The organism is Photobacterium sp. GB-36, assembly GCF_003026135.1.
Taxonomy (GTDB): domain Bacteria; phylum Pseudomonadota; class Gammaproteobacteria; order Enterobacterales; family Vibrionaceae; genus Photobacterium.
Window position 1 is genome coordinate 1 of sequence record NZ_PYNY01000009.1, and the last position, 57,671, is coordinate 57,671.

General features: G+C 41.4%; 45 protein-coding genes and 2 tRNA genes (1 of these 47 running past the window's edge). 13 read left to right on the plus strand and 34 right to left on the minus strand.

All coding sequences use genetic code 11. The features are described from left to right. Window positions 1-33 precede the first annotated feature (33 nt). On the minus strand, window positions 34-2,508 hold the full coding sequence (locus tag C9J46_RS10280; protein WP_146144663.1) for a hypothetical protein: 2,475 nt from the start codon (window positions 2,506-2,508) through the stop codon (window positions 34-36). A 654-nt stretch (window positions 2,509-3,162) separates the two neighbouring features. Between C9J46_RS10280 and C9J46_RS10285 the strand changes: the two genes are divergently transcribed. Then, a complete protein-coding gene (locus C9J46_RS10285) occupies window positions 3,163-3,804 on the plus strand; it encodes a helix-turn-helix transcriptional regulator (protein ID WP_045128392.1) in 642 nt (213 codons plus the stop codon). A 146-nt stretch (window positions 3,805-3,950) separates the two neighbouring features. Beyond that, window positions 3,951-4,466 carry an inosine/xanthosine triphosphatase gene (yjjX, locus tag C9J46_RS10290; protein WP_107207308.1) on the plus strand — a complete coding sequence of 172 codons (516 nt, stop codon included), beginning with the start codon at window positions 3,951-3,953 and terminating at the stop codon, window positions 4,464-4,466. 48 nt (window positions 4,467-4,514) lie between these two features. Here yjjX and trpR read toward each other — a convergent pair whose 3' ends face one another. Together trpR and sltY are read right to left on the minus strand one after the other, a co-directional pair. Continuing rightward, window positions 4,515-4,832 carry a trp operon repressor gene (gene trpR / locus C9J46_RS10295; RefSeq protein WP_107207326.1) on the minus strand — a complete coding sequence of 106 codons (318 nt, stop codon included), beginning with the start codon at window positions 4,830-4,832 and terminating at the stop codon, window positions 4,515-4,517. Between the two features lie 156 nt (window positions 4,833-4,988). After that, the gene (gene sltY / locus C9J46_RS10300) at window positions 4,989-6,938 is read right to left on the minus strand and encodes a murein transglycosylase (protein ID WP_107290862.1); all 1,950 of its coding nucleotides are present in this window, start codon (window positions 6,936-6,938) and stop codon (window positions 4,989-4,991) included. Window positions 6,939-7,201: 263 nt separating this feature from the next. On the opposite strand from sltY, the gene ettA reads away from it, so the two are divergent. Then, window positions 7,202-8,869 (plus strand): energy-dependent translational throttle protein EttA, encoded by a 1,668-nt coding sequence (ettA, locus tag C9J46_RS10305; protein ID WP_107246717.1) that lies wholly within the window; start codon window positions 7,202-7,204, stop codon window positions 8,867-8,869. A gap of 183 nt (window positions 8,870-9,052) precedes the next feature. Continuing rightward, window positions 9,053-10,036, plus strand: coding sequence for a M23 family metallopeptidase (locus tag C9J46_RS10310; protein ID WP_107260480.1), 984 nt, complete (start codon window positions 9,053-9,055; stop codon window positions 10,034-10,036). Between the two features lie 66 nt (window positions 10,037-10,102). Here the strand turns inward: C9J46_RS10310 and radA are convergent, their stop codons facing one another. Continuing rightward, window positions 10,103-11,497, minus strand: a complete 1,395-nt coding sequence (radA, locus tag C9J46_RS10315) for a DNA repair protein RadA (RefSeq protein WP_107260482.1) — start codon at window positions 11,495-11,497, stop codon at window positions 10,103-10,105. Between the two features lie 147 nt (window positions 11,498-11,644). On the opposite strand from radA, the gene C9J46_RS10320 reads away from it, so the two are divergent. Next, window positions 11,645-13,996, plus strand: a complete 2,352-nt coding sequence (locus tag C9J46_RS10320) for a PilZ domain-containing protein (RefSeq protein ID WP_107290863.1) — start codon at window positions 11,645-11,647, stop codon at window positions 13,994-13,996. A gap of 90 nt (window positions 13,997-14,086) precedes the next feature. Here C9J46_RS10320 and serB read toward each other — a convergent pair whose 3' ends face one another. Further along, window positions 14,087-15,052: a phosphoserine phosphatase gene (gene serB / locus C9J46_RS10325; protein WP_107207303.1), complete on the minus strand. Its 966-nt coding sequence runs from the start codon at window positions 15,050-15,052 to the stop codon at window positions 14,087-14,089. Window positions 15,053-15,385: 333 nt separating this feature from the next. On the opposite strand from serB, the gene C9J46_RS10330 reads away from it, so the two are divergent. After that, window positions 15,386-16,000 (plus strand): YtjB family periplasmic protein, encoded by a 615-nt coding sequence (locus C9J46_RS10330; protein WP_107290864.1) that lies wholly within the window; start codon window positions 15,386-15,388, stop codon window positions 15,998-16,000. A gap of 90 nt (window positions 16,001-16,090) precedes the next feature. Here C9J46_RS10330 and deoD read toward each other — a convergent pair whose 3' ends face one another. The 6 genes from deoD to C9J46_RS10360 all read right to left on the minus strand — a co-directional run bounded on the left by deoD (window position 16,091) and on the right by C9J46_RS10360 (window position 23,418). Further along, window positions 16,091-16,813 (minus strand): purine-nucleoside phosphorylase, encoded by a 723-nt coding sequence (gene deoD / locus C9J46_RS10335; RefSeq protein WP_107207301.1) that lies wholly within the window; start codon window positions 16,811-16,813, stop codon window positions 16,091-16,093. A gap of 172 nt (window positions 16,814-16,985) precedes the next feature. Beyond that, window positions 16,986-18,206 (minus strand): phosphopentomutase, encoded by a 1,221-nt coding sequence (locus tag C9J46_RS10340; protein ID WP_107246722.1) that lies wholly within the window; start codon window positions 18,204-18,206, stop codon window positions 16,986-16,988. A 10-nt stretch (window positions 18,207-18,216) separates the two neighbouring features. Then, window positions 18,217-19,548, minus strand: a complete 1,332-nt coding sequence (gene deoA / locus C9J46_RS10345) for a thymidine phosphorylase (protein WP_107246723.1) — start codon at window positions 19,546-19,548, stop codon at window positions 18,217-18,219. A 211-nt stretch (window positions 19,549-19,759) separates the two neighbouring features. After that, entirely contained in the window at window positions 19,760-20,536 is a 777-nt protein-coding gene (gene deoC / locus C9J46_RS10350) for a deoxyribose-phosphate aldolase (RefSeq protein WP_107207298.1), read from the minus strand. A 588-nt stretch (window positions 20,537-21,124) separates the two neighbouring features. After that, window positions 21,125-22,414 carry a NupC/NupG family nucleoside CNT transporter gene (locus tag C9J46_RS10355; protein ID WP_107207297.1) on the minus strand — a complete coding sequence of 430 codons (1,290 nt, stop codon included), beginning with the start codon at window positions 22,412-22,414 and terminating at the stop codon, window positions 21,125-21,127. 221 nt (window positions 22,415-22,635) lie between these two features. Then, window positions 22,636-23,418, minus strand: coding sequence for a TatD family hydrolase (locus C9J46_RS10360; RefSeq protein WP_107290865.1), 783 nt, complete (start codon window positions 23,416-23,418; stop codon window positions 22,636-22,638). Between the two features lie 216 nt (window positions 23,419-23,634). Here C9J46_RS10360 and prfC point away from each other — a divergent pair, with 216 nt between their 5' ends. Continuing rightward, window positions 23,635-25,224, plus strand: a complete 1,590-nt coding sequence (prfC, locus tag C9J46_RS10365; protein ID WP_107207295.1) for a peptide chain release factor 3 — start codon at window positions 23,635-23,637, stop codon at window positions 25,222-25,224. A 74-nt stretch (window positions 25,225-25,298) separates the two neighbouring features. Here prfC and rimI read toward each other — a convergent pair whose 3' ends face one another. The 5 genes from rimI to C9J46_RS10390 all read right to left on the minus strand — a co-directional run bounded on the left by rimI (window position 25,299) and on the right by C9J46_RS10390 (window position 28,615). Next, window positions 25,299-25,754, minus strand: coding sequence for a ribosomal protein S18-alanine N-acetyltransferase (rimI, locus tag C9J46_RS10370; RefSeq protein ID WP_107207294.1), 456 nt, complete (start codon window positions 25,752-25,754; stop codon window positions 25,299-25,301). Next, complete coding sequence (locus C9J46_RS10375) at window positions 25,744-26,145, minus strand: DNA polymerase III subunit psi (RefSeq protein ID WP_107260490.1); 402 nt, start codon at window positions 26,143-26,145, stop codon at window positions 25,744-25,746. Before C9J46_RS10375 ends, rimI begins: the two co-directional genes overlap by 11 nt. A 170-nt stretch (window positions 26,146-26,315) precedes the next feature. Next, a complete protein-coding gene (locus tag C9J46_RS10380) occupies window positions 26,316-27,413 on the minus strand; it encodes a glycerol dehydrogenase (RefSeq protein ID WP_107290866.1) in 1,098 nt (365 codons plus the stop codon). A 187-nt stretch (window positions 27,414-27,600) separates the two neighbouring features. Then, a complete protein-coding gene (locus tag C9J46_RS10385; protein ID WP_107207291.1) occupies window positions 27,601-28,104 on the minus strand; it encodes a GNAT family N-acetyltransferase in 504 nt (167 codons plus the stop codon). Continuing rightward, on the minus strand, window positions 28,094-28,615 hold the full coding sequence (locus C9J46_RS10390; protein ID WP_107207290.1) for an SCP2 domain-containing protein: 522 nt from the start codon (window positions 28,613-28,615) through the stop codon (window positions 28,094-28,096). Before C9J46_RS10390 ends, C9J46_RS10385 begins: the two co-directional genes overlap by 11 nt. 227 nt (window positions 28,616-28,842) lie before the next feature. On the opposite strand from C9J46_RS10390, the gene C9J46_RS10395 reads away from it, so the two are divergent. The 3 genes from C9J46_RS10395 (at window position 28,843) to C9J46_RS10405 (ending at window position 32,921) form a co-directional block, all read left to right on the plus strand. Continuing rightward, a complete protein-coding gene (locus C9J46_RS10395) occupies window positions 28,843-30,876 on the plus strand; it encodes an EAL domain-containing protein (protein ID WP_199187067.1) in 2,034 nt (677 codons plus the stop codon). Between the two features lie 148 nt (window positions 30,877-31,024). Further along, complete coding sequence (locus C9J46_RS10400) at window positions 31,025-32,032, plus strand: peptidase U32 family protein (RefSeq protein WP_107207288.1); 1,008 nt, start codon at window positions 31,025-31,027, stop codon at window positions 32,030-32,032. A gap of 10 nt (window positions 32,033-32,042) precedes the next feature. Next, window positions 32,043-32,921, plus strand: a complete 879-nt coding sequence (locus C9J46_RS10405) for a U32 family peptidase (protein ID WP_107207287.1) — start codon at window positions 32,043-32,045, stop codon at window positions 32,919-32,921. Window positions 32,922-32,960: 39 nt separating this feature from the next. Here the strand turns inward: C9J46_RS10405 and nlpI are convergent, their stop codons facing one another. From nlpI to rlmE, 15 genes are all read right to left on the minus strand, one after another. After that, window positions 32,961-33,881 (minus strand): lipoprotein NlpI, encoded by a 921-nt coding sequence (nlpI, locus tag C9J46_RS10410; RefSeq protein ID WP_107290867.1) that lies wholly within the window; start codon window positions 33,879-33,881, stop codon window positions 32,961-32,963. 131 nt (window positions 33,882-34,012) lie between these two features. After that, window positions 34,013-36,139 carry a polyribonucleotide nucleotidyltransferase gene (gene pnp / locus C9J46_RS10415; RefSeq protein WP_369917577.1) on the minus strand — a complete coding sequence of 709 codons (2,127 nt, stop codon included), beginning with the start codon at window positions 36,137-36,139 and terminating at the stop codon, window positions 34,013-34,015. A gap of 387 nt (window positions 36,140-36,526) precedes the next feature. After that, a complete protein-coding gene (gene rpsO, locus C9J46_RS10420; RefSeq protein ID WP_005369538.1) occupies window positions 36,527-36,796 on the minus strand; it encodes a 30S ribosomal protein S15 in 270 nt (89 codons plus the stop codon). A 197-nt stretch (window positions 36,797-36,993) separates the two neighbouring features. Further along, window positions 36,994-37,944, minus strand: coding sequence for a tRNA pseudouridine(55) synthase TruB (gene truB, locus C9J46_RS10425; RefSeq protein WP_107290868.1), 951 nt, complete (start codon window positions 37,942-37,944; stop codon window positions 36,994-36,996). A gap of 2 nt (window positions 37,945-37,946) precedes the next feature. After that, on the minus strand, window positions 37,947-38,345 hold the full coding sequence (gene rbfA / locus C9J46_RS10430; protein WP_105059538.1) for a 30S ribosome-binding factor RbfA: 399 nt from the start codon (window positions 38,343-38,345) through the stop codon (window positions 37,947-37,949). A gap of 93 nt (window positions 38,346-38,438) precedes the next feature. Then, window positions 38,439-41,171 (minus strand): translation initiation factor IF-2, encoded by a 2,733-nt coding sequence (infB, locus tag C9J46_RS10435; protein ID WP_107260499.1) that lies wholly within the window; start codon window positions 41,169-41,171, stop codon window positions 38,439-38,441. 26 nt (window positions 41,172-41,197) lie between these two features. Next, on the minus strand, window positions 41,198-42,685 hold the full coding sequence (gene nusA / locus C9J46_RS10440; protein WP_107207283.1) for a transcription termination factor NusA: 1,488 nt from the start codon (window positions 42,683-42,685) through the stop codon (window positions 41,198-41,200). Window positions 42,686-42,707: 22 nt separating this feature from the next. After that, on the minus strand, window positions 42,708-43,163 hold the full coding sequence (gene rimP, locus C9J46_RS10445) for a ribosome maturation factor RimP (RefSeq protein ID WP_005369547.1): 456 nt from the start codon (window positions 43,161-43,163) through the stop codon (window positions 42,708-42,710). A 188-nt stretch (window positions 43,164-43,351) separates the two neighbouring features. Continuing rightward, window positions 43,352-43,428, minus strand: a tRNA-Met gene (locus tag C9J46_RS10450). Window positions 43,429-43,484: 56 nt separating this feature from the next. Beyond that, window positions 43,485-43,569 (minus strand) — tRNA-Leu (locus C9J46_RS10455). A gap of 11 nt (window positions 43,570-43,580) precedes the next feature. Then, window positions 43,581-43,922 (minus strand): preprotein translocase subunit SecG, encoded by a 342-nt coding sequence (gene secG, locus C9J46_RS10460; protein ID WP_107260501.1) that lies wholly within the window; start codon window positions 43,920-43,922, stop codon window positions 43,581-43,583. 263 nt (window positions 43,923-44,185) lie between these two features. After that, window positions 44,186-45,523, minus strand: coding sequence for a phosphoglucosamine mutase (gene glmM, locus C9J46_RS10465; RefSeq protein WP_107207280.1), 1,338 nt, complete (start codon window positions 45,521-45,523; stop codon window positions 44,186-44,188). A 66-nt stretch (window positions 45,524-45,589) separates the two neighbouring features. Further along, the gene (gene folP / locus C9J46_RS10470) at window positions 45,590-46,423 is read right to left on the minus strand and encodes a dihydropteroate synthase (protein ID WP_107207279.1); all 834 of its coding nucleotides are present in this window, start codon (window positions 46,421-46,423) and stop codon (window positions 45,590-45,592) included. A gap of 67 nt (window positions 46,424-46,490) precedes the next feature. Further along, complete coding sequence (ftsH, locus tag C9J46_RS10475; protein ID WP_107207278.1) at window positions 46,491-48,446, minus strand: ATP-dependent zinc metalloprotease FtsH; 1,956 nt, start codon at window positions 48,444-48,446, stop codon at window positions 46,491-46,493. A gap of 49 nt (window positions 48,447-48,495) precedes the next feature. Continuing rightward, a complete protein-coding gene (gene rlmE / locus C9J46_RS10480) occupies window positions 48,496-49,125 on the minus strand; it encodes a 23S rRNA (uridine(2552)-2'-O)-methyltransferase RlmE (RefSeq protein WP_005369560.1) in 630 nt (209 codons plus the stop codon). 212 nt (window positions 49,126-49,337) lie between these two features. Here rlmE and yhbY point away from each other — a divergent pair, with 212 nt between their 5' ends. Continuing rightward, window positions 49,338-49,634, plus strand: a complete 297-nt coding sequence (gene yhbY / locus C9J46_RS10485) for a ribosome assembly RNA-binding protein YhbY (RefSeq protein ID WP_045128373.1) — start codon at window positions 49,338-49,340, stop codon at window positions 49,632-49,634. Window positions 49,635-49,757: 123 nt separating this feature from the next. On the opposite strand, the gene greA is transcribed toward yhbY, so the two are convergent. Continuing rightward, window positions 49,758-50,231, minus strand: a complete 474-nt coding sequence (greA, locus tag C9J46_RS10490; RefSeq protein ID WP_107207277.1) for a transcription elongation factor GreA — start codon at window positions 50,229-50,231, stop codon at window positions 49,758-49,760. Window positions 50,232-50,805: 574 nt separating this feature from the next. On the opposite strand from greA, the gene C9J46_RS10495 reads away from it, so the two are divergent. Together C9J46_RS10495 and dacB are read left to right on the plus strand one after the other, a co-directional pair. Continuing rightward, window positions 50,806-51,861: a porin gene (locus C9J46_RS10495; protein ID WP_107207276.1), complete on the plus strand. Its 1,056-nt coding sequence runs from the start codon at window positions 50,806-50,808 to the stop codon at window positions 51,859-51,861. A 160-nt stretch (window positions 51,862-52,021) separates the two neighbouring features. Next, on the plus strand, window positions 52,022-53,425 hold the full coding sequence (dacB, locus tag C9J46_RS10500) for a serine-type D-Ala-D-Ala carboxypeptidase (protein ID WP_107207275.1): 1,404 nt from the start codon (window positions 52,022-52,024) through the stop codon (window positions 53,423-53,425). Between the two features lie 90 nt (window positions 53,426-53,515). On the opposite strand, the gene C9J46_RS10505 is transcribed toward dacB, so the two are convergent. After that, a complete protein-coding gene (locus tag C9J46_RS10505; RefSeq protein ID WP_107290869.1) occupies window positions 53,516-54,364 on the minus strand; it encodes a magnesium transporter in 849 nt (282 codons plus the stop codon). A 489-nt stretch (window positions 54,365-54,853) separates the two neighbouring features. Further along, window positions 54,854-57,671: the 3' portion of a carbamoyl-phosphate synthase large subunit gene (gene carB, locus C9J46_RS10510; protein ID WP_107207273.1), read on the minus strand. The gene runs 401 nt beyond the window's last position; 2,818 of the gene's 3,219 nt are visible here — the last part of the coding sequence; the start codon falls outside the window, past its right edge — the gene reads right to left on this strand; its stop codon occupies window positions 54,854-54,856.

Consider the following 57,671-nt stretch of genomic DNA (forward strand, 5'->3'; position numbering starts at 1 on the left):
ACTCGAAAGAGTCGGCCTTTTTATTATAGAAAATTAATTTTTTAACTTAAGGGAATAGTGTTTATTAAACAATGCTTTTTCTATTTTACTTACATGCCAGAAGTTTTTGTTTTTAACTTTCCCAAAAAGTACATCATTTAATTCAGTTGTATGCCAATACTTTGGATCATTAAACTCTTTATCAAGATTAAGTTCCTGATATTCATCATTAGCTTTTAATGGTTCATCCGTAACACAAGCCAGACCTTGGTAGTTTAACAATTTCGTCATTCCATAATGTTTAGCTACCATTTCATCCATAGTGAGGTTAAGTTGCCAAATAACATAATCTCTGGGACCATCTGATGCCAAATATAGTTTTTTTGATAAAGATGATAACTTATCAGCATCATATAAGTATTGCCATAATTCACTATACTCATCTTTCGTTGCTAAATGGTTATTTAAAGGGCAAAGGCTTCTAATTCCCCATCCATTTGCTTCTCTATCTAAAAGCCTATCACTGAGAATAGTAAACGTTTTATTTTTTATCTTATATTGCTTCGATGTTGTTAGTTCAAACTTACTTATTTTCTTAGTGGCAATGAATTTTAAATCACTCGATATAGCTCTTAAAAATAGAGGACACTTAGGGGCATCATCATAATGGATAACAACAGAGTCATTTTCATAAGAGTCATAATATTCAAGAGAGTAGTTCCATTGACAAGACGTTAAAACATCAAATTTTACATTTTTTAATTCAGCGCCTGTATTAGATAAAAATTCGATGTTAATTTTATTATCATCTATAAATTCAGTTTCTAATAATAATTCAGGAATAGGATTTAAAGGTAATTGCGTTCTCTCAATATCAGTTAGATCATTTGAAACGAGGCTTGCTGAAAAATAATCAGCAAAACCATATGTCATACCACTCGAGTGCCCATAACCAAAGCCATGAGCAATTTCATGATACCAAGTCGTGTAAGCTGAATTAGTAAAATGTCTGTACTTACTATACTCAGGTTTAGTGTACTTGTAGTAAATCGAAGCCCACCCACCTGTCGTTGTTTCAAATAACGATAAGTTTGGCGTACTTCCCCCTCCAACGCCTTCTGCTTTATATTCATTTCTCATCACTTTTAATGTTAATCGGTGACCTTCTGCACCAAATCGCATTAAATTTCTTTGTGAAATAGGAAGTAAATCGTCACTATAATTATCACAGTTTTCATTATTTAAACTGCACCGTCGTTCAAAAAAAGCATCTTTTTCTTTTGTATAATTAAATGTATTCGCCAATAAGTGCATATTAGCTAAATAGACCTCAATAATTTTTCTTTCTACTTCATCAGGTAAAGAATAACACGTTGTACCGTCACCTTCTTTTTCAGAACATAAATCTTGATAAGGCCCCATAATCATTTGAGGATTAAACATTTTAGTTTGACTTTCAAGTTTAATATCTGCTGGAGATACAGAATAAAAATCGAGTACACCAGAACTATATGGTGGTAATTGTTGTGATAATTGTATTAGCACTATATTACCGTCAAACTTAACAGAAACCATTTTTAAAGGTAATGATGTTTTATTATCTATGTGCCAGTAGCCATCAATATAATTGAAATATATATCTGTGAAGTTAAATTTATTGCTCGGTTCATTGTTTTCTATATTAGTGATAACAGCATCAACTATCGGTGTTTTTTTTGGTGATACCAGCAAGTTTGTCTCAGTATATTTTACATTTTCATATTTTATCGATGTCAACGGTTCCTTTTCAAATAAAGCTTCTATTTCACAATCATTATTTACGCTATCAATGGCATATAATTCACCTTTTAACTCGCCATTACATCCTTTTATAGAGATAAGCTTATTAAATTTACTTGGGGAAATAGTTACATTAGTTTTTTTATCTTTTTCTATATGAAAATCTGATGGTAACAACTCACCATCACCCTCAATTTTAGACGTTACGTGATATTTTTTCTTCTTAAATTCAGCATTAATGTTACAGCTACTTATATCATTAATAATATAATGTTCATTATCAAGGTAACCGTTACAGCCGGAAATTTTATGTAATATATATTGAGTATTATCTTTTATAATAAATCGGTTTTCTTTATCAAATACTAATAAATCTGAATGAGGAACGTTTACACCATCAACTGAAACAAGTAGGTTAATATCTTGTTTTTTTTCATTTTGATCCGGTATCGGAAGCGTCTCATCTCCTTCAATATTCTCATCAACAACTATTGAATCTTCAGGCTGAGGAAAAACATTATCTTCCATGTCTTCATCAACAACCGTTGAACCTTCAGGCTGAGGAGAAACATTATCATTTATAACGGGAGGGTTTTCTGGGGGTAATGCATCATTACTGTCAACAACGTCTTGCTCATTAGGGCGTGCAAAAGACTCTACATCAGATAAAGGTCCAATATTACTTTTTTCATTATCTTCCTTACAACCAAACATAGCCAAAAGCATAATTGAAACCACTATATATCTCATCAACTATTCCCTTAATCAATACAATTCAACCAATAGCATACACGCTACGCACCTAGGCGCATAATGAAGTGATAGTGTACTCGATGATTCCTTAGCTCAACCTCTCATCTACAACTTAAATATTGATTTTATTTAAATTATCATGGCAGTCTTTGTTGATATTCAAAATTCCTTCTATGATGATAATCGCACTTACACTTATTCCAAGAGAGAATAGTCAAGTTCTTTAATATTAAATATCTATTAATAAACACAATACCGATTAAATACCTACAAACACTAACCAATGCGGTTATTAATATCCATTTCAAATAAAATATGCACCAGAATACATATCAATCCTTAATGAGACATCATGAAAACCAATCGAATTTATTAATATAATTATTTTAATCAATACCTTATAATCACTAACCACTATTACAGTGACATTTCATACAGTATTAGCGATATTCTCTTCTAGTCACTTTTTTTTAATCGCGCATTTTGTCCCTTTTTTTACCCATATTTCCCTCAGGGTATATTTCTTTACCTAGATAAATCTCACTTTTGTTGCTTAAGGGATTCCTTTATTACAATAATAAGTAAACTCAATTATGACTTTTAAGAATGCCCTTTTGCATTCACCTTATTTTAAAGCAGGAAGCTAATGTTATGGAATATTTAGAGAGAATTAAGCGTTTAGCTAAGGTTCAAGGTATTAGCCAAAAACAACTTGGCGAAGCTCTAGATCTTCAACAAGGCACGATGAGCCGTAAACTATCCGGCAAGTACGGCATTGAAGTTCGTGAACTAGAAAAAATTGCAGATACATTAAATACCTCTATTGGTTATATTTTAACAGGTCAGGTCGATACAGGTACTCAAGCAACAACAACAATCAGTACTGAGTTAGATAGTGCAGCGACATGCACTTACATCCCTGTTATTCACCGTAAAGACTTTTCAGCATATAACGACGGTAGCTCTGTCGAGGTGATCAGCAAGCGCGCGATCCCCCAGCACCTAGAGCGTGAAGAGTGTTTAGGCCTGTTAATCGATAACGAAAATATTTCACAATGTGCGCCTGTTGGTAGCTATGCGCTAGCGACAAAAAAAGCCGATTACCGTCCTAAGCAACCTGTTTTTGCTTCTGTTCGTGGTAGTGAGCCTGATTTTTACCATATGACGCAACTCGCTGATGGTGTTGTATTCTCTACATCACAACCTGATTTTCCTAACTTATTCGTTAATAACGATGAGTTTCAAATTCACGGTTACATCATCCAATCTGATTGGGCTTACGATCGCCTGTAATTACCAGAAAACATCGAATATACGAAAGCCTGCGAGAAATCGCGGGCTTTTTTATTTTCCTTTTCCCGATATCATTTCAATAGTTTACCGACTCAATATCTTTCCAGTACACTGAGACGCATTCGATTTGATTTAGGTATTCACTCATGCAAACAGTTATGGTCGCTTCAACCAACCCAGCAAAAGTTGCTGCTGTACGCGATGCTTTCTCTCTCGCCTTTCCTCTGCTTTGTTTTAATGTTGAAGGTATTGCGGCCCAAAGTGGTGTTCGAGATCAGCCCCTTACCAGTGAAGAAACCTTGTTGGGCGCTCGAAATAGGGTAAAACACTGTCGTGAACAATGTCCTGATGCTAACTACATTGTGGGATTAGAAGCGGGGATTGACGACAAATTTACCTTTGCATGGATGGTGATAGAGCATGACGGGCAATATAGTGAATCACGCTCAGCATCATTACCGTTACCGCCATTAGCCCTTGAGAAAATACAACAAGGCATGGAATTAGGTGACATTATGGATGAAATGTTTAACCAACAAAATGTGAAACAAAAAGGCGGAGCGATTGCGATGCTCACCAATGATTTATTAACGCGAAGCTCGGTTTATCAGCAAGCGTTAATCTTGGCTTTGATCCCTTTCCTTAATCCGCAATTGTTCTAATAAAAAATAGGATATTGTTGAAATAACAATATCCTATTTTCAACATGATTATTGCTCTGGTTTATTCTGCGCAAGAAAATTCGCTAACCATGCTTTTGTTTCATCATCCTGATGTTTTAACTCATTAGAACCTCGGGTGATTGTAGCAACACCGACCCCTAATAATTCACTGATCTTACGCTGACTACGTTCACCATTGAGTAATTCATGGACGATATTCACACGTGAAATTAATGCTTCTCGCTCATCATGAGTTAATAATACTTGGAATAACAACGCATCTCGCTCCTCTGCAGAAGCATGGCGGATCAAATCAAGTACATTCTGCCACTCGGTGAAGTCAGGGCTATCAGAAGTTGTTGTCATAGTTACCTCATCAGGTATGTCATCTTGCTGCAGTGTACCTTGATAATCTATCGACACCAAGATATCAGCCAGTAATTCTCGATATTACAAATAAGAAAAAGCCGAGTGTCACAACACTCGGCTTTTATGGTTAATCACGATAGTAAGTCACTGTTATTAATAACGGGCTTTTAACTCTTTCTGCGTTAATAACGGTGCCTTTTTACCCATTAGTTCATTGTAGTACACATCGAACATAAGCACATTTTGCACATAACCTCGGGTTTCATTAAATGGAATTTGCTCAATAAAGCTATACACATCTAACTTACCGTCGGTCTGTTTTCTCCACTGTTTTACGCGACCAGGCCCTGCGTTATACGAAGCAAAAGAATAAATACGATTATCGTCATTGTTATCTAGCATCATTTTTAGGTAGCCACTGCCTAAGCGAATATTAACGCCAGGATCAAATAAGCTTTCTTTACCAGCATAATCTCGGCCTAATTTCTTCGCTGTATGCGCTGCTGTTGCTGGCATTAATTGCATTAAACCACGCGCACCAACGTGTGATTGCGCATGAATATTTAAGGCACTTTCTTGTCGAGCTAATGCCATCATGGTAGATGTCGGTATACCCCGTTTTTTACTAAAGAAGTCAAACCACCATTTATGCGCGAGTGGGAAACGAAGTGCCATATGATCCCATAATTTGCCTGAAATCGTCGCCTGAACCGCTAAGTGATGCCACTTATGTTTTTCCGCATATACCGCTAACTCACGTTTAGTTTGTACCCCTTGTACTCTCGATAATAAGTAGCCCCATTCACGGTTTGCTGTTATTAGCCTATCAGTATCTATTAACTCACCAATACGTTTTAAGGTCTTAGTATAAGGTTGAATTAACTTAGTCGATGTTGGCCCTTTTTGATTAGGGTATACAATCGGCTTATGTAAGATTGTTGCAGCAGCAGCACTATAAAAATCACGCTCACCTAACAGTGATTGATAAATTTTATCGGCTTGCTTCTTTTGCCCTTTTTTCGCAAGTAGCTGCGCTTGCCAGAATGTCCAACGAGAGCTGTCTTTCGCCTCTTTTGGCAAGCGATTGATCCACGTTTGTACGCCGCTCCAATCCGCTTCACGGATCGAATTACGAATACGACGTTCTAAAATACTCACGTTTTGGCTCGTTTTCAGTTTGCTATCACGCCATTTCGCTAACACAGGATCACTGGTTGACATGAGTCGTGATGCCACAGCATCAGCCAATGCTTGCTTGGTTGCTTTATCAAAATGCTGGCCCGCAACCACTTGATTATATGAAGCAACAGCTTGCTTAACATCAGCACGCGCTAAGCGATAATAGGCCGCTTCAGTTAACGCTTGGTTGAACTTGGTCACTTTGCTCTGTTTAGCAAAGTCAGGCACACCTTGAGGCTTATCTAATAGCGCAAGGATTTTGTCGCCCGTGGCTTGTGAACTGCCTGTTAGTTGCTTATCAAGATAGGTAGCTAAACTCTTATTCCCTTTCTTAAACGCTAGCAACATACGATCAAGAATCAAGGTATTAGTACGTTTACCCGCAGCCGTCCATGCTTCTAATAATGGGTCACAAACCGCAGGTAATGTTCCCCCCGTCTCCCACAGTTTCTCTACTCCCGCCCATGCTTGGCTTGCATGACCGGTTTGGCTCTTAGCATAAAAGTAAGAACATTTTAGAGAAGTACTACTTGGCTCTGTTGGCTGCATCGATAGGAAGTCACGCCATTTCTCAGCCCCTGCAAGATCAGACAGGTAGTTACGCTGAATGGTTTGGCTAAAAGGCAATGCCTTATATTGGTTAACAAAGGTTTTTACTTGGCTAGGTGTTTTATTATCTAAGTCTTTATTAAAGAGACGGTATTCCAAGTAAGGGTATAGCGGATACCCACCTAATTTACTTTTGTGGGCATTAAATACCGCCATGTTATTGTTATCAAACGCTGTTTGCGCCTGATCATACCAAGTACGCTGTTGCTCTAACGAGGCTGCCTGCACGGTAAACGTGCTAATCATGCCCAGTGATAACAGTGCAATCGAAAAAATATTGGGGGAAGTTGGAATGCGTGGCACTAGAAGCTCCATATCAAATAGATGAAAGTAGAATCCCAGTTGCTTGGGCTAAACGGTACCAGCAACTACATCTGAGACAATCATATTAGCAAATAATTCATAAGCCTATTCAGATAATGGAATAGCCTTTTGTTACATTTATGCGAAATCAACCTGCTTTTTTGAGTCAGTTTTTTTATTGCTCTCGCCACCAAATATAAACAATTCTGTTAAACTTCAGTCCAGAACAGGTAAAATATTCCCTTTCATTTTTTAAGTAGAGATCACACACGGATATGGCTGATTACGTCTATACCATGTCGCGAGTGGGAAAAATCGTCCCACCTAAGCGTCAAATTCTAAAAGATATTTCACTGAGCTTTTTCCCTGGCGCTAAGATCGGTGTCCTCGGTCTAAACGGTGCAGGTAAATCAACATTACTACGTATCATGGCGGGTATCGATACTGATATCGAAGGTGAAGCACGTCCACAAGCAGGCCTAAAAATTGGTTACCTACCACAGGAACCAATCCTAGACGAAAGTAAAACGGTACGTGAGATCGTTGAAGAATCAGTGTCTGATGTAAAAGAAGCACTGATCCGTCTTGACCAAGTATACGCAGCTTACGCAGAACCTGATGCAGATTTTGATGTACTTGCTAAAGAGCAAGGCGAGCTTGAAGCACTAATCGAGACCAAAGATGGTCACAACCTAGGTATGCAACTTGAGCGTGCAGCAGATGCACTTCGTCTTCCAGAATGGGATGCTGTGATTAAGAACCTATCCGGTGGTGAGCGTCGCCGTGTTGCTATTTGCCGTCTACTGCTTGATAAGCCTGACATGCTCCTACTTGACGAACCAACCAACCACTTAGATGCTGAATCTGTGGCATGGCTTGAGCACTTCCTCGTCGATTACAGCGGTACTGTTGTGGCTATCACGCACGACCGTTACTTCCTAGATAATGCGGCAGGTTGGATCTTAGAGCTTGACCGTGGTGAAGGTATTCCATGGCAAGGTAACTACTCTTCATGGCTAGAGCAAAAAGATGCACGTCTAAAACAAGAAGCATCTCAAGAGCGCGCGTTACAGAAGACTATCGAGAAAGAACTTGAGTGGGTACGTCAGAACCCTAAAGGTCGCCAAGCGAAATCGAAAGCACGTATGGCACGCTTTGAAGAGCTACAAAGCAACGATCACCAAAAGCGTAATGAAACTAACGAGCTATTCATTCCACCAGGTGAGCGTCTAGGTGACAAAGTTATCGAAGTGAACAACCTAACCAAATCGTTCGGTGATCGCGTACTTATCGATGACTTATCATTCAGCATGCCTAAGGGTGCTATCGTTGGTATCATCGGTGCTAACGGTGCGGGTAAATCGACCCTATTTAAGATGCTAAGTGGTACAGAGCAACCTGATTCAGGTACTATTGAGCTAGGTGATACTGTGAAACTGGCATCGGTTGAGCAGTTCCGCGATAGCATGAACGACAACAACACGGTTTACCAAGAGATTTCTGAAGGCGCTGATATCATCAAGATCAACAGCTTTGAAATCCCTGCGCGTGCATACGTGTCTCGCTTTAACTTCAAAGGTAGTGACCAACAAAAACGCATTGGTGATCTATCTGGTGGTGAGCGTAACCGTGTTCACCTTGCGAAACTACTTAAAGCAGGGGGTAACGTATTACTCCTCGATGAGCCAACCAACGACCTTGACGTTGAAACGCTACGTGCACTAGAAGAAGCGCTACTAGAGTTCCCAGGCTGTGCAATGGTGATCTCGCACGACCGTTGGTTCCTAGACCGTATCGCAACACACATCCTAGACTACCGTGACGAAGGTCAGGTGAACTTCTTTGAAGGTAACTTCACTGAATACGCTGATTGGCTTAAGAAAACGCTAGGCTCAGATGCGACAGAACCACACCGTATCAAGTACAAGCGTATTGCTAAATAAGCAATTCACTCGTGATAAATGAAAAAGAGCGGCTTCGGTCGCTCTTTTTGTTTATTAATAAAACAAGGGAGATAAGACCATTAAACTGCAAGGCTATTACACAAATGAGAGACAGGTAACTAGCAATAATTAATCTAAGCACATAGACTCTAGCTTCAGAAATTGCTCAATGTGTCTTCTTTCATGATATTTAATATAAAATCGCTTGCTACCCAACTACATAAAAGTAATAAAAAAGCATTACTGATTAATAGTTTTCGTTATGGGGCCCTTTTTCTGCTTTGTGGCGCGCTTACCTACAGTACACATGCCATATTTGAGCTTTATACCTCAGCCCAAAGCTCCCACCAGCAAGTCTCTAAACTACAAAAACAAGCCTTAGAGCTCAGTGCATCATTATCTGAAGAAACCGCATTAAATAGAACGTTGAACGCGACAATAGAGCAAAAAAAACAAGCCTTAACAATACTTAATCAACGTATTGATGATATGGAGAGTGTGCTGGGATTAGGTGAAAAAAGTAAAGATCTTGATCTTCAAAAACGCGTTAATACCGCTGCGATCAATTCGGCGGTAAAAGCTACCCTGTTTCAGCTTATTCCTAATGGTGAACCCACTCCAAATGTACAATTAACATCAGGGTTTGGTACCCGTGTGCACCCTATAACTAAACAACGAAAAAGGCATGATGGTTTAGACTTTGCGGCAAAAAGCGGGACGCCTATTTATGCCCCAGCCGATGCGGTAATAGAAAAAGCGAAGAGCAGCAAACATGGTTATGGTAATCAACTGATCTTAAATCACGCCATGGGATTTGTATCGACTTACTCCCATATGAGCAAATTTAATGTCAAAGCAGGGCAATTTGTGAATAAAGGGGAATTGATTGGCTGGACAGGAAATTCAGGTCTTTCCACAGGCCCTCATCTCCATTATGAGATCCACTTTTTAGGAAAACCGTTAAATCCACGTCCCTTCGTCAATTGGGATATTAAAAACTTCGACACGATCTTTAAAAAAGAACCCAATGTGCAATGGGCATCCTTACTCAACACGGTGGGTAGTATGGTTGAGATGCAGATACAGCTTGCTTCTAAAAATCATGAAGCAACATTTCAAACCGTTAGTCAGCCGAAATCAAATTCCAAACAAACCAACACACCTTAACGGTGAACGATAACGAAAAACGAGAGGCACGGTTCTTTATTCAAAAGAAACACCTCTCGCATTTCATTAATTGATCAGATCTAACAGCTCATGAATGGTTTTGACAGGCGTGATCTTCGCCCCTAAGCCTTCCATCGATTTATGGTAATTACGGTAAGGGATAAAAATTTCGGTAAAACCATGCTGCGCTGCTTCTTTTACCCGAGGTACACCGCTATCAATTGGGCGCACATCACCGTTAAGACTGAGCTCTCCCATAATGCACGTAGTACGCGGCACCACAAATTCATTCAGACTACTTAACAACGCCGCCACCAGCGCCAAATCAATACAGGTTTCCGACTCGTCAATTTTCAAGCCGCCAACAATATTGAAAAAAGTATCGTGATAAATCTTGGTCTTCGCATGTTTACGTAAGATCCCCGTTAGCATCTTTATCCGGTTCATATTCAACCCCACACAAACACGCTGTGGAAACTCACCTTCAGTTTCAGTGGTTAAACACTGAATCTCTAACAATAGGTTACGGTTACCTTTTCGAATACAGGTAATGGCAGAGCCTGAAGATTCTGTTGTTGAGCCAGATAAAAAGATCTCACTTGGATTATCAACACTGAGCATACCGCGCTCTGTCATACGGAAAATACCAACCGTATCAACATCACCAAAACGGTTTTTATTGGCACGCAATGTACGTACCTGCCCATCATTGGTATCAATGTGCAGCAGAGAATCGACAATGTGAACAAGGGTCTGAGGACCGGCAATTTCATTGTTTTTATTCACATGTGCGATCAAAAACATCGTCACATTATTTTGTTTACAGTACTGCGTTAATGCTTGCGCTGCCGCCTTTACTTGCGATGGCGAACCCGGACTACCATTGGCAAGCTCTGTTGATACCGCCTGAATGGAGTCAATCACCGCAAACTTGATTTGCTTAACTTCAAGCTCTGCGATGATCGCTTCAACACTGGTTTCCGCCATCAGATATAAATTATCTTCATTGCAATTTAACTTAAGTCGGTTTACACGGTTCTTAAACTGCGACAGAGATTCTTCTGCTGTACAGTAAAGTGATGGCATCAGCTGTGACATCCGAGAAACCAGATCTGACAATAGCGTTGTTTTACCCGCCCCTGGATCACCAGAAATAATATTCACTGATCCCGTCGTTAAACCACCGCATAACACACGATCAAGCTCGCCAATGCCCGTTAGCATTTTTTCAGCTTCAACGGTTTCAACTTCATTGAGTTTTTTAGAACCGCCCCCCACAACACCCGCATAGCCGCCAATACTTGAACGTGCCGAGCTATTGGTTAAGCCAGACTTGGTGTTAGGAATCGTAAATTCAGTGATCGTATTCCACGATTTACATCCAGAGCACTGACCTTGCCAACGAGCAAAGTCCATCCCACAATCACTACAAACATATGCTCGTTTTGCTGCTTTTGCCATTCTTTACCCTAAATGTCTAATCCATCGAATAAACCAATATTATTCAATGTAAACCTCAACTTAAATGTGAATTTTTGTTACTTTACATTAAACTTTTATCACCATCAGCAGATAATACTATCAGTGAATCTTTTAACAGAAAATAAAATGCAGTTGGACGATTACAAAGCACTCATAGAGCAACTACTACCTGCTTATGGAAGTGAAGATTTCCACCAAGTTTTTGATAGTTTAACCAGTAATGAATCAGGGCCGATCAAACTCCGTATCAAAATGGAAATTAATCGGTTAATGACCCCATGCAAAAAAATCATTGATTTACGTGGCCGCGTAAAAGGTCAGTGCCGCTCTTATACTTTTAATGGTCAAACCCATTGGCTTGATGATGTTGCTATTAATATTCTTCACCGCCGTAGTAAGGTCTTTAATAATCAATATTGCGTTGGTCTCTATGAGGCCTTGGTGAATACGCAGAATAATTTTAGAGAATTACATCAACAAGGTGAGCGTGCAACATCGACGGAGAAAAAAGCAACCACAGAGTTATTTACTGCTAATTTGATCCGTTTTGGTCATTATCTCCATCGAGAAGAAAACCGACTGCAAATTAGCACCCCCGTAACTATCAGCATTCCTTTTAATCAACAGATCTGGGGAATGACAACGGATCTTTCGTCATCAGGAGCGAAATTTAAAGTCCCTTCGGCCTTTAGCTATCGGTTAGGACAGACTATTGATGCTTACTTCCCACAATTGGCAGAAATACACAATGAGCCTCTTTTAGAGCAACCTCATCGCTATCGGGTATTAGGCATTGATGATAACCCTGAAGACGCTAGCTTTAAATGGCTACGTCTCATTGCGCTAAGTGAAAATGAAGCGTTAAAAAAACTGATCATCGCTAGTCAAAATAAAGGCATACTCCGCCATCGAAATAATCATGAAGATAAAATTATTCAGGCGCGTACCCAAGGCTATGAACATTGCTTTCTTAAACATACCGTCGGGCTGCCTCTCTTTTTCTCTGATACTGAGCTTAAATACGCTTTACTGACCGATCACAACCGTTATTTATGGCAATACTGGCACGATGAACGTAATCAGCCCGTGATCAATCAATTATTATCAGAGCAGCGTATTGCTTCACTTGGACATAAAGGGCTAAAGCAATCTAGCACCTTAATTTATTGCTTCCATCACGATCATCAAGGCCACCGTTATTTTTATTCTGCCGCTTTACCTGAAATGGACCAAGAACAACGCCGTATTTTTTGGCAATTAGGCTCACACCGTGATAGTTGGCGAGTGATGCGGTTGACGGTTTCCCCTTTACGTCAACAAGAGCTTGAGAAGCTCAATGATGTTGCCCCTGAAATGATTGAGAAATTTCAAGATCTCACCCATGTAGGGGTTCTGCAAGATATCACCCATAAAAATACCCAATCAGATTATCGTTTAACGCAGAAATCAACATTATCGAGCCAAGCGATCAGTCCTTTTAGGCATCCGAAAAATCCGGTTTGTTTAGCTGAAGCGATCCATTTTGATCCAAAACCTCAACGCAGTGAATCACGTTTTAGCTATAAAACAACGATCTCGTTATATCAACAAGGGCAATTAATTAGCCATGGTCATTCGATCGACTTTTCGAGCCGTGGACTCAATATTAATCTTGATACGCCATTTCGCTGCAAAAAAGATGATCCCGTTACGATTAAATTTGAGCAACTACAGCGCTTAGCTAAGCTCGATATCTTAGGCCGAATGCCCTATCAAGTGATTCGTACGAGCCCTGACGGAAAAAATATCCAACTTACGATACGCGATAGTCAAGAATCACGTGTAGGTGAAAAGTTTTTACGTAAACTTATTCAAAATAATGAAGAAAGGTTCGCTCTTTGTGAGGAGCAACTTCCCTCGCCTGCTATGTTACTTGCTATGCACCAAATGCTATTAACCCGTTTAAATAGCATTCCTTATTTTGCCGAAAAGATAGATCACAAAATAAAAGTCAAAGCTGTTGGATCAAACTTTCCATTGTCGCCACTCGCTGATATTTTTTATCAACTGGGAGAGCAAAAACATTTTGAACTTGGCTTACTGTTTAAGCGTCGAGTAAAAGAAATGTTAGCGTATCCAATGCGTCCTATCGAGAATATACGTGAACCTTATGTCCATGAACTCTATATCGCTTTTGAGCAAATTGATGGCAAGGTAAAAAAGATAGCAGTTAAAGCTAGCTATGAGTTTGAAAGCGTCGAAGAGCGTATTCGCTTTATCTCATTTGCACGAAAAAGCGGTAGCTTTATCGCTATTCGTGTCACCGCCTTACCTATTTTTAATCCTTTAACAGCATTAATTGGTGAAAAACTGAGTGAATTGGCGCGTTTAACTCTCCATCGAGCACGAGCCTTAGAAGCCGAATTTATTTCTTTGATCGGTTGCGGCGAAATCTTTGATATAACAGATGAAGTGTTAGTTCGATTAGAGATCAGCTAATAACGCTTTTCTTTAGCCATTAAAAAAGCCGTTGATCGTTTCTATAATAAATAGAGACAATCAACGGCTTTTTATCTATTTCTAAATGACTTACCAGCTTAGTCGTTGCGGTACGAGCGATGCTGATAAGATACATAAAATACCACCGAGATCAGCGTGGCGGATCACGGCAGGTGCTTGTTGTTCAACTTTCGGTTTCGCGTGATAAGCAATCCCTAAACCTGCCGCTTTCATCATCACCAGATCATTTGCTCCATCACCTACAGCGACCGTATTGTGTGGTTCGATATCATATTGCTCAGCAAGACTTTGCAAGATATTCGCTTTTGCTTGCGCATCCACCACATCACCAAGAACATTCCCCGTTAATTTACCATCAACGATTTCTAATTGATTTGAGAACGCCCCAACTAAGTCTAACTCTTGCTGTAAATAATCAGAGAAATAAGTAAAGCCACCCGACGCAATCGCGACTTTCCAGCCATAGGCATGCAATGTTGCCACTACTTCACGCATCTCAGGCATAAAGGGTAAGTTTTCTTTTACTTGAGCCAATATCGCTTCATCGGCACCTTCGAGTGTACCAACACGTTGACGTAAACTCTGCTCAAAATCGAGTTCACCTTGCATCGCTCGCTCTGTCACTTCAGCGACTTGCTCTCCCACACCAGCTAACTTAGCGATTTCATCAATACATTCAATTTGAATCGCGGTAGAGTCCATATCAAAAACAACTAAACCTGGCTCCGCTAACTCAGGAAGATCGGAAAGCTGGAAGTAATCTAACTGTAATTCAGCCAGTGTTTGCTCTGCTTGCTCAGTAAGATCATTCGCGATCGTGAAAACATCATAAGATCCCACTTTCCAGCCGGCCAGCAATTGAAGATCACCGTGTACTGCACTATTTAATAATTCAACATCATAATGGCTAATATTTTTCCCATAAAATAACCATTGCGCTTGGCGTTTATCACCATTGGTTACCGTTAATAATTGTGGGAAACGTTTATACAGCGTGGGGTGTTTTTTTATTTTCAGCACGTACTCAATATCCATATTATTTATCCTAAAAGTAACTTATTGCTATATTACGATGATTTAAATGGCAATATCGTAATAATGGTGCAATTTGTCGCTACTTCTTTACAAACTACCGATACTGATAGTGAAGAGCAACCCAAAAATGTTACTAAACTGTAATGAAACATAGTTAATTTTCACTTATTTATCTTAAATAAATACAATAAAAAGAGTAATTATTTATGACTAAATATCAGAACGGACATTTAACCATCTGTTTTTATTACTAATAAATCAAATAAACAGGGATATTCTTAACGACTCTATTATCGTGTAAAATACCATCAGAACACAGCAAAGGTTAACTCGATGATAAAGTGGAAAAAGAAACGCTGGCAACATCTAGGACGGCTTTCTGTTCTCCTATTATGTGGCTTAGTATTAATTGGAATGCTGGAATACAGCGCGCTCTTAACCCAGCGTAACTACCAAATGCTAAGTGAGCAAACTCAAACATTATCACGTATGTTAGTACGACAAGCAGCAGAAAATGCAGCCAGTGATATTACGGATAATAACCAAGATAAATTACAAAAATTGGTGAATAACTTATCCGATGAGCCATTAATTTTGGACGCCACTATCTACAATATTGAAGGTGTGACCTTGGCGAAAACTGATAACTCAATGCCATTGACACAACTGACAGGGCTATCAACACCGCTTGCGATGGCCAGCATTGGTCGCCAGCAAATTGTTGAGCCTATTTTTGCTAATAAGCATGTGATTGGTTTTGTTCGTATTACGCTTGAGCACAATAAATTGTTAGCCAATGCCAAAGACCAAATTCATTATATGACCCGTATTATTCGAGGCTTAACACTGGCTTCATTGATGATTGGGGTGTTGCTTGCTTTTACCTTCGGTCGCAGAAAGGATATTTGGCACTTTCCGTTTTTTCTTACCGCAAATGCGAAAGACTAAATACGGTTTGTTAATCGCAGGCAAATTAACAAGATAAAAAAAACGGAAACAGCTCGCTGTTTCCGTTTTTTTGTGCGCAATCAGTAAAGATTATGCTTCTGCATCACCTAGGATCACAGAATCTAACGCGATTTCAATCATCTCGTTGAATGTTAATTGACGCTCTTCCGATGTTGTTGCTTCGCCACGTAGGATGTGATCAGAAACAGTACAGATAGTTAATGCTTTAGCACCAAACTCAGCTGCAACACCATAGATACCAGCCGCTTCCATCTCAACACCAACGATGCCGTACTTATCCATTGTTTTGAAGAATTCAAAATCAGGATTGTAGAACAGATCAGCAGAGAAGATATTACCCACTTTAACTGGGATACCTTTCGCTTTTGCTGCATCTACCGCATTTTGTACCATGCCGAAATCAGCAATCGCTGCAAAGTCATGACCGCCAAAACGAATACGGTTTACTTTAGAATCTGTTGATGCGCCCATACCGATAACAACATCACGTAACTTAACGTCATCACGTACAGCACCACAACTACCCACACGAATGATTTTCTTCACACCAAAATCTTTAATTAATTCTGTTGCGTAGATAGAACATGATGGAATACCCATACCATGGCCCATAACTGAGATCGTGCGACCTTTGTATGTGCCCGTGAAGCCTAACATACTACGTACGTTACATACTTCTTTTGCATCATCTAGGAAAGTTTCAGCGATGTATTTAGCACGTAGCGGATCGCCCGGCATTAAAACGACATCTGCAAAATCACCCATTTCAGCATTAATATGTGGAGTAGCCATAGTTGTATCCTTTTCCTAATTTTAGTTAGCTGTCAGTGTTGAAAATTAATCACTAACGTTTAGCTAAACATGCTGTGATTGCCCGACATTATAAAGTGGAAAATGCTGAACAATCATGTCTTTTAAAGAATAAATAAGGGTAAATAAGATTTACCCTTATTTTAAATTTTAGTTATAGAAACGACTTACCGTATTCCATATCTGTTGTACCGAAGTACTCAGCTAGGCTCTGACCAATATCAGCAAAGCTTTCACGTAAACCTAATGAGCCCGGCTTAATCTTAGGTCCTGAAACAAGTACAGGAATATGCTCACGTGTATGATCAGTACCAGGCCATGTTGGATCACAACCATGATCGGCGGTAATGATCAGTACATCGTCACCTTGAAGTAACGCTAAAATCTCAGGAAGACGGCGATCGAAATACTCAAGCGCAGCCGCATAACCCGCAACATTACGACGGTGACCGTAGGCTGAATCAAAATCAACAAAGTTGGTAAATATAATAGTGTTGTCACCCGCTTGTTTCATTTGTTCAAGTGTTGCATCAAATAAAGCAGGAATACCTGTCGCTTTTACTTTGCTTGAAATACCACAGCCGGCATAGATATCAGAAATTTTACCAATCGATACCACTTCACCTTGTTTTTCATCAACAAGCTTTTGCAAGATCGTTGCTGCTGGCGGCTCAAGCGACAAGTCACGGCGATTCCCTGTACGCTCAAATTGACCTTTACCCGCACCGATAAATGGACGCGCGATAACACGACCAATGTTGTAATCTTCTAGCTCTTCACGCGCAATTTGGCAAAGCTCTAATAAACGCTCTAAACCGAATGTTTCTTCATGACACGCAATTTGGAATACTGAGTCAGCAGACGTATAGAAGATAGGCATCCCTGTCTTCATGTGCTCTTCACCCAAATCATCAAGCACTTGTGTACCTGATGCATGGCAGTTACCTAAGAAACTATCTAAACCTGCACGAGCAAGAATACGATCGGTCAGTTCTTTAGGAAAACTGTTTTCTTTATCGCTAAAGTAACCCCATTCAAACAATACGGGTACACCGGCAATTTCCCAGTGACCAGACGGTGTGTCCTTACCAGAAGAAAGTTCTTGCGCATGGCCATAAGCACCAGTGATCTCGGAATTTGGATCCATGCCTTCAGGGAAGCTACCGCATGATTCTTCACACGCTTTCGCTAAACCAAGCTTAGTTAAATTAGGTAAGTGTAATGGACCGTTGCGATCGCCATTATTGGCTTCGCCACGCGCACACGCCTGTGCTATATGGCCTAAGGTATTTGCACCTACATCACCAAATTTATCAGCGTCTGCAGAGGCACCAATACCAAAAGAATCTAGCACTAAAATAATTGAACGTTTCATCGTTACTCCATTACACATCTTGTTTGGTGATACGTCGGTAAACTTCAGGTGTCGCTTCAGGTTTGTTCTCATTCACCGTAATATTACTGCGAATCGCTTTCGCTGCTTCTTCCCATTGCGCTTCAGTACGAGCATGTACCATTGCAAGAGGGGTATCAGCGTAAACTTCATCACCTAAACGGATCATGTCGCTAAAACCAACCGCATAGTCAATATTATCGCTAGCAACACGACGACCACCGCCCATACCAACAACCGCCATACCTAAGCCACGCGTATCCATAGCATGAGCAAAACCTGTTGTTTCAGCAAATACTGGTTTTACAATCTCAGTTTTCTCTAAATAGTTGTCATAATTCTCGATAAAATCAGTAGGGCCACCTAAGCCTGCTACCATTTTACCAAACCGCTCAGCGGCTTGACCGTTGTCTAATACGGCCTGTAGTTTTACACGCGCTTGTTGGGTATCAGCTGCTAATTTACTGATCACTAACATTTCAGCACACAGTGCCATGGTGACTTCAAACAAACGAGAGTTACGGTATTCACCAGTTAGAAACTGGACCGCTTCACGCACTTCAACTGCGTTACCCGCGCTTGATGCTAATACTTGGTTCATGTCGGTTAGCAATGCAGATGTACACGTACCCGCACCATTTGCCACTGCTACAATTGATTTCGCAAGCTCTTCAGAGGCTTGGTAAGTTGGCATGAAAGCACCAGAGCCTACTTTCACATCCATGACGAGGTAATCTAAGCCCGCCGCCAATTTCTTCGATAAAATAGAAGCGGTAATAAGTGAGATATTATCAACCGTCGCGGTTACATCACGAGTTGCGTACACACGTTTATCCGCAGGTGCTAAATCACCGGTCTGACCAATAATTGCCACACCGGCTTCTTTGGTTACTTTACCGAAAACGTCATTGGTTGGTGTGATGTTATAACCAGGGATAGCTTCTAACTTATCTAATGTCCCCCCTGTATGACCTAAGCCACGACCAGAGATCATCGGTACATAACCACCACATGCTGCCACCATTGCACCTAGCATCAGTGAAGTAACATCACCGACACCGCCAGTTGAGTGCTTATCAACAATAGGACCATCAAAGTGCATGTATCCCCAATCAATCACCATGCCTGAATCACGCATCGCACAAGTTAAGGCAACGCGCTCATCCATCGTCATATCATTAAAATAAATCGCCATTGCAAATGCGGCGATTTGGCCTTCAGAGACGGTGTCTTTCGCTACACCTTGAATGAAAAAGTTAATTTCATCGGCGCTTAATTCAATATTGTCACGCTTTTTACGAATGATTTCTTGAGGTAAGTACATGCTGTTCCTCTTATTTTTAATTCAGCGAAGTAGGGTCACCAATGCTTAAATTGTGTTTTATTTTGCTTTATTTCTAAATTTTAGGTGCAAAAAAGACAACAACCGCGAAAATGCAGTGCTGGAAAAAGCCAATTCAAGAATTAGTACGGCATTTATAATGCCGACAAAGAGTTAAAACAAGGTGGCACATCACCACCTTGTTTACAAAGGATTAGTAGCCGCCTTGCGCCGCTTCTTCACCTTCACCTAGTGTGTGTAACAAATTAGCAAGTAAGCTCGATGCACCAAAACGGTAGTGACGGCTATCAGCCCACTCTGCACCAAGAATATCATCAGCCATTGCTAGGTATTGCTGTGCATCTTCAGCAGTACGAACACCACCAGCAGGCTTAAAGCCAACAGTTTTAGCAACGCCCATATCTTTGATCACGTTAAGCATGATTTGTGCGTATTCTGGTGTTGCATTAACAGGCACTTTACCGGTTGAGGTTTTAATAAAATCAGCACCAGCTTTAATTGAGATTTCAGATGCTTGCTTAATTAGCGCTTCAGTTTTTAGCTCACCCGTTTCGATAATGACTTTAAGCAGTACGTTATCACCACATGCCGCTTTACATTGCTTCACAAGTTCAAAGCCAACCTCTGCATTACCCGCCATAAGTGCGCGGTATGGGAATACTACGTCTACTTCGTCAGCACCGTAAGCCACTGCCGCTTTGGTTTCTGCAACAGCAATCTCGATATCATCATTACCATGTGGGAAGTTCGTTACCGTTGCAATACGTACATCTGGCGTACCTTGCTCACGTAGTTGCTTTTTCGCTACTGGGATAAAGCGAGGGTAAATACACACTGCTGCAGTATTACCAACCACTGTTTTTGCATTCTTACAAAGCTCGATCACTTTTGCGTCAGTGTCGTCGTCATTCAGTGTTGTTAAATCCATTAATTTAAGTGCACGTAGTGCAGCAGTTTTTAAATCGCTCATGACTATCTCCAGTCGTAATATTACATTTAAAGCGCTTAGCTATAAGGCTCTAAATATCAGTATAAACGAAGGTAAAGCGCTAATGATTATTCATTAGGCTACCGAATGCAGTAAGAACTACTGCAACAAATGAGCGGACTTGATTCCTTGAAGTTTTAGTAAGTGAATACTTACCAAATGACTTATCCCTATTCCCGCGCAAGAGCCGAACAACTCGCCCGCTCTTACAAATCGCTGTATTTGTTAGGCTCAATAATAGCAAGACCGCCGTCTTAAGCCTATCAAACTTATGTTTCCACCAGTGGATAATGTGTTTACTAAAATAGAGAATCAGAAACAGTTAATGAGCACTTCTGACGTCACTATTTACTGCTGAGTCTGATACTACCTATCTCAACACACTTATAATCTTTAGCATAAGAATAGCAGAGTGGAATATAAGAAAAGGGAACGCAATCGATTTTATGAAGTTAATTTAGAACAATAGCCATAATGTTTACTTTTTCTGTTGATAACCAAAAGTATCAGGCATAAAAAAACGCCCCAATTTTCATTGAGGCGTTCTTCTTTATTCAGTTATCTCTGCAATTACATTGCTAAAGAGATAAACAGACCAGCAATCGTTGCAGACATTAGGTTAGATAATGTACCTGCTGCTACTGCCTTCATACCAAAGCGAGCAATCTCTGCACGGCGACTTGGAGCAAGGCCACCTAGACCACCAAGTAGGATTGCAACCGATGATAGGTTTGCGAAACCACATAGTGCGAATGAGATGATAGCTTTCGTCTTCTCAGTCATTGCAACACCTGTTTGTGCTACAACCATACCGCCATCTGCCACGTCTTTTAAGTACGGTGCAAAGTTTAAGTAAGCCACGAATTCGTTAACAACAATCTTCTGACCAATGAATGAACCCGCCACTTGTGCTTCACCCCATGGCACACCAATTAGGTACGCAAGTGGTGCGAAAATGTAACCTAGGATAAGTTCTAGTGTCAGCTGAGGCATACCAAACCAACCACCAATGCCGCCTAGCATACCGTTGATTAGTGCGATTAGACCGATGAATGCTAGTAGCATCGCACCTACGTTTAGCGCAAGCTGCATACCTGATGATGCACCGGCCGCTGCTGCGTCAATAACGTTAGCTGGTTTTTCAACACCTTCTTCGTCGACACCGGCAATCTGCTCTACAGGCTGCTCTGTTTCTGGCTTGATGATTTTAGCAAACAATAAACCACCAGGGGCTGCCATGAATGATGCTGCAATTAGGTACTCTAGAGGAACACCCATTGATGCGTAACCTGCAAGTACACCACCAGCAACTGACGCCAAACCACCACACATTACTGCAAATAGCTCAGACTGAGTCATTTTAGGAATGAATGGACGAACAACTAGTGGCGCTTCTGTTTGACCAACAAAAATGTTTGCTGTCGCTGACATAGATTCAGCGTGAGAAGTACCCAATACTTTACGTAGACCACCACCAAGGATGTTGATAACAATTTGCATCACACCTAGGTAGTAAAGAACACTGATCAACGCGGAAAAGAAAACAATAACAGGAAGAACGCGTAGTGCGAATACGAAGCCGCCACCACCGAACACTTCAAACATTTTGTCCGATGTTAGACCGCCAAATAGGAAATTGATACCGTCATTACCATAAGCAATAACATTAGCAACTGCCTGAGACATGCCATATAGCACATCACGACCAACTGGTACATAAAGAACGAATGCACCTAATAAAAATTGGATAGCGAACGCGCCTCCAACAGTACGTAGATTAATTGCTTTACGGTTGTCTGATAGTAGTACCGCAATAAGTAGCAGTACAACCATCCCAACCAGGCTCATAAACATGCTCATGGTTTATGTATATCCTATTAAGTTAAGTTTGGCGTCTCGACAATTCGGCTCTATTAAGAGTCGGGCGCATTATACCCATCGATGCGCGGACAAAGTAATGCTAAGTTCACAATTTTGATGCCACAATCATGAAAGAGTTAATCGATACGTGAACACCATCACAAAAAGTTCACCCATGAAACGCAAACGTTTTACGCAATCGTTTACCTTTTGCACCAAGATCACGATGGGATTTTGAAAAGTTCATGTGCCGTTAAGGTTGTCGCTTCAGTGACAGACTCGATACTTATCCCTTTAAGAGACGCAACAGTATTCATTACATAAGCGATTTTTTCCGGTCTGTTCGGCTGACCTTGGAAACCACAGACGGGCATATCTGGCGCATCGGTTTCTAACACAATCTCAGAGAGAGGTAATTTCGCGATAGTCTCTCGCGTTTTTTTCGCACGCTCATAGGTGATAGTGCCGCCAACACCAATTTTTAAGCCTAGATCTATTAATTGAACCGCTTGCTGATAACTGCCACTAAACCCATGATAGACCCCACCTTGAGATGGCGTATCTGCTCTTATGGCTCGCACTAATTCAGGAAAGGCTTTGCGGCAATGCAAAATAATCGGCAGTCGATAGATATTCGCTAACTGTAATTGTGCTTGTAACCATGTTTGTTGTAATTCTCTATCAAGGGTTTCAATGGCAAAATCTAGTCCACATTCACCTACGGCAACACATTTTGAATATGGTTGTTGAAGTGCTTCCTTCAACTCAAAATGTAAACGCTGACAAACGTTACTCGTATGCTCAGCACTAAAGAAAGGATGAATACCTAAACCGTAATAAAGTGCGGGATAGCGCTGACATAACAGCTGTACTTTAGCCCAATTCGATTGCCCTACCGTTGGGATCACTATCTGGTTCACCCCTCCCTCTTGCGCCAATGCCAATGCTCGCTTTGGGTCATCATTAAAGGGGGGGAAATCAAAATGGCAGTGGGTATCTATCATAAATATTCCTGTAGTAACTAATACGTAAATAGTGATGATTCAATATAATCTTAATATTATTTCTAACTACCCTTAATGATTCTTATACACCTAGATTGAGTCTCGCGCTAAAATCAGCGACAATAAGCAGTAACTCACTCCATTCATTCTGTTCTGTTGCTTTGCTTGATGTAATACGGCAGCAACGGAGTACTTTTATTAAAAAAGAACACGCTAATGTCGCAAACTCAGTTTCAGGGCGAAGTATCAAAACGTCGTACTTTCGCTATCATCTCTCACCCCGATGCGGGTAAGACCACCATTACTGAAAAAGTACTGTTATTCGGAAACGCTATCCAAAAAGCCGGTACAGTAAAAGGCCGTGGTTCAAACCAACACGCCAAATCAGACTGGATGGAGATGGAAAAAGAACGTGGTATCTCGGTAACTACATCTGTAATGCAGTTCCCATATAACGAGTGCCTAGTAAACCTTCTTGATACTCCAGGACACGAAGATTTCTCTGAAGATACTTACCGTACCCTAACCGCTGTTGACTCATGTTTAATGGTTATCGATGCGGCAAAAGGTGTCGAGGATCGTACTCGTAAGTTAATGGAAGTGACGCGTCTACGTGATACACCGATTGTTACTTTCATGAACAAATTGGACCGTGATATTCGTGATCCAATGGAGCTTCTTGATGAAGTAGAAAATGAATTAGGTATGGCTTGTGCCCCTATTTCATGGCCTATCGGTTGTGGTAAAGAATTCAAAGGTGTTTACCATATCCACCGTGATGAAACGATCTTATACAGCACAGGTCAAGGCCACACAATTCAAGAGCAACGCATCATTAAAGGATTGGAAAATTCTGATCTTGATGAAGCTGTTGGTACAGAGCTTGCGGAACAACTTCGTGAAGAGCTAGAGCTTGTAATGGGCGCATCAAATGAATTTGATGAAGAGCTATTTTTAGCCGGTGAACTAACACCAGTATTTTTCGGTACCGCACTGGGTAACTTTGGTGTTGATCACATGCTTGATGGCTTAACGGCATGGGCACCTGCACCACTTTCTCGCCAAGCGAATGAGCGTGAAGTTGAAGCAACAGAAGAGAAGTTTTCTGGCTTCGTATTTAAGATCCAAGCAAACATGGATCCTAAACACCGTGACCGTATTGCCTTTATGCGTATTGTATCGGGTACTTACACCCAAGGTATGAAGATGAACCATGTTCGTACTGGCAAAAATGTAAGTATTTCTGATGCGGTAACATTTATGGCAGGTGATCGTTCTCGCGCAGAAACGGCTTATGCTGGTGATATTATCGGCCTACATAACCACGGTACGATTCAAATTGGTGATACCTTCACTCAAGGTGAAAGCCTGAAGTTCGCAGGTATTCCTAACTTCGCACCAGAATTATTCCGTCGTATTCGTCTTAAAGATCCACTAAAGCAAAAGCAGCTATTAAAAGGTCTGGTACAGCTTTCAGAAGAAGGTGCGGTACAGGTATTCCGCCCACTGCAAAACAACGATTTGATCGTTGGTGCGGTTGGTGTACTTCAGTTTGATGTGGTTGTTGCCCGTCTTAAAGCGGAATATAACGTTGAAGCAATCTATGAAGGCGTTAATGTAGCAACTGCGCGTTGGGTTGAGTGTAATGACGTGAAAAAACTCGAAGAGTTTAAGCGTAAGAACCAATCTAACCTTGCTCTAGATGGTGGCGATAATCTCTCTTATATCGCCCCAACGATGGTTAACTTAAACCTTGCAAAAGAGCGTTTCCCTGAAGTTGATTTCCGTGCAACTCGTGAGCACTAATCACCTCAGCTAGATAGAACAAAGCCGAGCATCACGCTCGGCTTTTTTATATCACTTACTCACTGATTATTGGCCTAGCCAAAAGGCATAAACATATACGCCATGATCAAGGCATCTTCACGCCCATTTTCCGTTGGGTAGTAATCAATACGGCGGTTAGTTTCATTAAAGCCTGTTGCTTCATAAAGTTTATACGCACCGGTATTACTCTCTCGGACTTCTAACCAAATCTCTTCCGCTTGCTTGGCTTCTAACGCATCAATAAAACCATTGAGTAACACTTTGCCATATCCCTTTCGTTGATGAGCAGGATCAATAGCAATATTTAACAGTGTTCCTTCACCCGCGACTAATTGACCAAAGCAGTAACCTACTACCTGATCATCAACGACTAACACATAGTTTGCTGCAATACGATTTGGCTCTTTACGGATCATCGACTCTGCCCATGGAAAAGCATGAGCCGCTTGTTCAATACGCCAAACATCATCAACATGCTGGGTGTCTAATGGAATAATTTTATACGTCATAACTACAGATCTGTTGCCATAATGCTTTCTTCGATGAAGGATCATTATGCATTAAGTGTAAAGATACGGAATTTAATACCTGACAGCCTGTCGGGTGAGCCCCTTGGCAACCAGCAAACCAACACCATGTTAAATAATGCTCACCGACTTGTTCAACGGCTTCAAGAGGTAAACATAATGCTTGTTCTGGCGTTAGTTTCATACTGCTCAGGATCCGTCCGAAGAGCCAAGCATCATGCTCATTAAGCTCATCATTGGTTATCAGTAGTAACTTGCAATGTTCAGGTAGATCGATAACAGGGATCTCTTGATTGGGAAATATTTCAGGCCTTCTAACCTGCCAATAAGTGAGTCCCATTTCTTGTAGAACCTGAATATCACGTTGTTTCATTCCACACCTGCTATCTTTTCTATCAATCACAGCATGTCTTGAGCACGCTATGAGGAGCAATGAGCGCAGATCCTACCAAATTACGTATCGGTTGTACTCATAAAGCTTACTCAAAACAGAGATAAAAAAATACCGGCTCTAGGCCGGTATTTCTCTCACATAAAATCAACTTAGTCGTGATAACGTTGTGCTAATTCATTGGCTGCAATCACCGCTTGGTACACTTGCTCCGCACTCACAGCAACAGGCATATTACTCATTGAGCCGCTTGGTGAACAGGCAAGATCAACAATCTGACGCCAATCATCTTCAACCCATTCATTAATACCAAAATCAGCCAATGTCAGTGGTAACCCTGCCATTTTTATCACGTAAATTACATTCTCTATTTCTTCAATATCGGCTTCCTCTAGTACTAATTGTACTAATAGACCAAATGCTACTTTTTCACCATGTTGAATATAATTAAACTTCTCAAGTGATGACATGCCATTACAAATCGCATGTGCACACGCAATGCCGCCTGATTCTGCCGCCACACCGCTTAAATACACAATGGCTTCTACCATTTCTTCTAAGGCCGGTGTAACTTCCTGACGGCGAACAGCTTCCATCGCCATTTCAACGTTATCGACAATCAACTCATAACACATAAGAGCCATACCGAGTCCGGTACGTGACACACGTTTTTGTACTAGATTAAGTCCAGCAGCGTAACAACAAGCACGCGTTTCAAAAAAGGTTGCTATCGCATCACCAATACCCGCGGCAAAATATTTTTCCGGCGCTTGAGCAATAATACGAGTATCTGCTAATACCACATCAGGGTTTTGCGGCAATAACAAATAACGATCAAATTCACCGCTCTCTTTATAAATAACAGACACCGCGGTACAAGGTGCATCACTTGAGGCTATTGTTGGGAAGATCACCACTGATGCATTGCTATAATGCGCAACGGCTTTCGCCACATCCATGGTTTTACCACCACCAATACCAACAACAACATTGGCATTTTGTGTTATGGCTATCTTACGTAAACGTTCAATTTCATTATCAGTACATTCATATTGAAATTTCTCGCAATATGCCTTGATCCCCGCGAGTTCTAAACAAGGCAACGCTTCTTGTTGAACACGATCTAAAATGAAATCATCACAAATCAATAAGGCATTATTGCCAAAGTCTTTTATAAAAACATCAAGTTGAGAAAGTAAATCTTGACCAATAATGAATTTTTTTGGCGATGTGATGCTGCGAGGGATCATCGGTGACAGTCCTAATTATATTTATATAAATAACAAACTATCACGATGTAGTAATTAGCTATATGTAGAAATTAGATATCTTACTTCTCAATACTAATGATTTTTCAATATAAAAAGCACAGCGTAGTATCGCTGTGCTTTCATTGTCAGACATTAAAGCATTAATCAATAAATACGTACGATGTATTTATTGTGCGTTGAATTCGTTACAGTATTCAACTTTACCTTGATATTGTGCGACGGATTCAGGAAAAACTTCATAAACCATAAACGTATTTTCTGTATCAGGCAAAGTAGCAGTAAGTTGATGATCAACGGCTTTTGTAAAACCCGCTTTTTCATAATATTCAGAATTTCCCACCGCCACTATAACGGGATAATCAAAATCAGCGAGTACACTTTTTGCTTCTTCAAGCAACGTCAAACCAATTCCCTGATTTTGGTAATCATCACGAACCGCTAAAGGCGCTAGGCCTTGCCAATTGGTGTCAACACCATCAACCGTTACAGGGCTAAAAAAGGCATAACCCACCACTTCACCTTCATCATTACACGCCACCAGCGATAGGGTTCGATTTCCATTTTCGCGTAACGCCATAACAAGTTTAGCTTCAGCATCAGTGGGAAATACGGCTTTTAATAGCGTATCAATCGTTAAGATATCAGCGGGAGCTTCGGATCTAATGAGCATTTAAGGCCTCTTGGGCAGCACTGCGATCATGCATACCTTGATGAATGAAATCGGCAGATTGCTGCAAAATAAATTTCACAGGAGCAGGTAAAGAATCAAGATCGATACTATCCATCAAGTTTTTAACTTCTAGCCCTAACTCAGTATCCCCTTCAATTCGAAGACGACGTTGGAAGAACAGTGTATCAGGATCTTCTTTCCGTGCAGCAATAAGTACTAAATCATTACACTCACCACTGAAACTCACATCTTCTTGTTCACAAGATTCCGCTACAACTAACTTTTCATTTTCGTAACTTATAAACCACTGTAAGCCTAAATCACGCACTTCAACTTTAAGCCAACGATCTTCTAAAAACTCAAAATCACCATCCTCTAGTGCCTCTTTGAAAACCATAGCTAAGCCATCCAACATCACTTTTTTCTGAAGCGAAAAAGGTGTCAGTTTGGCCGGTACACGCAGTAATGAAGGACCATGTTGAACGAGTTGTTTTCGAAGTTGAGCAATCACTATGATTTATTCCTGTTTAAAATCGCACTTAGTCTTCGATTGTATGGCAAGAACGCTATTTCGTTTTATGCCTTGAGTCAAAAAAAATGCTTCTGTTTCAGCAAAGTTGATAATAATTTTCGCTATGTTGTACATATTCGAGTTAGAGTACATAGATAAATGAAAATACGATTGCCTACTATTCAGCAATGCACATATCCGCACAAATCATGGAGAATGGTGACGACATGCCAACAGAGCAACTAGATTATTGGTTTCCTTTGCTGACGGATAATAGCCCCTTCTTTTTTGCCATCCTTGATCGCCAACATAACTATCACTCGGTAAATAATCGCTTTAGTGAAGTTAGTGGTCTTGAGCGAGAAGAATTACTCGGCAATAACGACACCAATGTCTTCGGTCAACATTATTATCACTCCCTTAAACCTTACTATGAACGTGCATTTAATGGCGAAAGTATTGAGGCAGAAGTCGTGCTTAACGATAGCCGACATGAATCAAGTTTACACTTTAGTCTTGCTCCATTATTAGATAGCAACGGCACCGTACAACATATTATTCTACATTCCATTGATACCTCTGAACGCCAGATCCTGATCCATTCATTAGAAGAGACAGAACACCAATTAACACAATTGAATAACTTGATCACTGAAGGCATTTGTTTAGTTGAAAATAACATTATTATTAATGCGAATGAACAAGCCGCGATCCAACTTGGTTGTCATTCAAAAAAAGAACTACTGGGTCGCCCACTGGATCAACTACTGCACGATAATCAGAAACAACCTTGCACCAGTCATCGCTTAAAAAATAATGATAATAAAGAAACTATCACCTACTTCCCGATTATTCATAACGAACAGACTAAGCCTTTAAAGCTGACCATCTCTCCTGTTAAACAAATGGGGACTGAAGCGTTACTGGTGAAACTCGAAACCATTCAAGAAAAAGACAATAAGCGCCAACAAGGACAAATTGAACAACTAGTACAAATGGATCCATTAACTGGTTTGCTCAATCGTCACGGCTTTACTCGTCAATTAGACCAACTGATGAAAGCAGAAACGCCTGTCGTGATGCTCTATATTGATATTGATAACTTTAAAAATATCAATGATTCACTCGGTCACCACATTGGCGATAAAGTGCTGCAAGAAATTGCACAACGCTTACGTCGATTACTACCTGAAACCGCAATTTTGGGCTATTTAAGCGGTGATGAGTTTGCGATCCTATTACCAAACCCTGAGCATGAACGCACTGGCGAGATTATCTCAGAGCAAATCATAGCGCTGGTTAATCAACCGTTTGAGCTGCGTCACTTTAGAAAGCACTTAGCCTGCTCAATTGGAATGGTCACCTCCCCGGGGCATGGTAATGATGCACGCATGATGCTACAAAATGCCGATACCGCCATGTATGAAGCAAAACATCGAGGTCGAAATCGCTTAGTTGAATTTAATGATGCGATGAGCAAAGAAGCACGAATGCGTTTATGGCTGGAAATAGAGCTACAAAAAGCGCTGCAAAATAATGGCCTCGAAGTTTGGTATCAACCAAAAGTTAATGCCCGTGACTTTGCGATTGACGGCGCAGAAGCGTTAGTACGTTGGAAACACCCTGTCGAAGGCTATATTAGCCCTGCCCAATTTATTCCTGTCGCAGAAAGCTCTGGCTTAATTGAACAACTCGGCTGCGCAGTCATGCGTGAGGTCTTCACCACCGTCAGCCTGTGGAAAAAACGTAAATTGCTAACAGGACGAGTCGCGATTAACTTATCGCCGCAACAGTTTGGTAATTCAGGCTTAATAAACTTTGTTGATAAATTACGTTTATCAACAGATGTCAACCCTGCCGATATTACCTTTGAGCTGACAGAAAGTGCGGTAATGAGTGATGGTGAACATACCATCCAAATGCTCAATGCCATTAAGCAACTTGGCTTTGCACTGTCGATTGATGACTTTGGTACTGGGTATTCGTCACTCTCATATCTTGCGCGTTTTCCGTTAGATGAACTTAAAGTGGATCGCGCGTTTATTCAAGATATCGACACCATTCCTAAACAGGTAACCTTAATTGAAAACATCATCAACTTAGGTAAATCACTAAAAATGAGTGTGGTCGCCGAAGGGATTGAAACCCGTCAACAAGCCACACTGCTATCTAATTTAAATTGTGATTATATCCAAGGTTTCCACTTCTATCGTCCCATGCCAAAGCATGAATTAGAAGCCATTTTACTGCAAAACAAATGAGTCAAAAACACCACAAAAAAAAGGAGCAATAACGCTCCTTTTTATTAATAAAAACAACGAAAACCTGCCTAAAATCAAAGCGCCATAAGATAAAGAATTTTAGTATCAAAGGTCATAATTTTATTCAAAGACTGGATGATAAAAAATAATGGAGCTTCTCTGCCCCGCTGGTAACCTTCCAGCCTTAAAAACCGCAATTGATAATGGTGCAGATGCCGTTTATATCGGTTTCAAGGATGATACTAACGCCCGCCATTTTGCAGGTTTAAACTTTACAGGCCGTAAACTCGAAAAAGCCGTACAGTACGTAAAAGATCACGACCGTAAATTACATATTGCACTCAACACCTTTGCCCATCCCGATGGTTTCAACCGCTGGACAAAAGCGGTAGATAATGCAGCCGCTATGGGGGTTGATGCGCTGATTGTCGCGGATATTGCAGTGCTTGAATATGCCGCTACGACGTATCCAGATTTAGAACTTCACCTATCAGTACAAGCTTCAGCAACTAACACTGCCGCGATTGATTTTTATAAACAAAATTTCAATATAAAGCGTGTTGTACTGCCTCGGGTTTTATCGATTCATCAAGTAAAACAACTGGCACGTAATACAGATATGGAGCTAGAAGTCTTTGCTTTTGGTAGCCTATGTATTATGTCTGAAGGGCGTTGCTACTTATCGTCTTACATGACCGGTGAATCCCCTAATACTGTAGGCGCTTGTTCACCAGCCAAATTTGTCCGTTGGCAAGAAACGCCACAAGGCTTAGAGTCTCGCTTAAACGAAGTACTGATTGACCGCTATGGCCATGGTGAAAACGCTGGCTACCCTACACTGTGTAAAGGTCGCTTTGATATCAACATTGACGGTGAGAACAAACGCTATCACGCCCTTGAAGAGCCAACGAGCCTCAATACCCTGGAGATTCTTCCTGAGCTATTTAAGGCCAATATCGCCTCAGTAAAAATTGAAGGTCGTCAGCGTAGCCCTGCTTATGTTGAACAGGTCACCCGCACATGGCGTGCAGCGATTGATCACTATTTAGCTAATCCAGAAGGCTACCAAGTAAATCCTGCTTGGAATGCATGTCTTGGTAATGTATCAGAAGGTAAACAAACCACACTCGGTGCTTATCACCGTAAATGGCAATAGGAGCCAAACCATGAAATATTCTCTTGGCCCATTACTTTACTTCTGGCCTAAAAATGATGTTGAAGCGTTTTACCAACAAGCAAAAAACAGCAATGTTGATATCATTTATTTAGGCGAAAGTGTATGTTCAAAACGCCGTGAGCTAAAGCCTGCACAATGGTTAGAGATCGCGAAAGATATTGCCGATAGTGGAAAACAAGTCGTGCTATCGACAATGGCGCTACTCGAAGCGCCAAGCGAAGTGAACATCATGAAAAAGTACATCGATAATGGTGATTTTATCATTGAAGCTAACGACGTCTCTGCGATTCAATTAGCCTCTGAAGCAAAAATTCCTTTTGTCGTTGGTCCTGCGGTTAACTGTTATAATGCCCAAACATTAAACCTGTTTTTAAAACAAGGCATGACCCGTTGGTGTATGCCGGTTGAGTTATCACGTGAATGGTTAAATAACACCTTAATTGAATGTGAAAAACTAGGCATTCGCAATCAATTTGAAACGGAAGTGTTTAGCTATGGCTATCTACCGTTAGCGTATTCTGCCCGTTGCTTTACCGCTCGCGCAGAAAATCGAGCCAAAGATGACTGTGAAACCTGCTGTATCAAGTATCCACAAGGGATCACGGTCAATAGCCAAGAAAACCAAAAAGTCTTTACCCTAAATGGTATTCAGACTCAATCAGGCTACTGCTATAACCTAATAAACGATCTTAAAGGTATGGCTGATATCGTTGATGTCGTGCGTTTAAGCCCACTGGGTCTTGATACATTATCTTTAGTGGATGATTTCCGAGCTAATGAACAAAGTGCAACTCGTCATCAACTAGAGGATAGCCATCAATGTAATGGTTATTGGCATAGCTTAGCTGGATTGAACATCAGCGAGTAATTACTTAAATAAAAAAAGCCGCTAATGCGGCTTTTCTTTTTATCCCCCAGGGACTACTGGGACGGTTTCTTCATTTTGTGTATCAAGGGATTGATCTTGATACGCAGAGTATAATCGACTGAGCTCCAGGAGCGACAACCGGTGTTCAATAAACTCATACACATTCCCCGCTAACGCCAATTTATAGAGCATTACCGCAGTAGAATAATCCTGATTGTTCTGATGTAGCTTACCGAGATAAAAATACGCTTCTGTTAAATGTTCAGCAAGTTGATCGTTATTTTCGCTCTGCTGTGCAATATCACTGAGTAATTCTCGCTCTGTAATTTGCCCTGAAAACAGACGTACCAACTGCCATCCCCACGCTTTTTTATCACTGGCATCATAGCGCTGTTTTAATTGAGCTTGCGCCTTCTCTGGGCTTAATTCAACATCATTAAGGTATAGCCAGATCACGCGATACGGATCATTATGATCCTGTTCGTAATGAGGCAAAAGATCTTGATTCGCTAATTCATAGCGCTCACCGTAGTACAGGGCAATACCGCGATTACGTTGAGCATAAAGATGGTTAGGCGCTAACTCTAAGGTAGAATCAAACGCTTCATAAGCCGCATCAAAATGTGCCATTTGGGTAAAATAGACCCCTAACACATTATATAAATCGGGTTGGTTCGGCTCTAAATTGAGGGATTTATTAAAATCTAATCGCGCTAAATCACGTAACCCTAAGCTGTCATTAACTAGCCCACGCTCGTAATATATTTTCGCTAATGTTGCCTGTGGAATATCGTCTCGCTGCAAAATTTGATCAATGCGAGCTAATTGAATTTGCTGCTGTAAAGTTGGCTGAAATGGAATAGCCATCGGTGGATGAGTCCACTTGGTTGGCATCGCCGAACAGCCTGTTAGCATCATCGCTACAGTCATAACGGCAAATGTAAAGCGAGTTGCTATCAAAGCGCTTCTCCCTAAGGCTTAATAATCACGATCCTATTGTATTACTCTACACCATAGAACACTGCATGATGTTTTTTAGATAACAAAAAGGGGCTAGATAGCCCCTTTATATCATGCTTTTAGCAAAAAACTTAGCCTTGAGGCTGTTCGTTTTGAGCTGGCGCTTCAGCAGCAGGTGTTTCAACTGCTTCTTTCATGCTTAGACGGATACGGCCTTGACGGTCGATTTCTAGCACTTTAACTTGAACTTCTTGACCCATTTGTAGGTAGTCAGACACTTTCTCTACACGATCTTGTGAGATTTGAGAAATGTGTACTAGACCTTCTTTAGTACCAATCACAGATACAAACGCACCGAAATCAACGATACGCATTACTTTACCTGTGTAGATACGACCTACTTCAACGTCAGCTGTGATTTCTTCGATACGACGGATTGCTTCTTTCGCAGCAGTACCTTCAGTCGCAGCGATCTTCACTGTGCCATCATCTTCGATCTCGATTGTAGTACCCGTTTCTTCAGTAAGTGCACGAATAACAGCACCACCTTTACCGATAACATCTTTGATCTTCTCAGGGTTGATCTTCATCGTATGGATACGAGGAGCGAACTGAGAGATATCTTCACGTGGAGTATTGATTGCGTTATCCATTACGCTAAGGATGTGCTTACGCGCGCCTTTAGCTTGGTTAAGAGCAATCTGCATGATCTCTTTAGTGATACCTTCGATCTTGATATCCATTTGAAGTGCAGTAATACCGTCATCAGTACCTGCTACTTTAAAGTCCATATCACCTAGGTGATCTTCGTCACCAAGGATGTCAGAAAGAACAACGAAATCGTCGCCTTCTTTAACAAGACCCATTGCGATACCCGCAACAGACGCTTTAATTGGCACACCAGCGTCCATAAGAGCAAGAGACGTACCACATACAGAAGCCATTGAAGATGAACCGTTAGATTCAGTGATTTCTGATACTACACGTACTGTGTATGGGAATTCGTCTACAGATGGCATTACAGCAGCAATACCACGCTTAGCCAGTTTACCGTGACCAATTTCACGACGCTTAGGCGAACCTACAAAACCCGTCTCACCTACACAGTATGGAGGGAAGTTGTAGTGTAGTAGGAAGTGATCTTTCGTCTCACCAGTTAGACCATCAATGATCTGTGCGTCACGTTGTGTACCCAATGTTGCAGTAACAAGTGCCTGAGTTTCACCACGAGTAAATAGTGAAGAACCGTGAGTACGTGGAAGGACACCAGTACGTACGTCTAACGCACGAACCATGTCTTTTTCACGACCATCAATACGTGGGTTGCCCGCAATGATGCGACCACGTACAACTGTCTTCTCTAGATCGTGGAAGATAGTGTGGATTTCTTTTGTATTTGCTTCTGCATCTTCAGCAAGAATTGCATCGTTAACTTCACCAGCAATCTCATGAATGCGGTCGTAACGCGCCATTTTCTCAGTGATTTGGTAAGCATCAACAAGCTTAGCTTCAGCAAGCTCTGCGATCTTATTTTTAAGTGCAGTGTTCTCTTGAGGAGCAACCCAATCCCAAGCTGGTGTAGCCACTTCAGCAGCAAACTCGTTGATTGCATTGATAGCAACTTGTTGTTGGTCATGACCAAATACAACCGCTTGTAGCATTTGCTCTTCAGATAGACGATCAGCTTCTGACTCAACCATTAGTACAGCATCTTTTGTACCAGCAACAACAAGATCTAGACGGCTTTCTTCTAGCTCAACATTGCTTGGGTTAAGTACGAATTGATCGTTGATGTAACCAACACGTGCCGCACCGATAGGACCATTAAATGGAATACCAGAAATAGCAAGTGCTGCAGATGTACCGATCATAGTTACGATGTCAGGGCTTACTGCTGGGTTAACAGAAACCACAGTAGCGATAACTTGAACTTCGTTTTTGAAATCGTCAGGGAATAGTGGGCGGATTGGACGGTCAATTAGACGTGCAGTCAGAGTTTCGCCTTCAGAAGGGCGACCTTCGCGCTTGAAGAAACCACCAGGAATTTTACCTGCAGCGTAAGTACGCTCTTGGTAGTTCACTGTTAGTGGGAAGAAGTCTTGGCCTTCTACTGCTGTTTTCTTACCAACAACAGAAACGAACACAGAAGTGTCGTCCATGCTAACCATTACTGCAGCCGTCGCTTGACGTGCCATAACACCAGTCTCTAGAGTAACCGTGTGGTTACCGTACTGGAAAGTCTTTACGATAGGATTCACGTGAATTTCCTTAAATATATTCCGCTTTCTATTTGCTTGCTAATTATAACTAAGACAAACAACAGCGTCATGTGATGATATTCACTTTCATGTAATTTCACGTATCGCGACTAAGGAAATATCTCATCATGATGAGGTATTTTATTAGCCGCGACCTAAAGGTCGACGAAAACGACTCGTGATACATAAAAATGGGATTAACTACAGCTTCTCTTTTTATCTATCATATTCCTGCCTTAGCATGCATACAACAAACATAAGATTAACTTCGGTACAGATAGTAGACGAAATTGAGGAAAATAACAGAAGGAAAAATATAAACTGCGGTATGTATTATCTTTTAAAACAAAAAGAAAGGAGCCATAAGGCTCCTTTCTAAAAGCAATCTTAGCGACGTAGGCCTAGACGCTTGATTAGGTCTTGGTAACGATCTAGGTTCTTACCTTTTAGGTAATCTAGAAGCTTACGACGACGAGAAACCATACGTAGCAGACCGCGACGGCTGTGGTGGTCGTGTTTGTGGTTAGCAAAGTGACCTTGAAGGTGGTTGATTTGCGCTGTTAAAAGTGCAACCTGAACTTCAGGAGAACCAGTATCATTTTCACATTGTGCGTATTCTGCAACGATTGCTGCTTTAGTTTCTGCATTCAGAGACATAACTCATTCCTAATACAAAGATGTTTTAATTTGTGCCGCCAATCTCTGATTCAGCCGGCACCCAAGCCGCGGATTATACTGATCGATATAGATAACTACAAGCGAATAATTAGTAACCACGACAATAATAAACAATAAATAGAAGTCTTCATTGCATTCTTTAAAAGCAAAGCAGTAAGTGGTTCTACCGTTGTCAATTAATCTTGCTGATGTTCATTCGCCATGACGCGTTTTGGCGCTAGCATACCTTTAAGATCGATAGTACCCACACCAATAAACTCACGCTCAGAACCAACAGAAATACGTACTAAGGTCCCTTTTGCAGGAACATTGTCAGCTTCTACCGGATTACCATTAAGCACATGCACCGCAACCTCAGCACTGATATTCACTTCAGGCAAATCTTGTACTGCGGTGTCGGTTGGTAGCAATAACGCATCCAGCACAGAGCCAGGTTCTATCTCATTGGCTTTTGCATCATCAAGCATCGCTTGTAACTGCTCAATAGTAACCATTCGCTCATACGGGAAGTTAGAAACCCCTGTACGACGCAACATGATAACGTGAGCACCACAACCTAACATTTCGCCCAGATCATCAACGATAGTACGAATATAAGTACCTTTTGATACATGAAGTTCCATTTCAACTTCATTATTATCAAAACGCAGTAAATCAACAGAATAAACAGTAATTTTTCGTGATTCACGAGGAACCTCGACGCCTTCACGTGCATATTCGTATAATTTACGCCCTTTGTACTTCAGCGCAGAATACATTGATGGGATCTGATCTGTTGTACCACTGAACTTATCAATACACGCTTCGAGTTGCTCACGATTAACGTTCACATCACGTGTTTCAACTACTTCGCCATCAGAATCAGAAGTATCAGTACGTTCGCCCAGTTTTGCGATCACACGATAGCGTTTATCTGAATCTAACAAGAACTGAGAGAACTTTGTTGCTTCACCAAAACAGATGGGCAGCATACCCGTCGCCAAAGGATCAAGCGCACCAGTATGGCCCGCCTTTTGAGCAAAAAAGATACGTTTTACTTTCTGTAAGGTATCGTTTGAACTAATTCCCGTAGGCTTATCAACTAAAATGACACCATTAATTGGGCGACCTTTACGACGACGTGCCATGCTTATTCCTCGCCTTTCTCTTCGTCTTCATCACCACGACGATCTTCATCGTCACGTACCGCTTTCGATACTAGGTTTGAAATACGCATACCTTCTGTTAGAGACTGATCAAAAATAAAGTTCAGCTCAGGTGTTACACGTAAACGGATCTCTTTACCTAAGAGTGAACGAATGTAAGGCGCCATTTCACGTAATGCTTCTAGGCTACCTTCAGCGGTTTGCTCACCGATTGGGAAAAACGTCACATAGATTTTGGCGTAATTCATATCACGTGATACATCAACGCTTGAAATCGTTGTCATTGCGATCGCTGGATCTTTGATTTCACGCTGTAGAATTACAGCTAATTCTTTTTGTAGCTGCTGTGCTACACGTTGGGTACGGCTAAATTCTTTTGCCATTTTGTTGCTCTCTCTAAGAATAGGGCTCTTGAAAGAATGGGGAGCCGAAGCTCCCCATAATCATGTTGTTGAATCAGTTAGCGACGTTGATAATTAATCAAGAGTACGCTGAATTTCAACAATTTCGTAAACTTCGATCTGATCACCAACGCGAACATCATTGTAGTTCTTAACGCCGATACCACATTCGTAGCCGTTCTTAACTTCGTTAACGTCATCTTTAAAGCGACGTAGTGACTCAAGCTCACCTTCGTAGATTACTACGTTATCACGTAGAACACGGATAGGGTTGTTACGCTTGATAGTACCTTCAGTTACCAAACAACCAGCGATTGCGCCAATCTTAGGTGACTTAAATACGTCACGAACTTCAGCAAGACCAATGATCTCTTGCTTGAATTCAGGAGCAAGCATACCGCCCATTGCCGCTTTAACTTCGTCAATTAGCTGGTAAATTATTGAGTAGTAACGTAAGTCTAGGTTTTCATTTTCGATAGTACGACGCGCAGACGCATCAGCACGAACGTTGAAACCAAGCACGATAGCGTTAGAAGCTGCTGCAAGTACTGCGTCAGTTTCAGTAATACCACCAACACCAGAACCTACGATATTCACTTTAACTTCATCAGTAGAAAGTTTACGTAGAGAATCTGCGATAGCTTCTACAGAACCTTGAACGTCAGCCTTAAGCACAACGTTAAGCTCTGCAACTTCACCAGCTGTCATGTTAGAGAACATGTTCTCTAGTTTCGCTTTCTGCTGGCGAGCTAGTTTAACATCACGGAATTTACCTTGACGGTAAAGTGCAACTTCACGTGCTTTACGCTCGTCACGTACAACAGTCGCTTCGTCACCAGATGCTGGTACGCCTGAAAGACCTAAGATCTCTACAGGGATAGATGGACCCGCTTCTTCGATTTCTTGACCTAGTTCGTTACGCATCGCACGAACACGACCGTACTCTAAGCCACAAAGAACGATATCGCCCTTATGAAGCGTACCTTCTTGAACAAGAACAGTCGCTACAGGACCACGGCCTTTATCAAGACGTGATTCTACAACCACACCTTTAGCCATGCCTTCAGAGGCTGCTGTTAGTTCAAGTACTTCAGACTGAAGTAGAATAGCTTCTAGTAAGCCTTCGATGTTTGTACCCTGTTTCGCAGAGATGTGAACAAACATGTTCTCACCGCCCCACTCCTCAGGAATAACGTCGTATTGAGCAAGCTCGTTTTTAACGTTATCTGGGTTAGCATCTTCTTTATCGATCTTGTTTACCGCAACGATCAAAGGAACACCTGCCGCTTTCGCGTGCTGGATTGCTTCGATTGTTTGAGGCATCACACCATCGTCAGCTGCAACCACTAGTACAACGATATCTGTCGCTTGAGCACCACGAGCACGCATAGCTGTAAACGCTGCGTGTCCAGGAGTATCAAGGAAAGTGATCATACCGTTGTCAGTTTCAACGTGGTATGCACCGATGTGCTGAGTAATACCACCGGCTTCGCCAGAAGCAACGTGCGCTTTACGGATGTAATCAAGTGTTGATGTTTTACCGTGGTCAACGTGACCCATGATAGTTACAACAGGCGCGCGAGAAACTTTTGCTAGGTCATCTGCGTTACGATCAGAAAGCACTGACTCTTCAAGCTCGTTTTCTTTACGTAGAATAACTTTGTGACCCATTTCTTCAGCAACAAGTGCTGCTGTTTCTTGGTCGATAACTTGGTTGATAGTCGCCATAGCGCCCATCTTCATCATCACCTTGATAACTTCAACGCCTTTTACAGACATCTTGTTAGCAAGTTCAGAAACAACTATTGTTTCGCCAATAACAACGTCTTGCTTAGCAACTTGCGCTGTTTTGTCGAAGCCATGTTGCATTGAGCTTGGCTTGTTCATTTGAGGTTTACCGCGACCACGTTGGTTACGGCCACCACGGCCACCGCGCTCATCTTGCTTAGCAGCTGGCTTTTTCTTCTTACGACGGCGAGAAGTTTCTTCTTTGCGGTCTTGTTCATCTTCCGCAGCACGTGCGTAAGTTGATGTCGTTGTATGGTAATCAGATTTTTCCATACTTACGTTTTGATCAGGTTTTACCCCGTTCTTTTCATTCTGTTCTGCCATCTTGCGAGCCTCTTCTAGCTGGCGCTGACTTTCTTCTTCGGCTTTTCGCTTGGCTTCCTCTTCCAGACGACGCTGTAGTGCCTCAGCATCTAGTTTAGCCTGTTTGTCAGCAACAGCGCGTAAAGCTTTCTCTTCAGCTTTACGCTTTTCCTGTTTGGTACGATTCGCCTTTTCCTCTGCGTCTCGCTTTGCTTTTTCTTCCGCTTCTCGTTTTGCAGATTCTTCTGCTTTACTCTGCTCTTCTTTGGCACGCTTAGCTGCTACTTCAGCTTCACGTTTTGCAGCTTCTTCCGCTGCTGTTTTGGCAATAGCTTCCGCTTCACGTTTTGCGGCTTCTTCGGCTTCACGCTTCACAGCTTCTTCCGCTGCGCGTTGTTCCTCTTCCAAAGCTGAACGTTTTACGTAAGTGCGCTTTTTACGCACTTCAACTTGAACATTTTTGTTCTTGCCGCCGCTACCAGACACGCTCAGCGTACTGCGTGTCTTACGTTGCAAAGTAAGACGATTTGGAGCGCCGTCAGTATTGCTGTTACCTCCATGCTCTTTTTGGAGATGGTTAAGTAACGCCTGCTTTTCGGTTTGGCTTACATTTTCATCAGCTTTCTTAGCAATACCTGCCTCTGAGAGCTGTTGAAGTAAACGGTCAATTGGCGTACCAATTTCTTCCGCCAATGTTTTAACGGTAACCTCTGACATAATGCTCCTCCCTTGCTTTATATTGATTACGCTTCGTCGCTGAACCAGCAAATATTACGTGCAGCCATAATTAGCTCACCCGCTTTTGCATCGTCCACGCCTTCGATATCGGTCAAGTCATCAGTTCCCTGATCAGCAAGATCCTCAAGCGTACAAATACCTTTTGCTGCTAGTTTAAATGCTAACTCGCGCTCAAGGCCTTCAAGACCTAATAGGTCTTCAGCTGGCTCAGCACCGTCAAGCGATTCTTCTTTAGCAAGCGCAAGTGTCGTTAATGCAGCTTTTGCACGACTACGTAGTTGATCGATAGTCTCTTCATCAAGACCATCAACATCCATTAGCTCACTTACTGGAACGTAAGCAATTTCTTCTAATGTAGTGAAACCTTCTTCAACCAATACCGTTGCGAATTCTTCATCAATATCTAGGTGCTTAGTAAACACTTCAATTGACTCTTTCGCTTCTTCTTGGTGCTTCTTCTGAAGATCTTCAACCGTCATTACGTTTAGTTCCCAACCAGTAAGTTGAGAAGCCAGACGCACGTTCTGACCACTACGACCAATCGCTTGTGCTAAATTATCTTTCTGCACTGCGATATCCATCGTATGGTTATCTTCATCAACAATGATTGAATCAACTTCAGCCGGAGCCATCGCATTGATCACGTATTGCGCTGGATTCTCATCCCAAAGCACGATATCAATACGCTCGCCGCCAAGCTCACCAGAAACCGCTTGAACACGTGCACCACGCATACCAACACACGCACCCACTGGGTCAATACGTTTATCGTTAGTTTTTACTGCAATTTTTGCACGTGAACCAGGATCGCGAGCAGCGCCCATTAGTTCAATAAGCTCTTCGCCCATTTCTGGCACTTCAATACGGAATAGCTCAGAAAGCATTTCAGGCTTAGAACGTGTCATGAATAACTGGAAGCCACGCGCTTCTGGCGCAACTTTGTATAGCAGACCACGTACACGGTCACCCGGACGGAAGTTTTCACGTGGAAGCTGATCATCACGCTGGATAACAGCTTCAGCATTATTACCAAGATCGATAATAACCGCATCACGGTTTACTTTTTTAACGATACCAGTGATTAACTCACCTTCATTATCGATAAATTGCTCAACAATTTGAGCGCGCTCAGCTTCACGTACTTTTTGTACGATAACTTGTTTTGCAGTTTGTGTCGTAATACGGTCAAACGTTACCGATTCAATATCATCTTCAACGTAATCGCCAGCAACAATTGTTGGATCTTCAAACTGTGCCGCTTCAAGAGTAATCTCAAGCGTTGGCTGAGTCACTTCTTCTACCGCTTTCCAGCGACGGAAAGTTTCAAACTCACCAGTTTTACGATCAATTGCAACACGTACATCAATTTCTGCTTCATGTTTCTTTTTCGTTGCCGTTGCAAGTGCGATTTCTAATGCTTCAAAAATACGCTCACGAGGAACAGCTTTTTCGTTGGATACCGCTTCTACGACAGCCAAGATTTCTTTGTTCATTTCTAATGCCCCAATTTAGCGGTTAGAATTTTGGAACCAGGTTGGCCTTAGAGATATTGCTCAGTGCAAAGGACTCTTCATTGCCATCTACTTTAAGTGTGATCAATTCGCCTTCAACTGCGACAATGTCACCTTTCCACTTACGACGGTTACCCATCGCCATTTTTAACACTATGTTAGCTTCGTGGCCAACAAACTGTTGATAATGTGCTGCTTTGAATAGTGGTCTTTCCAATCCAGGGGAAGATACTTCCAAGTTATAAGCAACAGTAATTGGATCTTCAACATCCATTACGGCACTTATTTGGCGACTAACTTCTGCGCAATCATCAACATTGATACCATTTTCATGGTCAATAAATACGCGAAGTGTGGAGTGCTCACCAGCACGAATGAACTCTAAACCTACCAGTTCATAGCCTAAAGCTAATACTGATGGTTCAAGCATTTCGGTTAATTGTGTCTCTAAAGCTGTCAAAACAACCCCCCTGGAAACAAAAAAAGGGCATAAAGCCCAGTAGATACCTGAATGGTCATGTTTCAGATAATAAAAAACCCCGAATTACGGGGTTTTTTATTACTGGACCCTGATTACCGAGACTCTATAAATCTGCCTCAGTAAGAAAACAAACATTCGTATTTAAGAATAGTTTATTTTCAGGAAAGTGGTTGCGGGGGCTGGATTTGAACCAACGACCTTCGGGTTATGAGCCCGACGAGCTACCAAGCTGCTCCACCCCGCGTCCGAATTCTAACGATTATATCGTTCGGGCGTTACTTTTTCAAGTAACCAGTATAATGGTGCCGAGAAGGGGACTTGAACCCCTACACCTTGCGGCACTAGCACCTCATGCTAGCGTGTCTACCAATTTCACCATCTCGGCTAAATCTTTAATTACTGAGGGATCTCATCAGTTGATGGCGCCTTCTCAGTTTTTGTTTTTTCAACAACAGGTTGTGTTGTCGCTGGTGCAGTTAGGTTATCCCAACTACTTCCCTCTGTTGCTTGTTTTGCACTCATGTTGCCAAGAACAAGGCTGATAACAAAGAAAATTGCAGCCAAAACTGTTGTCATTCGGGTTAAAAAGTTACCGGAACCGCTAGAGCCAAACAATGTGCCTGATGCTCCAGCCCCAAATGAGGCTCCCATATCTGCGCCTTTACCTTGCTGAACCAAAACTAGGCCAATTACACCAAGCGCGGCGACAAGATAAATCACAAGTAGAATTTCGTACATGGCTTCCACCTATGGTTAAATTGCTATGCCAGCTTTGCTCTAGGCAGGGCCAGCGCACTCCATCTTCCAAGGAGCGACTGAATACTAGCGAAACCCTATCGTAGTGACAAGTAATATTTGATGAAAAATGCTTTACACCACACCACTTGCACAACATTTAGCCAAAACGAAGTCGACATAAAAATATAGGCAGAGTATCACGCTACCCTGCCTTCTTGTTTGTGCGATAAAATTCGTAATTGAAATTTATCGCAAAATGCAAATTAACAGTTTTCTTTTACTGCTTTTGCAATATCAAGAGCATATTGCTGAACATCAGCCGCATCTTGTCCTTCAACCATAACACGAATTAATGGCTCAGTGCCTGACTTACGTAACAATACGCGACCATTATCACCTAACTTTTCTTCAACTAATTTAGTTGCAGTAATAACTTCATCAGACTTTAATGGATCAGAAGTCCCTTTGAAACGTACATTCTCAAGTACTTGAGGGAACATAACCATACCATCACAAAGTTCTTTTAAGCTCATCTTACTTGCTACGATTGATGCCATTACTTGAAGACCTGCAACAATACCATCGCCGGTTGTCACTTTATCAAGCAAAATGACATGACCAGAGTTCTCTGCACCAATCAACCAATCTTGCTTCTGCAGCTCTTCCATTACATAACGATCGCCTACTTTGGCGCGAACAAATGGAATGCCTAAATTCTTAAGAGCAACTTCCATGCCCATATTTGTCATTAATGTACCAACAACGCCCCCTTTTAGTTCGCCACGACGTAATGCATCACGAGCAATAATGTAGGCTATTTGGTCACCATCAACTTTATTACCTAACTCATCAACCATGATCACACGATCGCCATCACCATCCAATGCGATACCAAAGTCCGCTTTTTCTTCAAGTACCTTAGCCTGAAGCGCAGCAACATCCGTTGCTCCTACTTTATCGTTAATGTTCACACCATTAGGCTCACAACCGATAGCAATCACTTCGGCCCCTAACTCTGAAAATACTTTGGGTGCAATGTGATAAGTTGCACCATGAGCACAATCAACAACAACCTTAAAACCTTCAAGGCTTAAATGTGTTGGAAAAGTCCCTTTACAAAATTCAATGTAGCGTCCAGCTGCATCATCGATACGATAAGCTTTACCAAGCAATGCTGATTCAACACAGGTTAATGGTTTTTCCATTTCAGCTTCAATTGCAAGTTCAATATCATCAGGTAATTTAGTACCTTGAGCTGAAAAGAATTTAATACCATTATCATAATAAGGATTGTGAGAAGCGGAAATAACAATACCAGCTTCTGCTCGGAACGTACGAGTGAGATAAGCAACTGCTGGTGTTGGCATTGGTCCAGTGAATGCGGCCTTTAAACCAGCTGCAGCTAAGCCTGCTTCTAAAGCTGACTCCAACATATAGCCAGAGATACGGGTATCTTTACCAATTAAGACTTTTTTTGTCCCCGTTTGTGATAATACGCGGCCAGCAGCCCACCCTAACTTCATTACAAAGTCTGGTGTAATTGGTGCTTCACCGACTAAACCACGAATACCATCAGTACCAAAGAACTTACGTTCAGACATGTTTTGCTCCTAGCTATATTGAATACTTCAGTGACGAACAAATTAATGACACATCACAATTCACTTTTATTTCGATTGTTGCAGTACCATATTATAAATTTTCATGACTTCAGCTGTTTCTCTAGCATCATGAACTCGAATAATATGCGCACCTTTCATTGCTGCAATGGTAGCACAAGCTAAACTTCCCGCGAGACATTCAGCAGGTGGCTTACCTAATAAATTGAATATCATTGATTTACGTGACATCCCCGCTAATACAGGTAAACCAAATTGATGAAATTGTTCAAATTTCGCTAACATTTGATAATTATGTTCAAGCGTTTTACCAAACCCAAAACCAGGATCTAGGATCAACTGCTGACGTGAAATTCCAACATTTTCACACGCTGAAATTCGCTCACTCAGAAAATCAGAAACATCCTGAATAAGATGATTATAATTCGGTTGGTGCTGCATTGTACGAGGCTGGCCTTGCATATGCATCAAGCAAATCGGCACATTGGCTTTTGCGGCAACCTCTAATGCATTAGGCTCTTGCAACGCACGTACATCATTAATCAGATCTGCCCCTGCATTTACCGCCTCTTTCATGACCTGAGCTTTACTGGTATCAATTGAAATCCAACAATCAAAACGTTGACGAATAGCTTCAATGATCGGTACCACGCGATCTAACTCTTCACTAAGTGCCACCTCTTTAGCACCAGGTCGCGTTGATTCACCACCGATATCAATAATGGATGTGCCAGCTTGCAGCATGCTTTCCACATGATTGAGCGCATAATCAATACGATTAAACTTTCCACCATCAGAAAATGAATCTGGCGTAACATTTAAAATTCCCATGACCTGTGGGGTAGATAGTTCTAAATTTTTATTACGACTGGTTAACTGCATCTGCTATTCCATTTTATTAAGATAAAAAAAACCCTGACCAAGGCCAGGGTTTTTATTCAACGCTAAATTAAGCCTGAGGTTTTGTATCGGTATCGTCTTCTTTCGTCAACGCATCAATACCATCGCCAATTGGCTCATCAGGTGCTAATTCAGTTTCAGGTGCTTCTTTACCTGATGGTTTCATTGTATCGTCATTATCCGACCAACCTTTCGGTGCACGGATTTCTGCTTTACGTTCCATCAAGTCATCAATCTGACCTGCGTCAATAGTTTCATATTTCATCAATGCATCTTTCATTGCATGCATGATATCCATATTATCAACTAGAATTTGACGAGCACGTTGATAGTTACGATCAATTAAGGTGCGAACTTCAGTATCAATCAGTTTTGCAGTGTCATCAGACATATGCTTACTTTGTGTAACTGAACGACCAAGGAAGACTTCCCCTTCATCTTCAGCATAAAGTAATGGACCTAACTTCTCAGAGAAGCCCCACTGAGTCACCATCTTACGTGCAATATCAGTTGCGCGTTCAATGTCATTTGATGCACCTGTTGATACTTTATCTACGCCGTAAATCAATTCTTCAGCTAAACGACCACCGTAAAGACTTGAAATCATTGACTCCAAGAACTCACGAGAGTGACTTACACGATCTTGCTCGGGTAAGTACATCGTTACACCTAGCGCACGACCACGTGGAATAATCGATACTTTATATACAGGATCATGATCCGGTACTAAACGACCAATAATTGCGTGACCTGCTTCGTGATACGCAGTTGATTCTTTTTGATCTTCAGACATAACCATTGATTTACGCTCTGCGCCCATCATGATCTTATCTTTCGCTAATTCGAACTCAACCATCGAAACAGTACGCTTGTTACCACGGGCAGCAAATAATGCCGCTTCGTTAACAAGGTTTGCTAAATCAGCACCAGAGAAACCTGGTGTACCACGAGCAATCAATGATGGATTTACATCACCATCTAGTGGCACTTTACGCATGTGAACTTTAAGGATCTGCTCACGACCGCGTACATCAGGAAGACCTACCACTACTTGACGGTCAAAACGACCAGGACGCAGTAATGCAGGGTCTAGTACGTCGGGACGGTTCGTTGCAGCAATAACGATAATACCCTCATTGCCTTCGAAGCCATCCATCTCAACTAGCATCTGGTTCAGTGTTTGTTCACGCTCATCGTGACCACCACCTACACCAGCACCACGTTGACGACCTACCGCATCGATTTCATCGATAAAGATGATACAAGGCGCAGCCTTTTTTGCTTGTTCGAACATGTCACGCACACGAGATGCACCAACACCAACAAACATTTCAACAAAGTCAGAACCAGAAATAGTAAAGAACGGTACTTTCGCCTCACCTGCAATCGCTTTTGCAAGTAACGTCTTACCTGTACCAGGAGGACCAACCATCAACACACCTGTTGGGATTTTACCACCTAGCTTTTGGAAACGGCTTGGATCACGTAAGTAATCAACCAGTTCTTTAACGTCTTCTTTCGCTTCATCACAACCAGCCACATCGGCGAACGTTGTTTTGATTTGGTCTTCGCTCATCATACGCGCTTTAGATTTACCGAACGACATGGCACCTTTGCCACCACCGCCCTGCATCTGACGCATAAAGAATATCCAAACACCAATTAATAGAAGCATTGGGAACCACGAAATGAAGATTGAAGCCAATAGGCTAGGCTCTTCAGGTGGTGTACCAGAAACAGCTACGTTAGCGTTAATTAGATCGTCTAACAGCTTAGGATCATTAGCGACAGGTAAGTATGTTACATAGCTCGCATTATCACGTTTGGTTACAGTGATTTCACGATCATTGAATCGCACTTCCTTTATCTGATCCTGACCGATTTGACGGACAAATGTCGTATAGTCTACTTGACCACTTGCTTTACTACTGTTGGTTCCAAAGCTTTGGAATACAGACATAAGAACAACGGCAATGACTAACCATAAAATCAAGTTTTTTGCCATGTCACTCAAGGTGTTAACCTCGCGATAACTAAAAGATGAATGTAGATTACTACAGTTTGTAACCTGTAGCCACAATATAGACTTCACGCGAGCGATCTCGCGAGGAATCTGGTTTACGAATTTTAACCACTTTGAACATACTACGAATTTCAGCTAGATATTGGTCAAAGCCTTCGCCTTGGAAAACTTTTACCGTAAAACTGCCATTCGGCGCAAGTACTTGTCGACACATATCTAATGCAAGCTCAACAAGATACATCGCTCTCGGTTGGTCGGATGCAAGATTACCACTCATATTAGGTGCCATATCAGACATCACCACGTCAACCATATCTGGTTGAATGCGGTCCAATAGTGCATCTAACACAGCCTCTTCTCGGAAATCACCTTGCAGGAAACTAACACCTGGAAGGGAATCCATTGGCAAAATATCACAAGCAATGACTTGTCCTTCACTACCTACAATTTCTGCCGCATATTGTGACCAACCACCTGGTGCAGCACCAAGGTCAACCACTGTCATGCCCGGTTTTAATAACTTATCTTTGTTCTGAATTTCTTCAATTTTAAAGAAAGCACGTGAACGATAACCACGTTTTTGTGCTTCCTGAACATATTTATCGTCGAAATGCTCTTTTAGCCAGCGGCCAGAACTGCCGGATTGTTTTTTTCTACTCATGCCTAACCTAATGAGTTGAGATACTTGTTAAGTATACGTCTGCCAAAGGCTTTATCGCATCTAATTCATTAAAATGTACAATCAAAATGTGCAGTACAACTCAAACACTACAAATTTTCATGCTGTCATAATGCAAACAAATTAGTCTTCTAGTCTAGATGGCGGTAGAATGTCACGTTTTCAACCCTAATAACCAAAAAAATAGAGTCATCATGAATCTAAGCACCAAACAAAAGCAATTCCTAAAAGGTCTTGCTCACAATCTAAAACCAGTTGTACTTATGGGTGCAAACGGCCTAACAGAAGCTGTATTGGCTGAAATTGAAATTGCACTTAACCATCATGAATTGATCAAAGTTAAGGTTGCTACTGAAGATCGTGAAACTAAAGTTTTAATCGTCGACGCTATCGTTCGCGAAACTAAAGCTGAAAAAGTGCAGGTTATCGGTAAAACGTTAGTTCTTTACCGCCAGAGTGAAGATCGTAAAATCGAGCTTCCTCGTAAATAAAAAAGGCCGCCTAGCGGCCTTTTTTGTATCTATTATTAATACAAAAAAATGCATTAATTACTAATCGATATCACCTATTTTAGTGATTATATTTTCTGATGAATATAATCATCAGTAAAATTATTAGATGTATTTCACTTCTACAATTTCAAACTCTTTTTGACCGCCAGGCGTGGTAATCGCAACCTCATCACCTTCCATCTTACCGATCAAACCACGTGCAATTGGTGAATTCACTGAAATTAAGTTTTCCTTAATATTCGCTTCATCATCACCCACGATACAGTATGTCACTTCACTCTCGGTATCTAAATCTAGCAAAGTGATTGTAGTACCAAAAATCACTTTGCCTGTATTTGGCATAGTAGTTACATCAATAATTTGAGCAACAGATAGTTTGTATTCAATATCACGAATTTGCGCTTCACAAATACCTTGCTCTTCACGAGCCGCATGGTATTCCGCATTTTCTTTTAAGTCGCCAAGCTCACGTGCTTCTGCGATCGCCTGAGAAATAAGAGGGCGACGCTTCAACAATACTTCAAGTTCACTACGTAGCTTTTGTTCGCCACGTACAGTCATTGGCACTTTTTCCATAAATAAATTACCTCAATAACCTGATAGCGCACGCCAATTTCAGGAAATAAAAAAGCTAGCCCAATCGTGATTGAGCTAACAGTGTATATGTCACGATGTTTATCATATTAAACAAAGATGGACAAGAGATCATCCTCGTTACGTCATTAATCTGTTTTTCGTTTTAATAACAGTCAAAAACAATGAATATGCTAAAAATACTATATCAATAATTCATAGTAACAAATCAATAGTTAAAACATTCACCAAAGAAATAAGCCTCTCGCTACCACCTTTTTTTCATTGAGAAAAGTTATAATCTCACACTTCAACAATATTTATACAAATATTCACTCAGGCATTTTCCATTGATTACCTAAATACAACTAAAAAATAAAATTAATTTAGAACTTTTATCGATAGACATAACACACTGATTAAATTAACAATAAAAACTAAAAAAAACAAAAAAGACATACTAATGAGGTATTTTTCAGTTTTTTTTACTAACATAAATCAGTAGACACAAGTAAAAAGAACAGCATGCATTTGGCATAGAAATGCAACACATAAAAATTTAAAAAAGGATTCGGTAATGAACAAGCACCTTATTGCTTTAGCAGTAACAGCAGCAACTCTATCTGGCGCAGCATCAGCAGCACAAGTTTATTCAGATGATACATCTTCTCTTGCTATCGGCGGTCGTGTAGAAGCTCGTGCTCTTCTTTCTGAGCAAGCTGAAAATAATGCAGTAGCACCAACACTACAAAAAACACAAAATGAAGTAACTGATATTTCACGTGTACGTGTAAACATTGATGCGAAAACACAAATCGCAGATGGCGTTCAAGGTATTGGTTTCTACGAGCGTGAGTTCAAAGACGACAATTCTGATGACGAAAACCGTTACATGTATGCTGGTGTAAACAGCGACCAATACGGTCAAATTGTTTACGGTAAGGCTGACGGCTCTCTAGGTATGCTAACTGATTTCACTGATATCATGGCATACGCTGGTTCTGTTGTTGGTGGTACTAAGCTAGCAGTAGCTGACCGTACAACTAACAACCTAGCATACGCTGGTACATTTGGTGATCTAACGTTCAAAGCTAACTACGTTTTCGCTGGCGCTGATTATGATACAGCTGGTAACAAAACAGACGTACACGGTTTCTCAACAGGTGCTGTATACAAAGTAGCTGATACAGGTCTTGCACTAGGTGCTGGTTACGGTGAGCAACGTGACCAACTTGGTAACGCGAATACTCACAAAGCACGTTCAGAGCAAACTTTCGCAGTAGCATCTTACACAATGGGCGATCTATACTTCGGTGGCCTATACAAATCCGGTCGTCGCGACGGTACTAACTTAGTAACTGGCGATGTAACAGATACTCAAGGCTACGAATTCGCAGCAGCGTACACTATGGGTAAAACTGTATTCACGACTACTTACGGCTTCATGAAAGATGAAAACGCTCACAATGTATACGATGAGCTAGCAAATGCAGCTGCAGTTGATGCTACTTACTACTTCAACAGCAACTTCCGTACTTACGCTTCTTACACATTCAACATGCTTAATAAGAACGAAGTAGGTAAAGTTGCAGCATCTGACCAATTCGTTCTAGGTGCTCGTTACGACTTCTAATCCTTGTGATTAAAAGCAACATATAGTGAAACGTCGGCTTCGGTCGGCGTTTTTTATTACTTTTGTGTCAGTTTTAGTCTTTATTTCCTCTCTTTTTTTACCCTCTCTCATATAAACGTTATGATTAAGGCCTATCTCTTAACCAAAATTATGCCTTCACATGTTTAAAAAATTGCTTTGCTCCGCTTTAATGGCAACGACCTTTTCTTCTTTTGCTGCGTTCTTACCTCAGCAAGCTATCGAACACCTGCCCAAAGGGAGTGATGTCGCGCTTCTTATTGTAAACCCAGCCACCAACAAAGTTATATACGATAAACGCGCAGATGAATTACAAGCCCCTGCAAGTACCCAAAAAACGATCACCGCCCTTGCCGCAAAGCTATATCTCGGTAATAACTTCCGCTTTGATACTTACCTTGAAACGAAAGGTAATGATGTCATTTTGAAATTTAATGGCGATCCAACACTTAAACGCAGCGATATTGCCAATTTACTTCGCCAACTAAAACAGCAAGGCATAGCTACGATTAAAGGTAACCTGTACTTAAACGGTGGACATTTTACTGGCTATGAACGTGCTATTGGTTGGCCTTGGGATATTTTAGGCTCTTGCTATAGTGCGCCATCAAGTAGTATCAGCTTAGAGCACAACTGTGTTCAAGGTGCGCTATACAGCAATAAATCTTTGGGGGACGTTACACGCGTAAATGTGCCTAGCCACCAGCCAATTCAAGTAAAAACCTCTGCGATTGTGGTGTCAAAAGCACAGCAAAAAGAGCAGCACTGTCAGCTTTCAATGACATCGAATGATCGTAATATGTATCAAATTAGTGGCTGTATCCAACCTCGTAAACAGCCTCTACCGCTTAAATTTGCAGTACAAAACACAACCTTGTATTCAACTGCAGTTATTCAACAAGAGCTTAAGCGCGCAGGGATAAAGTTAAACGGTAAGGTACTTCGTAACGATAAAGTCAGCGGTAAAATCATTGCAACACATCGCTCAGCCCCATTATCAACGCTGCTTGATATTATGCTGAAGCGCTCTGATAACTTATTTGCCGATAACATTGCAAAAACCATTGGTGCCAAGTATTACCACCAAGCCGGTAGTTACACCAATGGCATTGAAGCAATTAAGGCGATACTAAAAGATAAAGCTGGTATCGATCTTTCTGATACCGTGATGGTGGATGGTTCAGGCTTATCGCGTAACAACCGTTTAACAGCAAGTGATTTAATGAAAGTAGTCACTTACATTTATAACCACCCTAAATTAGGTTTAATGAACGATTTACCCGTATCAGGTAAAAGTGGCACGTTACAGTACCGTCGCAGTCTTCGTGATGCTCCGTTAAAAGGTAAGGTTATTGCTAAAAGTGGCTCTTTATTCGGAACTTATAACCTTGCAGGTGTGATTAAGACCCACAACGGTAAACCACTACTCTTTGTACAGCTAGTGACGAATTACTATCCACATATGCATGACGGTAAAAAAGCAGCCTTACCGCCTATTTACCAATTTGAAAAGCAACTTTATAGCTCACTGTATAAAAACGACTAAATAAGAGACCTGAGAGATAAAAGCCGCTATTAAATACTTTCAACTAGAAATATTCGAGCAATAGCGGCTTTTTTAATACAAACAATCTTACTAACCGAAGCCTAGCATCCAATTGACTGTCTTGAAGTAAATCACCATCCCCGTGATATCGACCATTGAAGCTAAGACAGGGCTGACTAATACCGCAGGATCGAGATTTAATGATCTCGCTAGCATCGGTAGAACCCCACCAACACTAGTCGAAATAATCACCTGAATAGCAATGGCTATCCCAATCGCAAATGCTATCGAGTCTAGTGTCATTCCTGCAGGTAACACAACATCCCCACTAAAAAAAATCACCCGTCCAATGATCACTACTGCAAGGCTCACCGCGATAATAATCGCAACTCTAAATTCTTTCCAAAGCACCAATAACCAATCTTTTGAGCGTATTTCTTCCATTGCCAATGCTCGCACAACCAGTGTTGCCGCCTGCGAGCCAGCATTCCCCCCCGCAGCTGCAATCACCGGCATATAAATCGCAAGTAGGACTAATTGACTCAGGGTATCTTCATAGTGAGAGATAATTAAGCCCGAGACAATTCCCATTAAAGCCAGCCCTACAATCCAACCTATGCGTTCCTTAACATGGTTTAAGACACTATTTTCTAAATAATGCCCGCTCGGTTCAACCTCAGAGCAAATTAACCCTAAACCACTGGCTAGTTGGCGGGCTCGTATGTCCTCTTCTAATTCATCTAAACGATCTAATAAAATTTGCACATGCCGCAATGGGCATTCCTGTAACATAGCTAAAGCCTCTACGACTGGCATTTTTGCCAATAATTGCGCTTGTTCAACTAGATCATATTTTAAAAATGCATTACGTACTGCTAACGCCTCTTTTTGCGCAATATGGGTTGTTGCTGAAAAAGCTGCATAATTCATTACCGCCATGGCGAATCTCCCGATTAGCTGTCTCTCTAGAAAGAGAAGGTAACGACCACCACATTAACATTTGCAATAAACCCTCGCGCACCACATAACAATACAGTCGCGCTGTTGTGGTAAACATAGATTTAAAGCTCATATTATTGATAAGTAAATAAAGAGGAAAATTACAGGAGAGATGTCGAAAATGAATAATTTCAAAAAAGGGGGTTACGAGACATGACTCCGAGCCTAGCAGCACGGAATATACTATTTAATACCGTTACCTAAGCTAATTTTCCAGCTTCATACTCGGGGGATGGTCGGTATTGTTCATTAAAATCTCCAAGAAGAATGTATCGCTTGCTGCGACGCCAGTATCTTACGTTAATAAATCTGAACAGCAACTGATTAAACTAATGATATAAAATTTCAATGAGTTATATGTGATTATGTATTTAACAATAAAAAAGCCGAACGTTAACGTTCGGCTTTTTATTTCGTAGTGAGTAATACTTATTTAATACGTGCGTGAAGCTCTTGAATTGAAGACACTGTATTGCGGTCATCTGCAGTATGCGCCATACATGTTGCAAATCCCGCATTTAGAGTTGTAGTGTAGTTAACTTTTTCAGCTAGCGCACCACGACGAAGTACTTTTGAATCTTCAATCGCTTGACGACCCGATGCAGTATTTACAATGTAGGTGTATTCATTATTCTTGATACGGTCAAGAATATGAGGACGACCTTCATGTACTTTGTTCACTAGACGTGGGTTAATACCCGCTTCACCAAGAATAACTGCTGTACCGTGTGTTGCATCTAATTGGTAGCCAAGCTTAATTAGCTTAGAAGCTAAATCAACCACACGTTGCTTATCACCTTCACGAACAGATAATAGCGCACGACCACCTTCAGGGTATTCTTTACCACAACCTAATTCAGCTTTAGCGAATGCTTCTGCAAACGTATTACCGATACCCATAACTTCACCTGTTGAGCGCATTTCAGGGCCTAACAGTGGATCAACACCTGGGAACTTGTTAAACGGTAGGACGACTTCTTTCACTGAATAATACGGTGGAATAATTTCCTTGGTAAAACCTTGTGATTCAAGTGATTGACCAGCCATTACACGCGCTGCAATTTTCGCCAGCGGTGCACCTGTCGCTTTAGATACGAACGGTACGGTACGTGCAGCACGAGGGTTAACCTCGATAAGGTACACTTCGTTATCTTTTACGGCGAACTGGGTATTCATTAATCCACGAACACCTAATTCAAACGCTAGGTTCTTCACCTGCTCACGCATCACATCTTGGATTTCTTGACTTAGGGTATAAGCAGGCAGTGAACATGCAGAATCACCTGAGTGAACACCCGCTTGCTCGATATGCTCCATGATACCGCCAATCACCACTTGCTCACCGTCACAAATTGCATCAACGTCTACTTCCACCGCATCATCTAAGAAACGATCGAGTAGTACTGGTGATTCATTTGAAACGCTTACTGCTTCATTGAAGTAGCGACGTAGATCTTGCTCGTCGTAAACAATTTCCATTGCTCGACCGCCGAGTACATACGATGGACGTACCACTAATGGGTAACCAATGTCACGCGACTTCTCAATCGCTTGCTCCATCGTTGTTACCGTTGCATTTTCTGGTTGCAGTAAACCTAAACGGTCAACGGCTTGTTGGAAACGCTCACGATCTTCTGCGCGGTCAATCGCATCTGGGCTTGTACCGATAATTGGCACACCTGCCGCTTCTAGTGCACGAGCGAGTTTCAGTGGTGTTTGACCGCCATACTGAACAATCACACCTTTTGGCTTTTCAACACGTGCGATAGCCAGTACATCTTCAAGTGTTACAGGTTCGAAGTACAGACGATCTGATGTGTCATAGTCAGTTGATACAGTCTCTGGGTTACAGTTAACCATGATAGTTTCATAACCATCTTCACGTAGCGCCAGTGATGCATGAACACAACAGTAGTCAAACTCGATACCTTGACCGATACGGTTTGGACCACCGCCCAGTACCATGATTTTATCTTTGTCCGTTGGATTTGCTTCACACTCTTCATCGTATGATGAGTACATGTAAGCAGTATCTGATGAGAATTCAGCGGCACACGTATCTACACGCTTGTAGACAGGATGAATGTCAAACTGATCACGTAGTTTACGAATTTCGCCTTCGCTAACACCCAATAATTTAGCAAGACGTGCATCTGCAAAACCTTTGCGCTTAAGCTTACGTAATACGTCAGCATTAAGACCTGCAAAACCGCCAGCTTTCACTTGCTCTTCAAGTTTGATGATTTCTTCAATTTGAACCAAGAACCAACGGTCAATGTTAGTTAGATTGAAGATACCGTCAACCGACATACCCGCACGGAAAGCATCACCGATGTACCAAATACGCTCAGCACCTGCTTCTTTCAGTTCATGTCGGATCTTGCTCATCGCATTTGGATCATCAAGATCAACCATTTCATCAAAGCCGTTCGCGCCAACTTCTAGGCCACGTAGTGCTTTATGTAATGATTCTTGTTGGTTACGGCCAATCGCCATAACCTCACCTACCGACTTCATTTGTGTCGTTAAGCGATCGTTAGCGCCAGCAAATTTCTCGAAGTTAAAGCGAGGAATTTTTGTTACTACGTAATCAATAGTTGGTTCAAATGATGCCGGTGTTGCGCCGCCTGTGATGTCATTCATCAGTTCATCAAGGGTGAAACCAATCGCCAGTTTTGCCGCGATTTTTGCAATCGGGAAACCTGTTGCTTTTGATGCTAATGCCGATGAACGAGATACACGTGGGTTCATCTCGATGATAACCATACGGCCATCTTTCGGGTTAATACCAAACTGGACGTTTGAACCACCGGTTTCAACACCAATTTCGCGCAGTACTGCAAGCGATGCATTACGCATTAATTGGTATTCTTTATCTGTTAGTGTTTGCGCAGGTGCGACTGTGATTGAGTCACCGGTGTGAATACCCATTGGGTCGAAGTTTTCAATTGCACACACAATGATACAGTTGTCGTTCTTATCACGAACCACTTCCATCTCATATTCTTTCCAACCAATCAGTGATTCATCAATCAATAATTCATTGGTTGGTGATAGGTCGATACCGCGCGAACAAATTTCTTCAAATTCTTCTTTGTTGTATGCAATACCGCCACCTGTACCACCCATCGTAAATGACGGGCGAATAATACAAGGGAAGCCAACCATTTCGAGAACTTTGTAAGCTTCTTCCATCGTTGTTGCAGTATCAGCACGAGGACACTCAAGGCCGATGGCTTTCATTGCT

Coding starts and splice junctions, on each gene's coding strand:
- C9J46_RS10395 (WP_199187067.1), top strand. CDS start 28,843: ATGCCAACAGAGCAACTAGATTATTGGTTTCCTTTGCTGACGGATAAT.
- C9J46_RS10375 (WP_107260490.1), bottom strand. CDS start 26,145: ATGAAACAACGTGATATTCAGGTTCTACAAGAAATGGGACTCACTTAT.
- ftsH (WP_107207278.1), bottom strand. CDS start 48,446: ATGGCAAAAAACTTGATTTTATGGTTAGTCATTGCCGTTGTTCTTATG.
- C9J46_RS10400 (WP_107207288.1), top strand. CDS start 31,025: ATGGAGCTTCTCTGCCCCGCTGGTAACCTTCCAGCCTTAAAAACCGCA.
- prfC (WP_107207295.1), top strand. CDS start 23,635: ATGTCGCAAACTCAGTTTCAGGGCGAAGTATCAAAACGTCGTACTTTC.
- C9J46_RS10495 (WP_107207276.1), top strand. CDS start 50,806: ATGAACAAGCACCTTATTGCTTTAGCAGTAACAGCAGCAACTCTATCT.
- C9J46_RS10385 (WP_107207291.1), bottom strand. CDS start 28,104: ATGCTCATTAGATCCGAAGCTCCCGCTGATATCTTAACGATTGATACG.
- rlmE (WP_005369560.1), bottom strand. CDS start 49,125: ATGAGTAGAAAAAAACAATCCGGCAGTTCTGGCCGCTGGCTAAAAGAG.
- nusA (WP_107207283.1), bottom strand. CDS start 42,685: ATGAACAAAGAAATCTTGGCTGTCGTAGAAGCGGTATCCAACGAAAAA.
- C9J46_RS10340 (WP_107246722.1), bottom strand. CDS start 18,206: ATGAAACGTTCAATTATTTTAGTGCTAGATTCTTTTGGTATTGGTGCC.
- glmM (WP_107207280.1), bottom strand. CDS start 45,523: ATGTCTGAACGTAAGTTCTTTGGTACTGATGGTATTCGTGGTTTAGTC.
- radA (WP_107260482.1), bottom strand. CDS start 11,497: ATGGCAAAAGCAGCAAAACGAGCATATGTTTGTAGTGATTGTGGGATG.
- C9J46_RS10285 (WP_045128392.1), top strand. CDS start 3,163: ATGGAATATTTAGAGAGAATTAAGCGTTTAGCTAAGGTTCAAGGTATT.
- deoD (WP_107207301.1), bottom strand. CDS start 16,813: ATGGCTACTCCACATATTAATGCTGAAATGGGTGATTTTGCAGATGTC.
- C9J46_RS10405 (WP_107207287.1), top strand. CDS start 32,043: ATGAAATATTCTCTTGGCCCATTACTTTACTTCTGGCCTAAAAATGAT.
- ettA (WP_107246717.1), top strand. CDS start 7,202: ATGGCTGATTACGTCTATACCATGTCGCGAGTGGGAAAAATCGTCCCA.
- folP (WP_107207279.1), bottom strand. CDS start 46,423: ATGCAGTTAACCAGTCGTAATAAAAATTTAGAACTATCTACCCCACAG.
- dacB (WP_107207275.1), top strand. CDS start 52,022: ATGTTTAAAAAATTGCTTTGCTCCGCTTTAATGGCAACGACCTTTTCT.
- C9J46_RS10360 (WP_107290865.1), bottom strand. CDS start 23,418: ATGATAGATACCCACTGCCATTTTGATTTCCCCCCCTTTAATGATGAC.
- serB (WP_107207303.1), bottom strand. CDS start 15,052: ATGGATATTGAGTACGTGCTGAAAATAAAAAAACACCCCACGCTGTAT.
- sltY (WP_107290862.1), bottom strand. CDS start 6,938: ATGGAGCTTCTAGTGCCACGCATTCCAACTTCCCCCAATATTTTTTCG.
- greA (WP_107207277.1), bottom strand. CDS start 50,231: ATGGAAAAAGTGCCAATGACTGTACGTGGCGAACAAAAGCTACGTAGT.
- secG (WP_107260501.1), bottom strand. CDS start 43,922: ATGTACGAAATTCTACTTGTGATTTATCTTGTCGCCGCGCTTGGTGTA.
- infB (WP_107260499.1), bottom strand. CDS start 41,171: ATGTCAGAGGTTACCGTTAAAACATTGGCGGAAGAAATTGGTACGCCA.
- C9J46_RS10280 (WP_146144663.1), bottom strand. CDS start 2,508: ATGAGATATATAGTGGTTTCAATTATGCTTTTGGCTATGTTTGGTTGT.
- rpsO (WP_005369538.1), bottom strand. CDS start 36,796: ATGTCTCTGAATGCAGAAACTAAAGCAGCAATCGTTGCAGAATACGCA.
- trpR (WP_107207326.1), bottom strand. CDS start 4,832: ATGACAACAACTTCTGATAGCCCTGACTTCACCGAGTGGCAGAATGTA.
- deoC (WP_107207298.1), bottom strand. CDS start 20,536: ATGAGCGATTTAAAAACTGCTGCACTACGTGCACTTAAATTAATGGAT.
- rimI (WP_107207294.1), bottom strand. CDS start 25,754: ATGACGTATAAAATTATTCCATTAGACACCCAGCATGTTGATGATGTT.
- truB (WP_107290868.1), bottom strand. CDS start 37,944: ATGGCACGTCGTCGTAAAGGTCGCCCAATTAATGGTGTCATTTTAGTT.
- C9J46_RS10355 (WP_107207297.1), bottom strand. CDS start 22,414: ATGAGCATGTTTATGAGCCTGGTTGGGATGGTTGTACTGCTACTTATT.
- deoA (WP_107246723.1), bottom strand. CDS start 19,548: ATGTACTTACCTCAAGAAATCATTCGTAAAAAGCGTGACAATATTGAA.
- C9J46_RS10320 (WP_107290863.1), top strand. CDS start 11,645: ATGCAGTTGGACGATTACAAAGCACTCATAGAGCAACTACTACCTGCT.
- yhbY (WP_045128373.1), top strand. CDS start 49,338: ATGAATCTAAGCACCAAACAAAAGCAATTCCTAAAAGGTCTTGCTCAC.
- C9J46_RS10505 (WP_107290869.1), bottom strand. CDS start 54,364: ATGGCGGTAATGAATTATGCAGCTTTTTCAGCAACAACCCATATTGCG.
- C9J46_RS10330 (WP_107290864.1), top strand. CDS start 15,386: ATGATAAAGTGGAAAAAGAAACGCTGGCAACATCTAGGACGGCTTTCT.
- C9J46_RS10380 (WP_107290866.1), bottom strand. CDS start 27,413: ATGATCCCTCGCAGCATCACATCGCCAAAAAAATTCATTATTGGTCAA.
- rbfA (WP_105059538.1), bottom strand. CDS start 38,345: ATGGCAAAAGAATTTAGCCGTACCCAACGTGTAGCACAGCAGCTACAA.
- yjjX (WP_107207308.1), top strand. CDS start 3,951: ATGCAAACAGTTATGGTCGCTTCAACCAACCCAGCAAAAGTTGCTGCT.
- C9J46_RS10310 (WP_107260480.1), top strand. CDS start 9,053: ATGATATTTAATATAAAATCGCTTGCTACCCAACTACATAAAAGTAAT.